This window comes from Asticcacaulis sp. W401b (assembly GCF_046503825.1).
GTDB lineage: Bacteria > Pseudomonadota > Alphaproteobacteria > Caulobacterales > Caulobacteraceae > Asticcacaulis.
This window is the reverse complement of the sequence record NZ_JBKFEE010000004.1, coordinates 57,672-114,576: the sequence shown is the minus strand read 5'-3', so window position 1 is coordinate 114,576 and position 56,905 is coordinate 57,672. Positions and strand designations below refer to the sequence as shown.

Below are 56,905 nucleotides of genomic sequence, written 5' to 3'. Positions count from 1 at the left end.
GAAGGCGATCATCAGGCCGTCGAGGACGTGCAGACGCTTCTCGATCTTGTCCAGACGCCATTGCGACTGCCGGATCAGCACTTCGCGGCGGTGGTCGAGGAACGAGGTCAGGATGGTCTTCAAACCCATGACGCGCGGCGTACCGGTCTTATCCAGCACGTTCATGTTGAAGGCAAAGCGCGTTTCCAGATCGGAGATCTTGAACAGGCTTTCCATAAGCACTTCGGGGTCGATATTGCGCGTCTTGGGCTCAAGGATCAGCCGCACCTCTTCGTCGGATTCGTCACGCACATCGCCCAGCAGCGGGGCCTTCTTCGCTTCGATCAGGTCAGCCAGTTGCTCGATCAGGCGCGACTTCTGCACCTGATACGGGATTTCGGAGACAAGGATACGCCAGGCGCCGCGGCCCAGATCCTCAACCTCATAGCGGGCGCGCACCCGCACGCTGCCGCGGCCCGTCTCATAGGCCTCAAAGATGGCTTCGCGCCGTTCGACGCAGATGCCGCCGGTCGGGAAGTCGGGCCCCGGAATGATGGCCATCAGGCCATTGGTGTCGGTATCGGGTTCGGCGATCAGCAGCTTACAGGCGTCGATCAGTTCGGCCACATTGTGCGGCGGGATGGAGGTCGCCATACCCACGGCGATACCCGTCGCGCCATTGGCGAGCAGGTTCGGGAACGCCGCCGGCAGCACGACCGGCTCCTCGTCCTGACCGTCATAGGTCGGGCGGAAATCGACGGCATTTTCGTCGATACCGTCCAGCAGCAGCATGGCCGCCGTCGTCATCTTGCATTCGGTGTAACGCATGGCGGCGGCGGAATCGCCGTCGATATTGCCGAAATTCCCCTGCCCATCGACCATGGGATAGCGTTGGGCGAACCATTGCGCCATACGCACCAGCGCGTCGTAGATCGACTGATCGCCATGCGGGTGGAAGTTACCCATGACTTCCCCGACGACCTTGGCCGATTTGCGCGCCGCCGCCTGCGGGTTCAGCCGCATACTGTGCATGGCGTACAGCACGCGCCGGTGCACCGGCTTCAGGCCGTCGCGCACGTCCGGCAGGGCGCGGTGCATGATGGTGGACAGCGCATAGGCCAGATAGCGCCGCGACAGGGCCTCGCCCATCGGTTCGCTGAGGATACGGCCGCCTTCGTCAGGAATCACATCGTTGCTCATGCCTTATGCGTAAGGCTTTCGCGCTTTTCGCACAAGCACATATGCAGAACAGGTTGTGGAGGGCGCACTCACCAATTGTTGCGGCCATCCAGCGTTTCGATCGGCAGGCTGCTCAGATCAAAGCCATCGACCATGCGCATATTGATGGCGACGATGCGCTGATCAGGCACGACGCCCGCCTCCCCCTTGGGCGTACCATCGGCATTATAGGCGGAGGCCCAGTCCGGACTGTCGCCGTGTGTATTGCCGCCGCAATGGCCGCAGAAATGATGCTGATTGAGGCCGCCACTGGCCGAATAGGTGCGATCGTGCGTCGAGCTGTGGATCGTCACCTCACCTGTCGCGAAATAGGCCCATACGGCCCCGACGCGGTGGCAGTAGGTGCAGTTACAGGTTCGCCCGCCTTCGGGGGCTTTTAAGATGTCGATGCGGGTCGCGCCGCAATGGCAGGTGGCTGTGAGGGTCATGGTTCGCTCCTGTTGAGGGAGCAAACCTCGCAGAGCATGATGACAAAATCTGTCAGCAGGATTTAAATGCTCAGAACAGGGCGTCCACGGCGTTTTGCAGATCGCTTTCGATACGCTCGGCCCGCCCGTGAATATGGGCGTCCATTTCAACGACCCGCGCCTTCAGGCTGTCCAGACGCGCCGCCAGATCTTCGCGCGCCGCCTCGTCTTCGAGATTGGAACTGAGCAGGATCTGGATGCCGGACTCGAACTCTTCAAGCGCCTTTTCGCAGGCTTCATCGAAGGGTTTGCGCACCATGTCGGGCGACGCCTTATAGGCGGCAATAACCACGTCTTTTTGCTCGAAGCCGGAATTTTCGAAATGCTCGACATAGCCGCGACGCCGCCAGTCCATCAGCTCCTCGGCCATGTCCGGCATGTCGAGGCCCATTTCAAACAGCATGATGGCTTCGTTGAACAGGTTGAGGTAGTCCGTCGCCAAACCCGTCTCCGGATTGACGTTGGCTGCCCGCAGTTCCTGTTCGCTATACCCTGACATACCCGTCAAACTACCCGCCCGAATCGAGCCCATCGGCCTAACTTAGTGAAAACACGTTACCAAAGCATGGAGAACGATGTTTTCGCGTACATTTTAAAAACGGAATCACTGATCTTGTACACTGTCGATAAGGCGCGTGCGGATTTCGGGCAAGGGTTGATTGAGCGGATGAAAGATATGCCGCTCCAGAAAATAACCGGTCAGGTCCAGCCCCCGGCGCAGATCGTCCGCCTGAACCCCGCCTTGTGACGACAGCAAAAATCCCGGTAAGGGCAGCAACTTATCCTTATAGGGCTCGCCTTCGCGACGGCTGACGGCGCGGGCCGAACGCGGCGAGACATAGATCAGATCATCGCGGCTGCCGCTCACCGCGCAGGCCGACAGGTCGAGGCCAAACCCGACGGCTTCCAGCAGGCCCATCTCGAAGCGCACATAGACATAGGGCCAGACGCCAGGCAGGCCGAAGGCCTTGATCAGCGCTTCAAAGGCAAAAAACGCCCCCGGATAGGCCTCGCGTTCGGGCAGGACGGCGCGCGTCATGACGCAGGCGCACTGCACGCCGATCAGGGCCATCGGATCGTCGAAAAATTCAGCCGTGGCGTCGCCCTCGGGTTCGAGCGTAGCCGAGCCCAGTTGGTCGGCAGTGCGCGCCCGATAGGACAGGCGCACACGGCTGGCCGGTTGCAGATAAGGCTTGAGCCGACGCGAGGCCCCGCCGGGCACATGGGCGGCGATATGGCCGTGTTCCAGAGTCAGAAAATGCACCACCGCACCGGTTTCCCCGTGCGGCCGGGCGCTTAAAACAAAGGCATCGTCTTCGAAGGTCACGACGATCCCCCCTTCACGACGCGAGAAAATTTCACGTCAGGCTGAGACGAAACGTGCGCTTTTCGAGAACCGGCGCGCAGCGTACTTAAGTACGTGAGCACCGGAAGCGCAGAAAAGTGCCCGTTGCAGGCCAGCCTCACGTGAAATTACTCCCCGAACTCCAGACCAAACTGCGCATATAAAGCCCGGTCGTCGCTCCAGCGCTCATTAACCTGCACGTGCAGGAACAGGTGCACCTTGCGATCGAGAATATCCATCAATTCCTGACGGGCGCGCTGGCCGATCCATTTCAGCGTCTGACCGTTCTTGCCCAGCACGATGGCGCGCTGACCGTCGCGTTCGACGAAGATGGTCTGTTCGATACGCGCCGCGCCGTCGGGCATGTCCTTGAAGTCGGTCGTCACCACGGCGCAGGCATAGGGCAGTTCCTCATGCACGCGCAGGAACAGCTTTTCGCGGGTGATTTCGGCGGCCAGAATACGCACCGGCGCATCGGCGGCCTGATCTTCCGGATAAAGCCACGGCCCCGAAGGCATTTTATCGGCCAGCGCCTCCATAAGGTCGCCAATGCCATTGCCCTTTTCGGCCGAGATCATGAAGACCTGATCGAAAACGCCTTCCTTGAACAGGCTGTCAGCCAGGGCCAGCAGGTTGTCGCGGCGCAGAAGATCGATCTTGTTGAGCACCAGAATGGCGCGGCGATTATTGGCTTTCAGCCCCGCAATGATGGTCTCGGCGTCTTCGACCGCCAGCTTATCGGCACCGGTCGGCTTGGTGTCGGGGGCCGGGAAATGCACGGCCAGATGCGCCGGAGCGTCGATCAGCATGACGACGATGTCGGCGTCTTCGGCTCCGCCCCAGGCCGATTTGACCATGGCACGGTCGAGACGCCGGCGCGGCTTGAAGATGCCCGGCGTATCGACCAGCACGATCTGCGCTTCGCCATGAATGGCAATGCCACGCACCGGAAAGCGCGTCGTCTGCACTTTCTGAGTGACGATGGAGACCTTGGAGCCGACCAGAGCGTTGACAAGGGTGGATTTGCCGGCATTGGGCGCGCCGATGATGGCGGCGAAACCCGCGCGCGTCGTCGCGGGAGAAGAAGAGGTGATCGTCAATTAAGACCTGCGTGTTCGATAAAGCTGAGGGCCGCCGCCTTTTCGGCCTCCTGACGGGACTTGCCGCTGGCGACGACGGGATCATAGCCTTCTAGCGTGAGCGCGACCTTAAAGATAGGGGCATGATCGGGACCGGTGCGTTCCACGATCTCATATTTCGGTGAAGCCAGCTTCTGCTGCGCGGCCCATTCCTGAAGGTGCGACTTGGGGTTCAGGTGCGAACGGGAATGGCTGGCGCGAATATGCGGTTGCCACAGCGGAGCGAAGATGCGCCGCGCCGTCTCAAAACCGCCGTCGAGATAAACCGCTGCGATCAGGGCCTCACAGGCATCGCCCAGAATGGTCAGGTTGGAGCGCCCGCCGCTTTTGGTTTCGCCGGGGGCCAGACGCATGGCCGCCCCGACGCCCAGAGACGTGGCCACCGCCGCACAGGTTTCGCGGCTGACCAGCCCGTGCAGGCGCTGCGACATCTCCCCTTCGGCGGCCTGCGGGAAGGCCTGCATCAGGGCTTCGGCCACCAGCAGGCCCAGCACGCGATCCCCGAGAAACTCCAGCCGCTCATTATCGCCGGAGACGGTCTTTTTGGGGCGTCCGTCGCTGACACTGGCGTGGGTAAGCGCGCTGTCGAGCAGTTGGCGGTCTGAAAAGCGGTATCCGAGTTTCGCCTCCAGTTCATCCAGCACCTTCTGCCGGTGGCCGGAGACATCCCTTTGCATACGTGTCATTATTTCAGGGACTTGAAGAAACGGTCCCAGCGCAGGTCGAGCCAGGTCCACGGCTTGAACAGCGAGGCCCCCTTGTTCCACGAGATCAGCACCATGACCGCCTTGCCCTCAAGGTTTTCGGCGGGCACGAAGCCAACGCCCGGCTGGAACGGATCGGCGGGCGAGAAACGGCTGTCGAGCGAGTTGTCGCGGTTGTCGCCCATCACGAAATACTGACCTTCGGGGACGGTAAATTCCTGCGTGTCGTCGGCTTCGGGCTTATAGCCCATATCCTGCGTCAGGTGGGTCGCGCCGTCAGGCAGGTCTTCTTCCATCACCTCAACACCCTGCGTCGCATAGGTGATGCCGGCGGAGATCGGCCCCTTGTCGATGGTGGTCACCGGCTGGTCATTGATAATGACCTGACCGTTCTTCACCTGAACGCGGTCGCCGGGCAGGCCGATAACGCGCTTGATGTAATCGACCTTGGTGTTGCTGGGCAGCTTGAACACCACGATGTCACCGCGTTTGGCTTGCTTTTCGAAAATGCGGCCCGAAATCACCGGCGGCGAAAACTGGATGGAGTGCTTCGAATAGCCATAGTCCCACTTGCGCACCACAATGTAGTCACCCTCATAGAGGTTGGGCTCCATCGAGGCCGACGGGATGGTGAAGGGCTGGAAAAACAGCGTGCGGAAGACCAGAGTGATGATCAGGGCGATCGCCACGGTCTTGATGATATCGGACCATTCGTCCTTGATCGCCGACTTTTCGTCGCTTTCGACAATATCTTTTTCTACGGCCACGTCTTCCGTAACCTTGTCCTCAGCGCTCATAAACAGCCCCATTCCTTTAGCGCCTATAGCTTTAAGCGCATTCCTTCGACCTGTCTATTTTTAGATTCCGGCCAAAAATAGACGTTACATTTTATTCAGGGAGCGCCTCGATAATCACATAGGCCCCGGCCAGATCGCCCTCATCCGTCAGGCTGAGGTGGATGCGCGCCGCACAGCCCTGCGGCAACAGCGCCCGAAGCCGGTCAAGCGCACCGTTTTTAAGCGTCACCTCAGGCTTGCCCAGCGCATCATTGCGTACCTCTATGTCGGTGAAATGAAAGCCGCGCAAACCGCTGCCCAGCGCCTTCATCACCGCCTCCTTGGCGGCAAAACGCTTGGCCAGGGTCGGATGCACCGGCGTTTTCGACAGGGCGTAGGCCTGCTCGGCGGGCGTGAACACGCGGTCGAGGAATTTCTGACCGAAACGTTCGACCGATTGCCGGATGCGCCGGGTATCGGTCAGGTCCATGCCCACGCCAAGGATCATAGGCGCGCAGCGTCCATCAGGTGCCGCATACGGCTGACCGATGCCTCAAGCCCCACAAAGATCGCCTCGCCGATCAGGAAGTGGCCGATATTCAGCTCTTTGATCTGAGGTACGCGCGAAATGAAGGTCACGGTATCGTAGTCGATGCCGTGGCCCGCATGGACCTCTATGCCGACCTCGGCCGCCATGTGCGCCGCCCATTCGAGCTTCTTCATCTCGGATTCCACGATGGAGCGTTCACCTTCGCGCCAGGCGTCGCACAGGGCCCCCGTGTGGAATTCGACGACCGGCGCGCCGATGTTCGACGCTGCCGATACCTGAAGCGGGTCGGTGGCGATAAACAGCGAGGTACGGATACCCGCCGCATTGAGCCGTGCGACCGCAGGCCCCACCACGTCTATATTACCCGCCACATCCAGACCGCCTTCGGTGGTGCGTTCCTGACGGCGTTCGGGCACCAGACAGCAGGCGTGCGGCTTGAGATCGAGCGCAATGCCGATCATCTCATCGGTCACCGCCATCTCGAAGTTCAGCGGTTTGCGAAACTCATCACAGATGGCCTTCAGCGCCCAGATATCCTTATCGAGCACGTGGCGGCGATCTTCGCGCAGGTGCGCCGTGATGCCATCGACTCCGGCCTCCAGCACCTGACGGGCGCCACGCACAGGGTCAGGCGCATGGCCGCCGCGCGCATTGCGCACCGTGGCGATGTGGTCGATATTGATCCCCAGACGGATGCGGTTCATGTCATCAGGCCTTTTGCGACAGACGGCGGCTGCCGGGGTCCTGCACCGGAATGGCGGCCAGTTCCGGCGGCAGAGCATCGGCGGGATAGGCCGGGACTTCGAGGCTGGCCAGCGAGATCAGCGGCACGCCGACATCTGCCTTGCCCCCCGACCGGTCAACGATACAGGCCGCCGCGACGACTTCGCCGCCCAGCGCCTGAATGGCGGCGATACATTCTCGCGACGACAGGCCGGTGGTGACGATGTCTTCGACCATGACCACTTTCGCGCCGGGCTCGATGTGGAAGCCGCGGCGCAGCTTGAACTCACCTTCGACGCGCTCAACATACATGGACGGGACTTTCAGGTGCCGCGCCGTCTCATAGCCCGGAATGATGCCACCCACCGCTGGCGAAATCGCCACATCGACGCTGCCGGCCTGCGCCACGATCTTTTCGGCGAGTGCCTTGCACAGGCGCTCACAGCGGCCGGCATTCATAAAGACGAGGTTTTTTTGCAGGAACAGCGGCGAATGCAGCCCGCTCGACAACACGAAATGCCCCTCTCTCAGGGCATTGGCGTCACGGAATTCATTGATCACGTCTTCAGAGGTCATGGGAGGGTCCCGGCAGTATGTGTTTTGCCGCTACATAGGCCAAATCGCCGTCGAACCCAAAGGGTTTTTAGCCCCTGATCCGCTCGACCCCCTCGACCGAGGGATTGGTGCGGATGGCCGCCGTAATATTGGTCAGGTGGCGGGCATCCAGCACCTCGACCTCGAATTCGGCATCGAGGAAATCGACCTGCTGGTTCGACAGGCGGATATTGACGATATTGCCTTTCGCCTCACCGATCAGGGTACAGACCTGCCCCAGAACACCCGGCTTGTTGCGCATATTGGCGCGGATACGGGCGGGCGAGACAGTGTTCTTTTCGGCGTTGAGCGTCCATTGCAGGTCGATCCACACCTCTTTTTGTCCCTCATAGGCCTCAAGTTGCTCGCATTCGATGGAATGGACATGAACCTCCGCCCCTTCGACAATGCCGACGATACGGTCGCCCGGCACCGGCGTGCAGCAGCGCGAAAAGACGATCTTCTGTTGCGGCCGCAGGGCATGGCCGCGCACAAAGGCCGTGGCGTCTTCGCCGTCCTTGATGCGGCTGAAGGAATCGGTAGTCAGGGTGGCGGGCAGTTTCAGGCCGGGGAACAGGGCCTCCAGCACCTTGGCCGGCGCGATCTTGCCACGGCCACACAGCTCAAACAGTTCGTCCTCGCTCTGGACCTGAAAGCGTTCAAAGGCCGGACGCCAGGACATGTCGGTGAGGGTCTTTTCGACCTGTGCCGCCCCGCGTTCCAGCGCCGAGCGCCCCAGACGGATGAAGTCGTCGCGCTGGGTCTGACGGATGCTGCGGCGGATGGCGGCGCGTGCGCGACCGGTAATGGTCAGCGACTGCCAGTCCGGGTTCACGCGCGCTTCGACGCCAGTGATGATTTCGACCTGATCGCCATTCTGCAACGGCGTGCGCAGCGGCTTGTGCTCGCCATTGATGACGGCGCCGATGGCCTTGTCGCCCACCTCGGTATGCACCGCATAGGCGAAATCGAGCGGCATGGCCCCGCGCGGCAGGGAGATCAGGCGGCCCTTGGGCGAGAAACAGAAGACCTGATCGAGGAACATTTCCAGCTTGGCGTGTTCGACCCATTCATCGGAATCGCCACCGTTTTCGGCGATCTGCACGATGGCGCGCAGATTGGCGATGGGGTTGCGTTCCGCCCATTGCGTCGCCGCCGCCTCATCGAAGCCATAGGACTGGTTTTTATAGCCCCAGTGGGCCGCCAGCCCCTCTTCGGCCACGCGGTCCATCACCTCGGTGCGGATCTGCATTTCGATGCGCGCGCCCTTATGGCCGATGACGGTGGTGTGCAGGGACTGGTAATTGTTGGATTTCGGCGTCGAGATAAAGTCTTTGAAGCGGTCCTGCACGCAGGGCCACTTGCGGTGCAGCACGCCCAGAGACAGGTAGCAGTCGTCCGGGCTATCGACGATGACGCGAAACGCCACAATATCCGACAGTTGTGAGAAGCCGATCGACTTGCGTTGCAGCTTGCGCCAGATCGAATAGGGCGATTTCTCCCGCCCCGACACCCGCGCCCGGATACCGGCGACCGACAGCGTGTCCTGAATGTCGCGGGCAATATCCGCGACCGCCGCGCCCTTCTGATCGCGCAGATCGGCCAGTCTTTGCAGGATCGCCGCCCGCCCGCGCGGATTGATAAAGGTGAAGGCCAGGTCTTCCAGCTCAGTCGCAAAGCGGTTGCAACCGATCTGCCGGGCCAGCGGCGCATAAACCTCCAGCGTCTCGCGCGAAATGCGTTCACGCTTGTGCTCCGGCACGTATTGCAGGGTTCGCATATTGTGCAGACGGTCGGCCAGCTTGACCAGAAGCACGCGCACGTCCTTGGAAATGGCCAGAATGAATTTGCGCAGGTTTTCCGACTGCTTGGTATATTCGGACTTCAGCTCGAGTCGCGTCAGCTTGGTGACACCTTCGACCAGTTGCGCGATCTCTTCGCCAAATAGCGACGCGATTTCCTCGCGCGTGGCAGGCGTGTCTTCGATGGTGTCGTGCAGCAGCGCCGTAACAATGGCCGCCGAATCCAGCTTATAGTCGGTGAGAATCCCCGCCACCTCGATCGGATGGGCGAAATAGGGGTCACCCGAAGCGCGCAACTGCGCCCCGTGCATGCGCATGGCATAGACATAGGCGCGGTTGAGCAGAGCCTCATCGACGGTCGGGTCATAGGCGGCGACGCGGTCGATCAGCTCCATCTGACGCAGGAAACGGCGCTTCGGAGCGGGGGTAGGCGCAGGCTTGTGAGCCTGCGCCCTCTCCGTCATTGACGGCATTTCGGGAGGTGTCTGGATCGGAGGCGCTTCCGCCGGCGGATCGAGCGGTGGGGTTTCCACCGGATCGATTGGCGGCGTTTCGGGCGGGGGTATGACATCCCCCTCCTTGGGCTCACCGGGCGGCACTTCCTGAGGCTTTTCTTCCGGAAAACCGGGCGGCACGGCAGGCGGTTCGTTTTCAGACGAAACCCGTGCCGTGATTACCGATTGCCCTTCAGTTGCCATGTCCCGAACCGTACTCTTCTCATACATGCAGGCTCCTTAGATAAGAGCCCCGCCACGCGAGTCAAAGAGTAACCCCGCAAACCTTTAATCGCCAATAAAAAAGCAGGGTTTATACCAGGAGGTATTGAAGACGACTCTGGTATTCGTTTCGCGAATGTCTTATGCCTTTGATACATATGAGACATTCGCGAGTTTCTTAAACGACCGGATGCGTCAGCATCTTCGGGCGTTGGTGTTATCCGCAAAGTTATGGGCAAGGGGGCGCACAGATAAAAACGCCGGACTGAGCGACAGTCCGGCGTTTTCAAAATGCGTTGAATAGCAGAGGCTTAGTAGCGTTCTTCCTGACCGCCGTCGCGATCGGACTGAAGCGCGCGGATCAGCTCGCTTTCCGACATCTGCTGGTGCTGCGGATCGGCCAGCAGGGCCAGGGTTTCGGCCTCTTCCTCGGCCTCGGTGCGCTCATCGACTCGTTGCAGCGAGGCGATCAGGCTCTCGGTCAGGCTTTCCGGCGGCAGCTTGTCCTCGGCGATCTCACGCAGGGCCACGACCGGGTTCTTGTCGTTGTCGCGGTCGAGCAGGATCGAAGCACCCGAAGAGATGGCGCGGGCGCGATGCGCCGCCAGCAGCACCAGATTGAAACGGTTATCGACCTTCTCGACGCAATCTTCGACGGTGACGCGAGCCATGCAGAACCCTTTGCAAATAATGACAAAAACGCCGCCGCCAAGACGTATCTCGCCTTGACCGACAGCGTGAGCCGTGTTCGTTCGCCCTGTCTTTAGCCAGTGTCGCTGCAAAACACAAGAATTACTTGTCATTTGCGTTCAAGCCGCCGTGCAGCGGTTGCACCGCCTGCCCGCCTCGCCTAAGAGACGCGCATCATGTCCGCTGCGTCCTCCCCTGTTGCGTCCCCGTCCGCCCTGTCGCGCTGGAGCGGCTATGCTTTGGCTCTGGCCGGAGCGTTCCTGTTCGCCACCAAGGGCATCTTTATCAAGCTGGCCTATGCCTATCAGGTCGATGCCTCGACTCTGCTGACCCTTCGGCTTCTCATCGCCACGCCGTTCTTTATAGCCGTCGGCCTGATCACCCGCTATCGCCAGCGCAAGGCCGCGCCCCTGTCGGGCAGCCTGTACCTCAAGGCGCTGGCGGTCGGCGCGCTAGGCTACTGGTTCGCCAGCTATACCGATTTCGAAGGGCTGGTGCACCTTTCGCCGCAGTTTGAACGCCTGATCCTGTTCACCTACCCCCTGTTCGTCATCCTTCTGGGCGCGTGGCTGTTCCGGCAGCCACTGAAGAAACTGGCCCTGCCCGCCTTTGGAATTGCCTATGCCGGTCTGGCCCTCGTCTTCTGGTCGGAAGCGGGCAGCGGCGGGCCGGACGTTGCCATCGGTGCCGGCTGGGTCATGGCCTCCTCAGTCGCCTTCGCCCTCTATCTGCTGCTGGCCAAGCCTTTGATCGCGCAGATGGGCGCCGCCCTGTTTACCTCGGTCGGCATGGTGGGGGCGGCCATCGCCACCTTCATCCATTTCGGCCTGACGCATCAGGCCAGCGCCATCCCGGCTGATCCGGGACTGTGGGCACTGGCGCTCGGTCTGGCTATTGGCGCGACCGTCCTGCCCGGCTATCTGGTCAGCTTCGCTCTGGCGCGCATCAGTTCTCAGGCCAATGCCGTCATCGGCTTCATCAATCCCATCTTCACCATGGGACTGAGCGTTCTGATCCTGAAAGAAAGCCTCTCGCTGATCGACCTGATCGGCACCGCGCTGGTGCTGGGTGGCGTCGGGCTATACACCTGGCTGGAACAGCGCCCTCAGCGGTCTAGATCATTATGATTTCTGGTAGAAACATAATGATCTAGATTTTTGTTTAGTCCCTCGCCGGGCGGTGGCTTCGCCACCTTGGCCGCCGCCTCAATGGCGGCTTGAGCGGAATGATTCCACTAGAAATCATTCCGCTCCAATAAGGCGGACGTATCCTCCGCCGGATAGGCGTCCGTCCCCACCGTCACCCGCGCGTACAATTCCCGCGCGCTCAACCCCAGCACCGGATGCCGCCAGTCCGGCGCAATCTCGGCCAGCGGCCCCATAACGAAGCCCCGCTCATGGGCGCGCGGATGCGGCAGGACCAGGTCGCCTTGTCGCACGACATCGCCATAGACAATCAGGTCGAGATCGAGCACGCGCGGCAGATTGCTTTTTTCGCCCCTCACGCGACCGGTTTCGGCTTCCAGCGCGTGTAAGTACCTGAGTAAATCGTCCGGTTTCAAAGTGGTGCAAACCGCCATGACAGCGTTGTGGTACGGCGGATGGTCCGTGTCCGGCCAGGCCTGCGAACGCCACAGGGATGAAATCTGCGTAACCTTTATGTCATCAAGGCACAAGCGCTTGACAACCCTCGCCAAGGCCTGCAAAGGATTTAGATAATCGTGAGGCAAATTCGCGCCATAGGCAATGTAAATGTCAGGCCCCCTCGCCGATAACGCTGATACTGTTTTAGACATTTTTTCTTCGATTTTTTAAACGAAAGACATTTAAATGAGTTTTTATCCAACCGACAAGATTGCTCTCTTTATTGACGGTGCCAACCTCTACTCGGCAGCCAAGGCCCTTAACTTCGATATTGATTACCGCAAGCTTCTCGATGAGTTTCGTAAACGCGGCGTTCTGTTGCGGGCCTACTATTACACGGCGTTGGTCGAGGGTGACGACTATTCGCCGATCCGCCCGTTGGTGGACTGGCTGGACTATAACGGTTTTGCCCTGATTACCAAGACCGCCAAAGAATATACCGATGCGCAGGGGCGCAAGCGGTGGCGCGGCGATATGGATATCGAAATCGCCTGCGACATGATGGAAATTGCAGACCACGCCGACCATCTGGTGCTGTTCTCCGGCGATGGCGACTTCCGCCGCCTGATCGAAGCCGTACAGCGCAAGGGCTGTCGCGTTACGGTCGTTTCGACCGTCAAGTCGCAACCGCCGATGACCTCCGATGAACTGCGCCGTCAGGCCGACACCTTTGTCGATCTGGCCGATTTGGCCAGCGTCGTAGGCCGCCCCCGTCAGCAGCAGGCCAATACGCGCCACGACGAGTTCGAAGACTAAAAGAAGAAGGCCCCACCACCCGGCGGGGCCTTTTGTTTATCCGTGGTCTTTCAACAGACGGGCCTTTTCGCGGCCCCAGTCGCGCTTCGCTTCGGTCTCGCGCTTGTCGTGCAACTTCTTGCCCTTGGCGAGAGCAATCTCGACCTTCACCCTGCCCTTGTCGTTGAAATAGAGCTTGGTCGGCACGATGGTCATGCCTTCGCGCTGCACGGCGATCATGAAGCGCGCGATCTCACGCCGGTGCATCAGCAGCTTGCGATGGCGGCGCGGCTCATGGTTGAAGCGGTTAGCAAAACCATAGGGAGGAATATCGGCATTGATCAACACCAGCTCATCGCCATTTTCGATCGACACATAGGATTCGGCGATATTGGCGCGGCCCTGACGCAGCGATTTGACCTCGGTGCCGGTCAGGACGATGCCTGCCTCGGTATTGTTTTCGAGGAAATAGTCGAAGCGCGCCCGCCGGTTATCGGCGATGACCTTATAGTTGGATTGCTCTTTTTCGGCCAAGTCAGAGCCCCGCGGCTTTCATGGCCTCATCAACCAGCGGCCGCACGGCTTCGGCGCAGGGCACGATGGGCAGGCGCACCTCGTCAGTCGTCTGACCCAGACGGCTCAGGGCGTATTTGGTGGGGGACGGAGACGCATCGGCAAACAGCACCTTGTGCAGCTTGATCAGCTTGTCCTGCCAGGTCCGGGCGGTGGCGAAATCACCTGCCTTCGCGGCATTATAGAGTGCCACCATCTCCGCCGGTGCGACATTGGAGGTCACCGAAATCACGCCGTGACCGCCGTGCGCCATATAGCCCAGAAGCGTCGGATCATCGCCGGAGATGAACGAAAAGCCCGGTTCGATAGCAATACGCAACTGGCTCATGCGCACCAGATCACCGGTGGCATCCTTGATGCCAACGATGTTGGGCAGCTTTGACAAGCGCACAATGGTGTCATTAGTGATGTCGATCACCGTGCGGCCGGGCACGTTGTACAGCATCACCGGTATCTCAACCGAATCGTTCAGTGCCTTGAAATGCTGATACAAACCTTCCTGAGACGGCTTGTTGTAATAGGGCACAACGACCAGCACGGCATCGGCGCCGACCGTCTTGGCATGACGCGCCAGTTCCAGCGCCTCGGCGGTGTTGTTCGACCCGGCCCCGGCGATGACCTTGACCCGCCCGGCGGCGACTTCGACGCACAGGCGCACGATTTCCTTGTGCTCCTCCATTGACAGGGTAGAGGTTTCGCCCGTCGTACCGACGGGCACCAGACCGTGCACACCCGCCTTGATCTGCGTCTCAACCAGTTGTTTGAAAGCCGCATAGTCCACCTCACCGTTTTTGAACGGTGTCACCAGCGCGGTAATTACGCCGGAAAACAGGGGCAGGGCATCAAGGTTCGACATGGAGGTCATCATCCGGATTAAGCGCAATCCGACAAAGTGCCATGGAAGCGTCTTGGCACTTTTCGGAACAATTGCGCGATCAAACAAAATCTTAGAGCGGAATGACGAATCATTAAAAGTCATTCCGCTCTAAGACAGATCGAAATGTGGGGATGAGCCTTAAAACCACAATGGATTTGCTGCAACGACTTTGTAAAAAGAAAACGTCGGAATAAGGCGCGACTCGCGTCGAACCTAAATATCCGCACCATTACGCCGTTACGTTTGCTCTGACGGTTTTTGTGATCGAAGCGTGACCACCGCACCGCGGAAATCACGGTACAAAACCCGGACACATAATTGTGCCGTCATGTACGGCCATTATGACCTGCCCGCCTACGCTTGAGGAATTTGTGATGACCAAGGCTTTCCGGACATTCAACGCGCGCTCGGTGACGTCGTGGTGCCGCTGGATGGGCGGCGCGGCCCTGATTGCGCTGACGGCGGGCATGGCCCTGTCACCCGTTCTGGCGCAGGACACGACTTCGGCACCGCGTCCCTATCAGGCGGAGCTTATCACCGAAGCCGACCGCGCCACGCTGAAACAGGCGCTGGAGGCGGCGCGCAGCAAGAATTTCGCTCTGGCTGAGTCGCTGCGCGGCAGCTTAAGCGATCCGGTGGCGCGCAAGATCGTGCAGTGGGCCATCATCAACACGGACGGCGACATCTATGGGTTTGCCGCGCTCGATGGCGCGCGCCGCGATCTGTGGGGCTGGCCGCGCGAGCAGAAGCGCCAACTGGCCGCCGAAAAGCAGATCGGGAACGGAAGTTTGACGCCGCAGCAGACCATCGAGTGGTTCAAAGGCGCGCCGCCCTTGTCGGTCGATGGGGCTATGGCCTTGATCAGCGCCTATGAGCGCGTAGGTCAGACGGCCGAAGCCTCGGCGCTGGCGCGCTCGTGGTGGCGCGATCAGGCCTTTGACGCGACCGATCAGTCGCGCTTTCAGGCCAGCTTTGGCCGCTATCTGACGAGCGAGGACCACAAGGCGCGCCTCACCACCCTGCTGCTGGGCACGCAAGGGCCCGCCACCAATGCCATGCTGCCGCTGGTCGATGAAACCAGCCGCAAGGTGGCCACCGCAGCCATGGCCCTGCGCTCCGGCTCGGCGGCGGGTGTCACCCTGTACGAGCAGGCGCTGGCCGTCAGCCCGCGCAACCCGGTTCTGGCCTATGAGCGCCTGCGTTCGCTGCGCCGCGCCAAGCTGGAGACGCTGGGCTTTGGCCTGCTGGCCGACCTGCCACCCGCCCCGGCCTCGGACGCCGCCATGAGCAATCTGTGGGTCGAGCGCCTGTCCTATTTCCGCGCAGCTTTGAAGGCGCGTAATTATCAGGCCGCCTATGAGGCGATGAACGGCGGCGGCTTCCCCAACGGCGAAAAGAAGGCCGAGGGTGAGTTCTTCGCCGGATGGACCGCCCTGATCCGCCTCAATCGCCCCGATCTGGCCCTGCCCCACTTCGAAAAGGTCCGCGAAGCCGGCACCTCGCCGATTACCCGCAGCCGCGCCCACTATTGGCTGGGCCGCGCCTATGAGGCCCGCAGGCAGGCCGGTGACGCCGAAAAGGCGCACGCCCATTTCGTCGAAGGCGGTCAGTTCATCTACGCCTTTTACGGACAACTGGCCGCCGAAAAGGCCGGTGTGAAGGCCATAACCCTGGGCAAGGACCCCGTGCCGACCGCCGCTGATCGGGCGCGTTTTGAGAACCGTGACATGGTCAAGGCGGCAAAGATTCTGGGGCAAACGGGCGAGCGCGACCTGTTTAACGCCCTGATTCTGGCGCTGGACGACGTGCTGCCGTCCGCCGAGGAACAGGCCCTGCTGGTCGATCTGGCCGGGACCTATGGCACGCAGGATCTGGCCATGCGCGTGGCGCGCGTCTCTCAGCAACGCGGCTTCTACCTGCCCGAACGCGCCTATCCGCTGCGTGCCCTGCCCGCTGTCAAATCGCCCGAAGGGTCGTTTGTACTGGCCATCACGCGTCAGGAATCGGGCTTTGACCCGATGGTGCGCTCTGGTGCCAATGCCCGCGGCATGATGCAGCTTATCCCACCGACCGCAAAGGGCGTGGCGCGGCGCATGTCGCTGACCTATTCCGACTCGATGCTGTACGATCCTGACTACAATATGCAGTTGGGGGCTTATCACCTCGGGGAACTGGTGGATCGCTTCGGCGGGTCCTACGTCATGGCCGCCGCTGGTTACAATGCCGGGCCAAACCGTCCGCCGCAGTGGATCATCGACTGCGGCGATCCGCGCGGCGAAACAGCCGACCCCATCGCCTTTATCGAATGTGCGCCTTTTACAGAGACGCGCAACTACATGATGCGGGTAATGGAAAACAACGCCGTCTATCGCGCCCGCCTCAATGGCGGCAGCGCGCCTCTGACGCCGATGGCCGACCTGAAACGCGGCATGATCATCGCCTACACGCCACAAACGGGCGACAGCGAGGATACGGGCAGCCTGCCGACCGGCCCGATCAACTATAATGAGCTGAAAGCGACGTCAGGGAACTGACCGGACTGGCCGCAAGGTGCAGGGCGGGGCCGTCATCACTGGCACGGAACCCACCGTTCAGGTGGAAAACCTCAGCCAGCAAAGACGGTGTAAAGACCTCTTCAGGCGCGCCAAACCCCGCCACGCGCCCGTCGTGCATGACGCACACCGCATCGCAGAAGGCCGCCGCCAGCCCCAGATCGTGCAGGCTGGCGATCACTATGTGGCCGCGCGCGGCAGCGGCCTTCAGCACGCCCAGTACCTGACGCTGCCAGGCCGGATCAAGCGCCGTCAGGGGCTCATCGAGCAGCAGGACCGGACAGTCCGTCGCCAGAAGCCGCGCCAGCAGCACCCGCGCCTTTTGCCCGCCCGACAGCGAAAAGACCCGCCGATGCGCCGCCTCGCTCAGGCCCACCTCACGCAATGCCACCTCGGCGCGCGCTTCGGCATCGCGAAAGCGCTGCGCGCCAAGTTGCACAATCTCACGCACCGCCAGATCCCAACTGATGCTGCGCGTCTGCGGCAGATAGCCAATCCGCGCCGCGCGTTCGGAAAGGGACAGGGACGACAGGGCGCGATCGTCGATCCGCACGGCTCCCGCCGACGGCGCCACCAACCCCGCCAGCGCCCGCAAAAGCGTCGTCTTACCCGACCCATTCGGCCCGACCAGCCCGTAAAGGCGTCCGGGCTCGAAGCGCAGGGACACATCGCGGACGGCTTCGGTCTGCCCCAGACGGACGCTAAGGCTGTGTGTCTCGATCATCCCTGCATCCATTCCTTCGCGCTTTTCCAGGCCAGAATTGCGAACAGCGGCGCGCCGATCAGCGAGGTCAGCACCCCCAGTCGAATATCCGTCGAGGTCGGCAGCAGGCGCACCGCGCCATCGGCCAGCAGCACCATTACCCCGCCCGCCAGTCCAGAGGGCGCGATCAGCCGATAGGGGTCGCGCACGCCCAGACCCCGCACCAGATGCGGCGCGGCCAGCCCGACAAAACCGATCACCCCCGACACGGCGACGGCCAGCCCGGCCAGCACGCTGATGGCGACAACCGACAGGGCCGCCAGTTGGCGCAGATCGACGCCTTGCGAGCGCGCTGTGTCTTCGCCGAGCGTCAGGAGCCGCAGGCCCGGCCCCACCCGCCACAGCATAAGCGCCGCCAGCAGAAGCCCGCCCGCCGCCATGGCCGCATCCGTCCAGCTACGGTTTTCGACCGATCCCATCATCCAGCCCAGAATTTCGGCGGTGGTCACCGGCGAGGGCGACAGATTGAAGACCAGCGCCATCAGCGCCCCGGTCAGGCTCGACAAGCCGACCCCCAGAAGAATCAGGGCCTGCCGGTCCGGAAAGCGGCTGACAAAGGCCAGAATAATCAGCGAGACGCCACCGGCAAACAGCAGGGCAAAGCCTTCGACCGCGCCGGGCGTCAGGCCCAGCCCCAGCACGATGGCGACCGCTGCCCCAAGTCCCGCCCCGCCCGACACGCCCATCAGGCCTGGCTCGGCCAGCGGGTTGCGGAAATAGCCCTGCGCCACCGCGCCGGCCACCCCCAGCATGGCCCCGACCAGCAGCGCACACAGATTACGCGGCAGGCGGATCTGCCACAGGATTTCACCGGCCAGACTGCCGGGCGCGTGCAAGGCCTCGGCATAGTCGGCGGGCCTCAGCGCCACCTCGCCCATGCCCATCAGCAGGACCAGCAACAGGGCCGCCGAAAGAGCCAGAATGATCCCTATTTTCAAGATATTTTCTCCGCCAGTTCAGGCAGGCCAAACGCCGCGTACCACGCACTGCACGCCAGCATCGGGCTGGGGATGGTCACGTGCGCCGCCCGCTCGATTCGCGCCCGCACCAGCGGATGCCGCCCCGGCGCCCGCCGCATGGCGTAGGCATCCTCATAGAAGCCCAGCGCATAGACCTCCGCCCTTTCGCTTAAAAACACTTCGGGCGACAGATAGTAGAAATAGGGTTGCGACGCCACCAGCCTGTGACCGGTCGCGCCGATGACCTGACCCACCCAGGTCGCGGCCCCCGCCGAATAGCCGGAAGGCGTGTAGTAGAGCACCTTTCGCGGACGTTCCGGCACCGGCACCTTTGCCAGAGCCGCCGCCATGTCTTGCGCTTCGCGTGCGCCGGCCTGTGGCACGCCCAGTTGCACCGCCACGTTTCTGACCTCGGCTCCCGCCTCAGAAAAGGTCGAAATCTCATTGATCTGTATAATTTTTATGCCGTGTGCCTGTGCCTGCTTGATCAGTCGGGCATCGCCACCCCAGGTGCGGACAAGGGCATCGGGTTTCAGCGCCAGCAGCGCCTCCAGCGTCGGGCGACGCAGCGGGATCGCCCCGACCCGCGCGCGGTAGAAACTGTCCTGATGGCGCGCGCGTGGCGACAGACTGAGGATAAGGTCAGGGGGCAGGAGCGCCAGCGCATACTGGTCGGCGCACATGTCCAGCGACACAACACGCAGGGGTTTAGTCCAGGCGCCACACGCAAAAAGGCTTGCCCAGCCTAAAATCAACCAAAAGGTGATATTTTTCATCCCGTTTACCACCTTGGGTTAGTTATCCACAGGGCTATTTTCGGTCTTAAGTTGTGCCCCTCAGGCCGTGGGGGGAAACATGCCGCCGGAACCTAAACGCATGGCCGTCGAACACGCGGCCCTCGCCAACAGCGCGCGGCCGAACCTATACGTCGTCTCCGATTCCGCAAGAGGCATAGCCGCACTTGATCCGCGTTTTTCGGCGCAATCACCCCCGGTCGTCTGGCAGTGGGCGGCGCTGATGGTGTTAAGCCTGACGCTCATCATCGGTCTGTGGCTGGCGTTCGATGCGATGACGCCATGTCTTTACGGTCTGTGCTGGTCGCTATTCATGACAAATGCGACCGTGAGACTGATCGCCTCTCTTACCCGCCGCACACCGCACAGCGCCCCGCCCCTGACCGATAGCCAGCTGCCCGTCTATACGGTGATTGTCGCGTTGTACAAGGAAGCGGCCATAGCGCCGCAACTAATCACCGCCCTCGAAGCCCTCGACTATCCGCGTCACAAACTGGAAATTCTGTTTGCGCTCGAAGACGATGATGCCGAAACGCTGATCGCCTTTGAGCCGCTTCTGGACCGCGACCACCATCCGCATCGCCACCATATGCGTGTTGTGCGGGTCGAAAGCGGCACGCCGCGCACCAAGCCGCGTGCCCTGAACCTTGCCCTGAACCGCGCGCGCGGTGATCTGGTGGCCATCTATGACGCCGAGGACATCCCGGCATCGTCGCAGTTGCGCGAAGCCGCCGCCGCCTTTGCCGGCCTGCCCGCACACATCGCCTGCCTTCAGGCCCCGTTGAGGCCCGCCGGGGCACGCAGCTTCATCGCGCGGCAGTTCGCCGCCGAATACGCCGTGCAATTTGACGTGCTGCTGCCGGCCCTGCACCGTTTCGGCCTGACCTTCCCGCTAGGCGGCACCAGCAACCATTTCCGCGCCACGGCGCTGAAAGCCGTCGGAGCCTGGGATGCCCATAATGTCACCGAAGATGCCGACCTAGCCTATCGTCTGGTGCGGTTTGGCTATGGCTGCGGCCTGATTGAGGCCCCGACCCGTGAAAGCCCGCCTGAGGATACACGCACCTGGCTGCCTCAGCGCACGCGCTGGATCAAGGGCCATATGCAAACCCTGCTGGTGCACACCCGTAGCCTTAGCGATTTACCCGTCATGCCGGCCCTTGGTCTGATGCTGAGTCTTGGCCTGAACGTCTTCTCGGCCCTGTGCTACGCCCCGTTCATGGCGCTGACGCTCGCTCAGGGCGTATTGCATCTGTGGCAACCCGATCTTGGTGGCGTAGCCTTGCCCGATCTGATTCTTCTGGTGTGCGGGATGGGTTTTGCGCAGATCGCGCTCGATACCGGCGCCCGTCGCGCAGGTTTGAAACTCAGCCTGTGGGATCGTCTGGGGCTGCCTGTCTATTGGGGCCTGCAATCCTTCGGCGCGCTATTCGCGCTTTATCAGCTTGTCGTTCGGCCTTTCCACTGGGACAAGACCGAGCACGCGCCAACCGAAGACGCGGTTACAAACCCGTCATAGCCTTGACAGGAAGATTTGACGCGGGCGGCGGCGGGCGGTATGGCCAGCGCATGACCGAGATCAGCCCGACGCCCCTGACCCTGCGCACCCTGCCGTGGCGCGACTATGCCCTGATTGACTCCGGCAAGGGGCTGAAGCTGGAACGCTATGGCGACTATCTGGTCATCCGGCCGGAGCCACAATGCTGGTGGTCGCCGAAATATCCCGAACTGTGGGACAAGGCCGACGCGGTTTTCGACGCCGAGAACGAGGACGAGGATGGCGGCCGCTGGTCTTTCCGCCGCCGCCCGGACGAGCAATGGGCCCTAGGCTATGACCGCGTCAAATTCTACGGCCGCTTCACTGCCTTCCGCCACCTCGCCTTCTTCCCGGAACAGGCCGCCAACTGGGCGTGGCAGAAGACCGCCATCGAAGCGCGCAACGATCAGCCGCGCGTCCTCAACCTGTTTGGCTATACTGGCGTGGCCAGCCTTGTCTGCGCCGCCGCCGGCGCGCGTGTCACCCACGTCGATGCCTCCAAGAAATCCGTCGCCTATGCCCGCGACAATGCCGCATTGTCAGGCATGGAAGACGCCCCCATCCGCTGGATCGTCGAAGATGCCCGCAAATACGTGCAGCGAGAGGTCAAGCGCGGCTCCAAGTACGAAGGCATTATTCTCGATCCGCCTAAGTACGGGCGCGGCCCGACCGGCGAAGTGTGGCGGCTGTTCGAAGACCTGCCCGAACTGCTCGATCTGTGTGCGCAGCTTCTGTCGGATGACGCGGCGTTCTTCCTGCTCAATGCCTACGCGGCGCGCGTCTCAGGCCCGGCGCTGGCGCATCTGATGGCCGAAACGATTGGGCAGCGTCCCGGCCGTATCGACTATGGCGAACTGACCCTGTGCGAAGACCCGAAGACTCCCAAAGGCGCGAAGCCATCGCTGATCGCCCCGCGCGAATTCGGCATGTCCTTCCTTGCGCGCTGGATGAAGGACCCGGTCTAAGCTCATGTCTATAAAGCAGATTACTTCCCTCACCAACCAGACGATCAAGGACATCCGCGCCCTGCATATGCGCAAGGAGCGCGAGGCCACTAAGCAGTTTCTGGCCGAAGGTCTGAAGATCATTATCGACGCGCTGGATCAGGGGATCGCGCCGCAAATCCTGATCTATGGCAAGGACGCCGACCACCATCCGCTGCTTCAGCGCGCCATTGACGAGACGCTGAAAGCCCGCGGGCAGGTGCTTGAGGTGACGCGCGACATCCTCGAAAAGATCTCGCGCAAGGAAAACCCGCAGATGGTGCTGGCGGTCTTTGCCCAACGCATCCGGCGTCTGTCGGAGATCGACCCGGACAGCCATGAGGTCTGGGTGGCGCTGGAGCAGGTGCGCGATCCCGGCAATCTGGGGACCATCATCCGCACCGCCGACGCCGCAGCCATCGGCGGCGTCATCCTGATCGGGGATTGCGTCGATCCGTTCAGCGTCGAAACCGTGCGCGCCACCATGGGCTCGATCTTCGCCCTGCCCATCGTCAAATGCACACGCGAGGAATTTATCGCCGATCGCGGTCGCTGGACCGGCTCCGTCGTCGGCACGCTACTGACGGCCAAACACGATCACCGCAGCGCGCCGTACAAACGCCCGACGCTTTTGCTGATGGGCACCGAGCAATCGGGCCTGACGCCGGAGATTGCCGATACCTGCGACCTGCACGTCAAGATCCCGATGCGCGGACGGGCCGACAGCCTCAACCTGTCGGTGGCCACGGGCATCATGATCTACGCCGCCTGTGGCCTGTAACCCACCTCTTATACCAACGATCATAAAGAACGACCGTTGGTATTAGCCTGTCGATCGAACAGACGGGTTTCATTACATATTTGTCATTCAGTCTGCGTTCAGATTCAGGGCAGTATGCCTTGGGTGGGGCTTGGGCTGGGTGCTTGGTCCCCTGTACCAACAATGGGATCAACACCAATGAAACTGACCTTGAAACTTCTGGCGGTAGCGGCTGTGGCCGTGACGCTCTCCGGATGCCTGATGTATCTGGAAGGGAAGGCCGACGACAGCCAGGCCTTGCAGCCCAAAAGCGCTCTTACCCTTAAAACGCGCGGATAAACCGCCGTTCCTTCCTCCCCTTACCCAGAAAGATCAGACATGAAATCGCTTATCCTCAAAGTGGCCGCCCTCACCGTCCTCGCCGCCAGCCTGTCGGGCTGCGTCGTCATCGTTAAGGACGATCAGTCGAAGCCCATCCATAACCACGAAACCAAGACGACCACGACCAAGACTCAGGCGTAGTCGTAAGGCCCACCACGGGACAGGGCGCGTTGATAGGCCTCGCGGGCGTGGATACGCTCGACAAAGCCCCGCAACACCGCGCTCTGTCCCGCTCCGGCGCGGCTCACCGCCGCCTCGACCGGAAAGCTCATCATGATGTCGGCGGCGCTCAAGGCGTTGCCCGCAAACCAGCCGGTGTCTTTCAGCGATGCCTCCCAGAAGGCCAGATGCGTCTTCAGGCCCGGCGTGACCATCCTGGCCTCTAGTCCCTTGGCGATCAGCCCGGCAATCGGGCGTATCAGCCCGGGCACCTTGGCCGGAAGCTGGCTGGTGATCAGTTTCAGCAGCAATAGCGGCATGGCCGACCCTTCGGCGTAGTGCAGCCAGTAGCGCATCTGAAGCCGCGCCTTCGGATCGGCGGGCACCAGTCGCCCTTGCGCATAGGTGTCCAGAATATAGTCCACAATCGTGCCCGTTTCGGCGATGGTCAGGCCATTATCGGTAATGACCGGCGACTTGCCGAGCGGATGAATGGCCTTCAGTTCGGGCGGTGCGAACATGTCGGGATCGCGCTGATAGCGCACGATCTCATAGTCGAGCCCCAGTTCTTCCAGAAGCCACAGCACGCGCTGCGAACGCGAATTATTCAGGTGATGGACGGTGATCATGGCAACTCCTGTGGCTTATACGTGAAGTGTGAGAAGATAGTTTTACGTGCCGCGCGGCTTGGCCCGCGTCGTGGGATCAGCATCGCGTGGGTTTTCCGGCCAGACGTGACGCGGATAGCGGCCCTTCATGTCGCTACGCACCTCCGCCCATGAGCCGTCCCAGAAGGCGGGGAGGTTTTTCGTAATCTGAATAGGGCGATGCGCCGGCGACAACAGGGCCAGGGTCAGCGGCGTGCGCTGCGGCCCGACGACGGGGTGTTGCGTCACGCCATACAGTTCCTGCACCCGCACCTCCAGCCGCGGCCCGCCCTCAGCCCCATAGTCGATGCGGATATTCGACCCCGTCGGCATCCGCCAGTGTTCGGGCGCCAGTGTGTCCAGCGCGCGTTGCTGCTCGTAATCCAGTCGCCCCAGCAGGGCCTGAGACACGTCGCTGGCGGTCAGCGACAGCAGGGGCCGCCCCGCTGCATAGGGCCCCAGCCAGACGGCCAGACCGCTCAGCAGGGCCTCATCCGACAGATCGGGCCAGGTGGGGTCCTGCGCATGCAGAAAATTGACGCGCGCGCGCAGGCTTTCGGCATTTTCGGAAAATTTCAGGACTTTCAGTCCCTTGGTGCGAATTTCTTCAGCCTCAGCCTCAATCAGCAATTCCGGCGGCACGGCGGGTAAAGGCTGGCTCGACAGGATCAGTTCGCCGAAGCGCACCTGCGCCAACGCGCGATAGCGGCCATTAAAGCGCTCCAGCACGGTGCGCTTTTCTAGCCGGTCGGCGAACAGGGTCAGCACCTCGGCCTCGCTCAGGGCGGCCCCCAGCAGCACGCGGTCGCGCCCGGCCCCGCCGCCCAGATCGCCGACGGCGATATAGGCCGCCCGCGCCAGTGGATCATGTTCATCGACATAGACGCCGCGCCCATTGGCCATGACAAATTCGCCCGCCTTCCCCCGCGCCTTGGCCACACGCTCCGGGAAACATTCGGCCAGCAGGGCATGAACCGATTTGACGGCGGTTTGCGCTGACGCTGCGTCCTTTGGCACGTCACGCACCAGTTGCCCGGCCAGCCGCGCCCAAGTCTGCGCCAGTTGCCGCGCCTGCGTCACCTTGGGCGAACGGTCCTTCGACAGGCCCTCCAGCCGCAGGTCGAGATCGGTGGCCTTGCCCCCCAGACCGTTTTCTGACAACAGAACGGCCAGCGCTGCCCCCTGATCGCTCAGGCCGTCACGCGCGGCCAGCAGCAGCATGTGCCCCAGACGCGGCGACATGGGCAGCCGCCCAACCAGCCGCCCGTGCGGCGTCACCTCACCCTTTGCGTCAAGGATATCCAGCCCGCGCAGCAGCTTTTCGGCCTCCTGCAACGCGGCCTTGGGCGGGTGGTCGAGCAGGGCGAGGCCATCGGTCGATTTCGCCCCCCACAGGCGCAGGTCGAGCACCAGCCGCGACAGGTCGGTATCGAGGATTTCCGGCCGCGCAAAGGGGATCAGAGACCGGTCGTTTTCTTCGTCCCACAGGCGGTAGCAGTCGCCCGCCTGCGTCCGCCCGGCGCGTCCGCGCCGCTGATCGGCGGCGGCCTTCGACACGCGCTCGGTCACCATGCGCACAACGCCGCGCGCCGCATCGAAGCGCCCCAACCGCGCCACGCCGCTATCGACCACCATCGACACCTTATCGAGCGTCAGCGAGGTTTCGGCAATGGCGGTGGCCAGCACGATGCGCGGCGTGCCGGGGGCGTTTTTGGCCAGCACCCGCGTCTGATCCCTCGCCTCCATCGCGCCATAGAGCTTGTGCACCTCGATGAAGGGCGGCAGGCCCTTTTCGGCCAGCAGAGTCGCCACGCGGTGGATTTCGCCCTGCCCCGGCAGGAAGACCAGCATGGTCTCGGCGCGCTCCGGCGTCAGCCGGGCCGCCACCCGCGCTACCACCTTCGCCACATCCTCTTCCAGCCGCAGCGTCTGATCGCGCCCGGTATAGTGGGTGGTCACCGGAAAGGCGCGGCCCAGAGAATGAAACACCTCCGCATCGGGTAAGACGCCGCAGACCCGCTCCCCGTCCAGCGTCGCCGACATGACGAGCAGGCGTAGATCGTCGCGCAGGACGCTCTGGCTGTCGCGGGCGAAGGCCAGCCCCAGATCGGCGTCGAGGCTGCGTTCGTGAAATTCGTCGAAAATGACGCAGCCAATGCCTTCCAGCGCCGGATCATCGACGATCAGCCGCGAAAACACCCCTTCGGTGACGACTTCGATGCGCGTCTGCTTCGACACCCGGCTGTCGCCACGCACGCGGTAGCCGACTGTCTGGCCCACGGGTTCGCTTAAAACCTCAGCCATACGCATGGCCGCCGCCCGCGCCGCCAGCCGACGGGGCTCAAGCATCACGATCTTTTGCCCGGCCAGCCACGCCTCATCGAGCAGGGCCAGAGGCACGCCGGTCGTCTTGCCCGCCCCCGGCGGCGCGATCAGTATGGCGGTCGTGCGCTCAGCCAGAAAGGCTCTCAGCGGCGCAAAAATCTCTTCAATGGGCAGCATATGCCTCATCTACTCCGATTTGGGGCAAAGTGTGAGCGTCCTTTGTCGGCAATCCCAAACAGTTTGCAGACGCAAGCGGCGAAATGTGTAAATATATGTCGTTGCCAAAGCGACAAGATGACGTTAGCGTCACGGTTTAGTTAAGGGTTTGCGTCAGGGCGCAGCCCTTCTGTCGCACCATTTGGGGGACGCATGTCCAATATATTTGCTCGGCTGGGCCTGAAAAAGTCCATTGCCAAGATTCAGGCAGAAGCGGCCAAGAGCCCGCTAAAGCGCACGCTCGGCCCGATCAACCTCATGTCTCTGGGCGTCGGGGCCATTATCGGCGCCGGTATCTTCGTCCTGACCGGACAGGTCGCTTCGGCCAATGCTGGTCCGGCGATCATGATTTCCTTTGTTGTGGCCGGTATAGCCTGTGCGCTTGCCGGCCTTTGTTATGCCGAACTGTCTTCGACCATGCCGGTATCGGGCTCGGCCTATACCTATGCCTATGGCACGATGGGCGAAGTGTTCGCGTGGATCATGGGCTGGCTGCTGGTGCTGGAATACGGCATTGCCGCTTCCACCGTCGCCGTCGGCTGGTCCGGCTATGTGGTCAGTCTTCTGGCGGATTTTGGCGTCCACCTGCCAGCTCTGGCCGGAGGCGACCCCTCGCACCCGGCGGCTATGTGGGCGACGCCTCTGGTTCAGGCGGTGGCCAATGACTCCGGCCACACCACCATGATGATGACCGGCACCTTCAATCTGATTGCGGCCATCGGTATCGCTCTGGTCACCGGCCTGCTGGTTCTGGGCGTATCGGAATCGGCCAATGTCAACAACGCCATCGTCGTTCTGAAGATCATCGTGCTGCTGGCCTTCATCGCGGTGGGCGTCACCTATATCAATCCGGCCAACTGGCACCCCTTTATCCCTGAACCCACCGGCAATCAGGGCGAGTTCGGCATCAGCGGCATCTTCCGCGGTGCGGCCATCATCTTCTTCGCCTATGTCGGCTTCGAAGCCGTGTCCACCGCCGCCGCCGAAGCCAAGAACCCGTCGCGCGATGTGCCCGTCGGCATTCTGGGGGCGCTGATCATCTGTACGCTTATCTACATGGCCGTCGCCGCCGTCATGACCGGCGTCGTCCCGTACAAGGAACTGGCCAGCCCGGCCCCGATTGCGGTGGCTATCGACCGCATGGCGCTGACGTGGGCCAACTTCTCGGCCCCGTGGACGGAAACCGGCACGATGAACGCCATCAGCCTGCTGATCAAGATTGGCGCTGTCGCCGGTCTGTCGTCGGTGATGCTGGTCCTCTGCTTCGGTCAGACGCGTATCTTCTACACCATGGCGCGCGACGGCCTGATCCCCGCCGTCTTCGCCAAGATCCACCCGAAGTTCCGCACGCCGTGGCTGGGCACCATCGTTCTGGGCATCATGATCGCCATTGCCGCCGCCTTCCTGCCGATCAGCCTGCTGGGTGATCTGGTGTCGCTGGGCACGGCAGTGGCCTTCTCGATCGTCTGCTTCTCGGTGATCTTCCTGCGTATTACCCACCCGGAAATGGAGCGTCCGTTCAAAGTGCCCGGTGGTATCTTCACGGCGGTCCTTGGCATTCTCGCCTGTCTGTTCCTCGCCTGGCAAAACTTTGCGCCGATGGTCGATCACGCTATGAAGGGCAATACCCTGCCACTGACCATTCTGGTGGTCTATGCCATTGTCGGCGCGCTGATCTATGCCCTCTATGGCTTCTGGCAGTCGAAGCTCGCAAAGGGCATCGACATTACCGAAGACACCGATCTGGCGTCGCCAGCCGAAGCCTTCGGAAAGGGCGTCGATGATGTGAAATAGGCCGTCTGAGGCTTGTAGTTTACCAAGGCTCCGGTCATATCTGGCCGGAGCCTTTTCATTGCCGGAAACCCGATGACCGCTGACCCCCCTCTCCGTCTGTTCGTCGCCCCCGTCACGCCGCTACAGCAGAACTGCACCGTCGTGTGGTGCACGAAAACGCAGAAAGCCGCCGTGATCGACCCCGGCGGCGATATCGAGCCGGTGCTGGCCGAAATAAAGCGGCGCGGCCTGACGGCTGAGAAAATCTGGGTAACGCACGGCCACGCCGACCACGCGGGCGGGACGCAGGCCCTGCATGAGGCGACGGGCGCGCCTATCGAAGGCCCGCACGAAGACGACCGCTTCTGGATCGAGCGCATCCCGGAAGACGCCAAACGCTGGGGCATTTACGACGCCCGCAGTTTCGAGCCTACGCGCTGGCTCACGCACGGCGACACAGTGACCTTGGGTGAAACCGAATGGCAGGTGATCCACTGCCCCGGCCATACGCCGGGCCACGTCATCTTCTACCACCCCGAAAGCCAGTTCGCTCAGGTGGGGGATATTCTGTTTCGCGGCTCGATCGGGCGCACCGACTTTCCGCGCGGCAACCATGCCGACCTGATCAACGCCATCACCACGCGGCTATGGCCGCTGGGGGATGTGCAGTTCGTCTGCGGCCACGGCCCGATGTCGAGTTTCGCCGCAGAACGCGCCCACAATCCGTTTGTCGGCGACCGCGTGATCGGGCAGTCGGCCCCCAATCGGTCGGGGCCGGGGTAATAGAAAAAGCCCCGTTTTGAAACGGGGCTTTCGAGGTTTAGCCTTTGAGTAGCGGCACCAGCTTCTGGGCGATGCCCATGTCGCCGATGATCTTCAGCTTGCCCTGCATGAAGGCCATCATGGGATCGAGCTGGCCCTGCGCCAGCGCCTTCAGGTTGTCGATGGAGACGACGACCGTGGTATCGGCGGGGCCGTCTTCGTTGGAGACGACGTTCGGCACATTGGCGGCATTGATCAGGATCTTGCCATCGTCACCGAAGTCGAGCTTGACGATCTTGCCCAGACCGGAGTTTTCGCCCACGGCGGCGGTGATTTTTTGCGTAATGGCGGCCAGATCGGACATGGTCATTTCCTCTGAGTGTGTGTAAGGCGCTTGAGTTGACGCCGTCGGACTTGACCTTAACGGCAATTTTTTCAGACACAAGCGTGACCAAGCGTCAGGTCGCGGTAAATTTTTCGGGATAAGTCCATGCGTAGCTTTGATGCGGTCATAATCGGGGCCGGTGCCGCCGGATTGATGTGCGGCATCGAAGCGGCGAAGCGCGGTCGCAAGGTGGTCGTCATCGACCATGCGCGGGCCCCGGCGGAGAAGATTCGCATTTCGGGTGGCGGGCGTTGCAACTTTACGCACCTTGAAGCCGCGCCCAAACACTATCTGTCGCAAAACCCGCATTTCTGCAAATCGGCGCTGAAACGCTTCGGACCGTGGGATTTTCTCGACCGCGTCATCGCCCACAATATCCCCTATCATCACAAGACCGAAGGCCAGTTGTTCTGCGACCATTCGGCCAAAGACATTGTCGACATGCTGCTGGGTGACTTGCGCGCCCACGGCGGCGAACTGTGGCTGCAAAGCCCGGTGCAGGGGCTCGACAAGACGCCAGAGGGGTTTCGTCTGTCCCTGCCGGATGGCGTGATCGAGACGAGGAAGCTGGTGCTGGCCACTGGCGGGCTGTCCATCCCCAAGATGGGAGCGACGGGCTTTGCCTATGAGGTGGCGCAACGCTTCGGACATGGGCTGATTGCCCCGCGTGCGGGCCTCGTGCCCTTTACGTTGGGCGGACAAAAACTCGATTATATTTCAGGGCTTTCCGGCGTCTCTCTTCAGGCACGCGCCCGCATCGGTAAGACGGTGTTTGAGGATGGATTCCTGTTTACCCACCGCGGCCTGTCGGGGCCAGCCATGTTGCAGATTTCCTCCTTCTGGACGCCGGGACAGACGGTGGAAATCGACCTCCTGCCGGGCACCGACGCCCTGGCCGTTTTGAAAGAGCGCCGCCAATCCACGCCGCGCCAGCATATCGGCAATGTCCTGCCCGACCTTGTGCCGGCGCGCCTCAGTGAGCGCATTCTAGAGGCCACGATCATCGCCCCTGAGACGCGCATTGCCGACCTTTCGGATAAGCGCTTAAGCGCGCTGACGGCCCTGATACAGCCGTGGGCACTGATCCCGGACGGCACCGAAGGCTACCGCACCGCCGAGGTTACCGTGGGGGGGATTGACACCCGGCAAATCTCTTCGCAAACCATGGAAAGTCTGCTCTGTCCCGGCCTATACGTTATTGGCGAAGCGCTGGACGTTACGGGTTGGCTAGGCGGCTATAATTTTCAGTGGGCCTGGTCGTCGGGCTGGGCCGCCGGTCAGGCGTTGTGATCACCGCACAAGGAGGGCCAGACTGGCCAGCCAGGCCATACCCCCTAAAGTGCCGCTCCATAACGCAATCTGGACAGCCACCTGCATCATGGCCTTGCGGCGCTGCTCAGCCTTCTCAAAACGCTTTTTCCGATACTGTTTATCGGCCTGCATCCAGTTCATCGGGAGCCTCCTTCCAGATAGAACAAGTCTTCGACACGACAATCGAGCACCTCGGCCATTTTGAGCGCCAGTAGGGTCGAAGGCACGAAGACCTCGTTTTCAATGGTATTGATTGTCTTGCGCGATACACCGGCCATCACGGCCAGATCGGCCTGCGTCAGATTGCGGGCTGAACGGATATCTTTCAGACGGTTTTTAAGCCTCACTTCGTGCATTGGGCCCTATCCCCGGTAAAGCCAGGCATAGATAAACGAATTGAGCGTGACCCCCGTTGCCAGCAGTAGCGGCAGGACGACGCGGGCATCCACCTGAGTAAAGAAGGTCGCCGCATAAACGGCTGCGACCGCCAGTAACAACCCCCAATATCCCCCTTGATGGGCGTATCTTGTGACATGGGTGGTGCGCTCATCGTCGATCAGTCGCGTCACCTGCCGGTTGCGGCGCAACCACGCCATCTGCACGAAAACGCCCCCCAGACTCATTGCCCAGATCGGCCAACTGAGTGTCTGAATGAGGCTCCACTGTTGCGGGGACCAGCCGAAGAGGCCGGTGTGGTGTAAACCTTGCGAACCAATCCACGCAAAATAGGTAACGCCATTAATGGCCAGCAACAGACGCCGCCAGAGTCTCTGTCTTTCGGCCTGCTCAATCCGCTTTTCATTATCCACGTCGGTTGCCCCAGAAATATAACCCATAGGTTACATGTAACCCATGGGTGACATATCGTCAAGAAACGAAAAAAAAGCCTCCGGAGCGAACCCCAGAGGCTTTTTTGTTTGGGGGTCGAGGGGTCGAGACCCCTCGCCTTTCATTCCTGCCTACTCAGCAGAGCAGGCGCTCTAGTCATTCTGCCTGATCAGATAACGGGTGACTCGCGCCGCAGGCATCCTTTTCCGTCACACAGCCACTCACCGAAATAGCCCCAGATGAATTTCCGTGGGAAGGAGGCACCCTCACGACGAAGCCGGTCGATGTTGTGATAAGCGACGTGCCGCGTTAGCTGCGCCACTGTCCATGCCTTCGGCATACCGATTGTGATATGGAGCTGATTTACGGCATATGCGCTCAGAACGAAGACCGCCAAGGCCCAGAAGAGGTCGAGGCTATTTATCGGCCATAGAATAGATGCGGCAATGACCGCCACCAGACAGCCGGCATAAAAACTTAATCCGCCATCGTGGGGGCCTGTCTTCCACCCTGCCCGTCGAAAATCCGAGCGGAATTTGCCGTAGTCGAAGCCTTGCAAATCTCTCAAGAGTATATCGGGCCGGACGTCGCAACCCTGAGCCGCACACCACTGCTTGATTGTCAGAAAGACCAGAAGCGTCGGACACTTACCCCCTCGCTTGGCAGACTCTGGCAAGCCATCCCACAGCCTGTCGAACACTTCGCCAAGGGTAAGTTCGTGGTCGGAGTCAAATGCATCTGCCGGGAGTTGAAAATTTGCAGCCGTCTCTATCCGGGCCACGGCATCCGCAAGGTCTTCGCTATCGACAGGTTCAATGTGCGCAGCCAAGGCCCCCTCCTCGTAAAACTTGCCTGCTAAAATAACACAAAAAAAGCCTCCGGAGCGAACCCCGGAGGCTTTTTTGTTTGGGGGTCGAGGGGTCGAGACCCCTCGCCTTTCTTTCATGCCTACTCGGCCGCAGGGCCTTCGAGCAGGACTTCCGCCGGCAGCGGTTCCATCGTCTCTTCGCGCTGATGGGCCAGAGCCTCGTCGCGCTTCATGGCGATGCGTTGCAGGCGGCGCAGGTAGGCGCCGGTGCCGACCGGGATCAGGCGGCCGACGATGACGTTTTCCTTCAGGCCGTCGAGGGTGTCGATCTTGCCCTGCACCGAGGCTTCGGTCAGAACGCGCGTCGTTTCCTGGAACGAAGCGGCCGAGAAGAAGCTCTTGGTGTTGAGCGAGGCCTTGGTGATACCGAGCAGGACCGGAGCCGTGAGGGCCGGACGACCACCACGCTTTTCGGCCTTGAGATTCTCGGCTTCCACTTCGCCCTTGTCGAGCTGATCGCCCTTGATGAGGCCGGTATCGCCGGGCTCCAGGATTTCGACCTTTTGCAGCATCTGACGGACCACGACTTCGATGTGCTTGTCGTTGATCGGCACGCCTTGCAGACGATAGACCTCCTGCACCTCGTTGACGAGGTATTCGGCCAGCGCCTCAACGCCCTGAATACGCAGCAGATCGTGCGGATCGGGGTTGCCGTCGATGATGTAGTCGCCCTTCTGGATGATATCGCCGTCATGGACGGAGATATGCTTGCCCTTCGGGATCAGGAATTCGACGGGTTCGCCACCATCCTCCGGGGTGATCTTGATGCGGCGCTTGTTCTTGTAGTCGCGACCGAATTCGACGCGGCCATCCATTTCGGCGATGACGGCGCAATCCTTCGGACGGCGGGCTTCGAACAGTTCGGCGACGCGCGGCAGACCGCCGGTGATGTCGCGGGTCTTGGCGCCTTCGGTCGGGATACGGGCGATGATTTCACCCGGACGGACCTCGTCGCCATTGCCGACGGAGAGAATGGCCCCGACCGGCAGCAGGTAGCGGGCTTCCGCCCCATTCGACAGACGCTTATAGGCGCCGCTGTCATCGACCAGACCGAGCGTCGGACGCAGATCCGCCGCGCGCGAAGAGGCGCGGAAGTCGGTGACGACGCGGTTGGTGATGCCCGTGGCTTCGTCGGTTTCCTCGCGGACCGACTGACCTTCGGTCAGGTCTTCAAAGCGGATCTTACCGCCGACTTCGGTGATGATCGGGGTGGTATAGGGGTCCCACTCCGCCAGACGCTGGCCCTTCTTGACCTCGGTGCCTTCCTCGACGCGCAGACGCGAGCCGTAGGGCACCTTATAGGTTTCGCGATCCTTTCCATCGTGGAAGATGGTGATGATCAGGTTGCGCGACATGGAGATCAGGTCGCCGTGCGAGCCGCGAACGGTCGGAGCCGCCGACAGCTTGATCACGCCGTCCGACGTCGTTTCATAGAAGGACTGCTCGGCCACCTGAGCCGTACCGCCGATGTGGAAGGTACGCATGGTGAGCTGGGTGCCCGGTTCACCAATCGACTGAGCCGCGATGACGCCGACCGCTTCACCCATATTGACGCGGGTGCCGCGGGCCAGGTCACGACCGTAGCAGGCGGCGCAGGTGCCCTGTTCGGCCTCACAGGTGAGGACCGAGCGCACCTTGACCGACTGAACGCCGGAGGCTTCGATCTGATCGACGACGTTTTCATCGACATAGGTGTCGGCCGGGACCACGACTTCGCCCGAAGCGACGTCCTTGATGTCTTCGGCCGTGGTGCGACCGAGGACACGCGCGCCCAGAGACACCAGCACGTCACCGCCTTCGACGACGGCGCGCATGGTGATGCCCTTGGTCGTGCCGCAGTCCTCTTCCATGATGATGCAGTCCTGAGCCACGTCCACAAGACGACGGGTCAGGTAACCGGAGTTCGCGGTCTTCAGAGCCGTATCGGCCAGACCCTTACGCGCACCGTGGGTCGAGTTGAAGTATTCAAGAACGGTCAGACCTTCCTTGAAGTTCGAGATGATCGGCGTTTCGATGATCGAACCGTCCGGCTTGGCCATCAGGCCGCGCATCCCGCCGAGCTGCTTCATCTGGGCCTGCGAACCACGGGCACCGGAGTTGGCCATCATGTAGATCGAGTTGATCTCTTTTTCACGGCCATCGTCGGTCTTCAGCTTGCGGCTGATTTCCTTCATCATCTCGTCCGACACGCGGTCGGTCGCCTTAGACCAGGCGTCAACCACCTTGTTGTACTTCTCACCCTTGGTGATCAGACCGTCGGCGTATTGCTGCTCGTATTCTTCCACCAGCTTGCGCGTCTCTTCGACGATGCCGTGCTTGGTTTCGGGGATAACGATGTCGTCCTTACCGAACGAGATACCGGCGCGGGCGGCTTCCTTGAAGCCCAGAGCCATCATCTGGTCGGCGAAGATCACCGTCGCCTTCTGACCGCAGTGGCGATAGACCACGTCGATCAGGTTACCGATTTCCTTCTTGGTCAGGTTCTTTTCCAGAACGCGGACGCCGATGGAGGCGTGCAGCGGCAGCAGGGCAGCGATCTTCATGCGGCCCGGCGTCGTGTCGATGACGCGGGTGCGCTGAACGCCGTCCGGGTCCACTTCGGTGAAGCGGCACTTGACCTTGGCGTGCATGGAAACCACGCCGGCATCAAGCGCCGACTGGATTTCGTTGAGGTCGGCGAAGATCATGCCTTCACCCAGCTCACCGTCCTTGACCAGCGACAGGTAGTAGAGACCCAGCACGATGTCCTGCGACGGCACGATGATCGGCTTGCCGTTGGCGGGGCTGAGGATGTTGTTGGTGGACATCATCAGCACGCGCGCTTCAAGCTGCGCTTCGAGCGACAGGGGCACGTGGACGGCCATCTGGTCGCCGTCGAAGTCGGCGTTGAAGGCCGAACAGACGAGCGGGTGCAGACGGATCGCCTTGCCTTCGATCAGCTTCGGTTCAAAGGCCTGAATGCCGAGGCGGTGCAGCGTCGGGGCGCGGTTGAGCAGGACCGGGTGTTCGCGGATCACCTCTTCGAGGATGTCCCACACCTGCGGCTGCTCGCGCTCGACCATGCGCTTGGACTGCTTGACGGTGCCCGACAGGCCCTTGGCGTCGAGACGCGCATAGATGAAGGGCTTGAACAGTTCCAGCGCCATCTTCTTGGGCAGGCCGCATTCGTGCAGCTTCAGTTCCGGACCGACGGTGATAACCGAACGACCGGAATAGTCCACGCGCTTGCCGAGCAGGTTCTGACGGAAGCGACCCTGCTTACCCTTCAGCATGTCGGCCAGCGACTTCAGCGGACGCTTGTTGGCGCCGGTGATGACGCGACCGCGACGGCCGTTGTCAAACAGGGCATCGACCGATTCCTGCAACATCCGCTTTTCATTGCGGATGATGATGTCCGGCGCGCGCAGTTCCATCAGGCGCTTCAAACGGTTGTTGCGGTTGATGACGCGGCGATAGAGGTCGTTGAGGTCCGAGGTGGCGAAACGGCCACCGTCCAGCGGCACCAGCGGGCGCAGTTCCGGCGGAATGACCGGCACGACCGTCAGCACCATCCATTCCGGACGGTTGCCGGATTCGATGAAGTTTTCGATCAGCTTGAGGCGCTTGGAGGCCTTCTTGGCCTTCATTTCCGACGGATTGTCGGCCAGCTCGGCGCGCAGCTTGTCGGCGACCTCGTTGAGGTCCATCGACATCAGCATGTTGCGGATGGCTTCGGCCCCGATCTCAGCAGTGAAGCTGTCGTCGCCGAACTCTTCCTGATAGCGGTAATACTCGTCTTCGCTGAGCAGCGAGTTGAGCTTCAGCGGCGTCAGGCCCGGCTCGGTGACGATGTAGTTTTCGAAGTACAGAACGCGCTCAACATCCTTCAGCGCCATGTCGAGGAACATGGCGATGCGCGAAGGCAGCGACTTCAGGAACCAGATGTGCGCGACCGGCGACGCCAGCTCGATATGGCCCATGCGTTCACGGCGAACGCGCGACAGGGTCACTTCGACGCCGCACTTTTCGCAGATAATGCCCTTGTACTTCATGCGCTTGTACTTGCCGCACAGGCATTCGTAGTCCTTGGTCGGACCGAAGATACGGGCGCAGAACAGGCCGTCACGTTCCGGCTTGAACGTGCGGTAATTGATGGTTTCCGGCTTCTTGATCTCACCGAACGACCACGACAGGATCTTTTCAGGCGAGGCCAGGGTGATGCGGATCTGGTCGAAGGTCGGGGCGACCTGGACCGGATTGAAGATATTGAGGACTTCCTGGTTCATATGAATTCCAGCTTTCCGTCATTAGAACTTAGTGGGCAGCGATGCGGGGGCAGGCCCCCTCCACCACTTCGTGGTCCCCCTCCCCCGCTACGCAGGGGAGGAGCGTAGGCGAAGGTCAGGACTATCCCTGCCCGTTTTCCAGTTCCACGTTCAGACCCAGCGAACGCATTTCCTTGATCAGGACGTTGAAGCTTTCCGGGATACCGGCTTCGAAGCTATCGTCGCCGCGGACGATGGCTTCGTACACCTTGGTCCGGCCGGCCACGTCGTCCGACTTCACAGTCAGCATTTCCTGCAGGGTATAGGCGGCACCATAGGCTTCCAGAGCCCAGACCTCCATTTCCCCGAAGCGCTGACCGCCGAACTGCGCCTTACCGCCCAGCGGCTGCTGGGTGACGAGCGAGTATGGCCCGATGGAGCGTGCGTGGATCTTGTCATCGACAAGGTGGTGCAGCTTCAGCATGTAGATGATGCCGACGGTGACCGGACGCTTGAACTGCTCACCCGTCAGACCATCGTACAGGATCGACTGACCCGAACGATCGAGACCGGCAAACTCAAGCATGTTCTCGATGTCGCTGATGTGCGCACCGTCGAAGACCGGAGTCGCAATCGGCACGCCACGCGCGAGGTTCTTGGCCAGCTGGATCAGCTCTTCTTCCGTTTCCGGCAGTTCCTGATCGGCACCGTAAGCGCCCTTCAGGTGGTCGATGAGCGCCTGCTTCTGACCGCCATTCTGCCACTCTTCGAGCAGGTTGGTGATCTGCTTGCCAATATTGGCGCAGGCCCAGCCGAGGTGGGTTTCGAAGATCTGACCGACGTTCATGCGCGACGGCACGCCCAGCGGGTTCAGCACGATATCGACGTGCTCACCATCGGCGAGGAACGGCATGTCTTCGACCGGGAGGATCTTGGAGATAACCCCCTTGTTGCCGTGACGGCCGGCCATCTTGTCGCCCGGCTGAAGCTTGCGCTTCACGGCCACGAAGACCTTGACCATCTTCATGACGCCCGGCGGCAGTTCGTCGCCGCGTTGCAGCTTTTCGACCTTGTCCTCGAAGCGACGGTCCAGACGCTTGCGGGCGTCTTCGAACTGGCGCTTCATGGCCTCCAGTTCGCCCATCAGCTTCTCGTCTTCGAGGGCGATCTGCCACCACAGGCCCTTCGAGATTTCGGACAGCTTCTCTTCGGTGATTTCACCGCGACCCAGACCCTTCGGGCCCGAAACGGCGGTCTGACCGAGGATAACTTCCTTCAGGCGACCATAGATGTTGCGCTCAAGGATCGACAGTTCGTCGTCGCGGTCCTTGCCCAGACGCTCGATTTCGGCGCGCTCGATAGCCATGGCGCGTTCATCCTTGTCCACACCGTGACGGTTGAAGACGCGGACTTCCACGATGGTGCCGGCGACGCCGGGGGGCAGACGCAAGCTGGTGTCGCGCACGTCCGAAGCCTTTTCACCGAAGATGGCGCGCAAAAGCTTTTCTTCCGGCGTCATCGGGCTTTCGCCCTTCGGCGTCACCTTGCCGACGAGGATGTCGCCCGGCTGCACTTCGGCACCGATGGCCACGATACCGGCTTCGTCGAGGTTGCGCAGGGCTTCTTCGCCGACGTTCGGGATATCGCGGGTGATTTCTTCCGGCCCAAGCTTCGTATCGCGGGCCATGACTTCAAACTCTTCCAGGTGGATAGAGGTGAAGATGTCGTCGCGCACGATGCGTTCGGAAATCAGGATCGAGTCTTCGAAGTTGTAGCCGTTCCACGGCATGAAGGCCACGAGGACGTTGCGGCCCAGAGCCAGATCGCCGAGGTCGGTCGAAGGACCGTCCGCGATGATGTCACCGGCAGACACCTTGTCACCCACGTTCACGATCGGACGCTGGTTGATACAGGTGTTCTGGTTCGAACGCTGGAACTTCGACAGACGATAGATATCGACGCCCGGCTTGGTGGGGTCAAGCTCATCCGTGGCGCGCACGACGATACGGGTGGCGTCCACCTGCTCGATCACGCCGGTACGACGGGCGGCGATGGTCGCCCCGGAGTCGCGGGCGACGACCGATTCCATGCCGGTGCCGACGAAGGGCGCATCGGCCTTCACCAGCGGCACGGCCTGACGCTGCATGTTCGAACCCATCAGCGCGCGGTTGGCGTCGTCGTTTTCGAGGAACGGGATCAGGGCCGCGGCGACCGAAACGACCTGCTTCGGCGACACGTCCATATAATCGACGGTCGGGGCCGATTGCAGACCCGGCTCACCGTTGACACGGCCCGGCACGAGGTCTTCGACAATGCCTTCGTCACCCAGCTTGATATTGGCCTGGGCGATGACGTGCTTGGACTCTTCCATCGCCGACATATAGACGACTTCGTCCTGTGGCTTGCCGTCGATAACCTTGCGGTACGGGCTTTCGATGAAGCCGTACTTGTTGACGCGGGCGTGGGTGGCCAGCGAGTTGATCAGACCGATGTTCGGGCCTTCCGGCGTTTCAATCGGGCAGATACGGCCATAGTGGGTCGGGTGCACGTCGCGGACTTCGAAGCCCGCGCGTTCGCGCGTCAGACCGCCCGGCCCAAGGGCCGACAGGCGACGCTTGTGCGTGATTTCCGACAGCGGGTTGGTCTGGTCCATGAACTGCGACAGCTGCGACGAGCCGAAGAATTCACGCACCGCCGCCGCGGCCGGCTTGGCGTTGATCAGGTCGTGCGGCATGACGGTGTCGATATCGACCGACGACATGCGCTCCTTGATGGCGCGTTCCATGCGCAGCAGGCCGACGCGGTACTGGTTTTCCAGCAACTCGCCCACCGAACGCACGCGACGGTTACCGAGGTTGTCGATATCGTCGATTTCGCCGCGACCGTCGCGCAGACCGATCAGGATGCGCAGGATCTTCAGAATATCGTCCTTGCGCAGGGTGCGCTCAGAGTCAGCGACGTCCTGCTCAAGACGCATGTTCATCTTGACGCGGCCCACGGCCGACAGGTCGTAGCGCTCCAGTTCGAAGAACAGGCCCTGGAACATGGCTTCGGCGGCTTCGATCGTGGGCGGCTCGCCCGGACGCATGACGCGGTAGATGTCGAACAGCGCGTCTTCACGCGACGTGTTCTTATCGACCCGGAGCGTGTTGCGTAGATAGGCACCCACGGTCACGTGGTCGATATCGAGCACGTCGATGGTGGTGAAGCCCTGCTCTTCCAGCACCTTGATGGCGGCGGGGTCCAGCTCGTCACCGGCTTCGGCGTAGATTTCACCGGTCTCGAAATTGACCGCGTCGCGCGCCAGATACTTGCCATTCAGGGCGTCCGGCGACAGCAGCAGCGCCTTCACCGTGTCGCCCAGCTTCTTGGCGGTCCGCGCCGAAATCTTGGTGCCGGCCTGCGCGACCACTTCGCCCGAGTCGGCGTCGATCAGGTCGAATTCCGGCTTCACCCCGCGCCAGCGCTCGAACTTGTACGGCGTGACCCAACCGGCATCGCGCTTCTCATAGGGCACAACGTCGTAGAAGGTGGTGAGGATTTCTTCGCCGTCCATGCCCAGCGCCGACAGGAAGGTCGTGGCGGGCAGCTTGCGGCGGCGGTCGATACGCACATAGACGATGTCCTTGGCGTCGAATTCGAAATCGAGCCACGAACCGCGGTACGGGATGATGCGCGCGCCGAACAGGAGCTTGCCCGACGAATGGGTCTTGCCCTTGTCGTGGTCGAAGAAGACGCCCGGCGAACGGTGCATCTGAGACACGATCACGCGCTCGGTGCCGTTGACGATAAAGGTGCCCTTGTCCGTCATGAGCGGGATATCGCCCATATAAACGTCCTGCTCCTTGATGTCCTTCACCGAACGGGCACCCGTGTCCTCGTCCGTTTCAAACACGATCAGGCGCAGCTTGACCTTCAGCGGAGCGGCATAGGTGATGTCGCGCTGAATGCACTCTTCGACGTCGTATTTCGGCTCTTCGAACTCATAAGAGACGTATTCGAGGGTCGCACGCTCGTTGAAATCCTTGACCGGGAAGACGCTCTTGAACACGGCTTCCAGACCGTCGTCAACGCGCTCCGAAGCGCGGACGAAACGTTGCAGGAATTGTTCGTAGGAAGAGCGCTGAACCTCGATCAGGTTCGGCATACGGATCGCTTCGGGGATTCGGCCAAAAGACTTCCGAATCCGCTTCTTTTCGGTGAACGATAAGGCCATCGTTGTTCCTGTAAAGCGTTTGAGACGCAGTGAATGTGTCGAGAGACCCCGGATGGGGCATTGAGAAACAGTTGGATGCGCCCGCTCTTTTATGACCGCTTGCGGTCAAAGACGCTGTTTTTCAATAACTTTCCAAACAGAAAGTCAGGCCCCATCGCCGGTGGAAAGAGCAGAAGACCGGCATTCGGGCAGGTTTAAGGACGCAATACGCCTTAAAAGGGAGGATGCCATAGCGCAACTGCCCCCACTTGTCGAGGGGGTGTGGGGGATTATTTTTTGTGATCGTCGCTTCGATGGTCAGGCACACATCACGGCAAGGGCAGCTTCACCGCGCGGCCCGTTTTAATCGTCGGATGACCATTGCGCAGGATCACCTCGGCACCAGCGAATCTGAAAAATATCGGCCAAAACCCGTATGAAGTCAGCGAAGGCCCCTTATCGAAAGCGCCCGTTTCAAGTTCCACTCGGCACGGCGATTGACCTAGTGGTCCGTAAACACACCTGAGTTGCAATCCTCCTGACAGAATACCGTCCAAAGCCTCAGCAATCGCTGCCTCTACTTTGGAATCGTTCATACGAAACCACGAGAATGTAAAAAAGCCGCCCGAAATCCAAAGCTCGTCATTATTCTGCAAACACAGCCATAATGGCCAATCAAGGTCAGGTTGTTGGGGCAGCGTCGCCGCGAGTTCAACCGGAGACGTCTCATCCCACTCCAACTTTAAGGCATACTTATCGGCCAATTGAAGGAAGAGCGAACGAGCGCGCTCAATATTGCGCTCAACTTGCTGTGTTGCGGTATCAGGACCTTTCATTGCAATTGCCGCCCGTACTCCCCGTTGACCAGGTCTTTAAACCCCGGATCGGCAATGGCCTCCCCGGCCCCCAGTGGCTGACCCAGCATAGCGGCGGCGTCCCCGTCCGGCGACCAGTAGAGATTGCCGCTGTGCTGGGCCGACATAAAGCCGTGCGGATTGTCCGGCGCCAGATAGATGCGATGTGGGGCCGTCAGATAGAAGATATTGCGGGTGATGCTCACCCCGGCGTCGCGGTCGCCGGCACAGCCGTTCCAGCAGATCGACCAGAAGATTGCGCGCAGGGACCAGAAGTCCTTGTCAGTAATGTCCGGAATCCGTGTACGGATGATGATGTTGCCGTCGATCTTCAGATCACGGATGCCATTGGTGCCGACGAACTTATCGACATCGTCGCTGATATTGTTGGCGATGGTCACGTCGTGCGTATTGCCAGCGATTTCCAGAAAGCCGCCCTTGGTATTGCGCGACAGATTGTGGTGCACAAAGGTATGGTGCGCGTCGAAGAAACGGTCCTCGCCGTCCAGTTCGACCGCCGCTCCGTCATTGACATAGGCCCCGCCGTAAAAGCCGTAGTTTTCGATGCGGTTGTGCGCCACCTCATTGTGCGGCCCGACGATGACAATGGCCATCGCGCCCCAGTATTCAGTGATGCGCGAGGCATCATGAAAATAATTGCCCCTTACAAGTGAGTTTGCGCCGCGCACGCGAACCCCCACCGGCATGTTGTTGAATTCATTGTTTTTCAGGGTGACGTGGTGGGTGGCAGCATCGGTATAGATCCCGGCCATATCGGTCACCAGTTTGTGCTGATGGCTTTCCTTCCACGGCAAGGGCGGCTCATCCGGCGGAGGGGTGGCCCCGTCGTAGAGGTAGAGGTTTTCGACGGTCACATAGCTGCCGTACACCGACACGACCCGCCCGAATTCCAGCCCGAAGCGCGGATTCATCAGCTTGGGCGCGGGCCCCTCGCCATAGGCGCTGACCACGATGGGTTTGGCCTCGGTGCCGGACTGGGCGATAGTCAGATGCCCGACAAAGGCCGTTCCGCGCGCCAGCAGAATACGGTCGCCGGGCTCAAGCGTCTGGGCATTGACGCGGCTGAGGCTGCGCCAGGGTTGCGCCTGAGTGCCCGGCTGGGCGTCATTACCGCTCGTCCCATTGACGTAGTAGTCCGCCGCCACCACCGGTCCGGCCAGACACCACAGCACACCGATCCATTTCCACATCGCCGCCTCCATTGCCCCTCAGTAAGGCAGGGCGAGCAATGAATTACAAGCCCGGCATCAGGGCCAGACGCGCCACATCCTTCGGTCGTCCGAACAGGCGCAGTAGGGCCGCCTGTTCGCTGAGGGTCGGCACCCGCACCCCTTCGATCCACACATCGCTTTCGATTTGCAATTCACACCAGTCACCTGGCGAAGACACCTGCAATCCGCCCATAAAGTCGATCTCCAGCCCGCCCGGTGGACGATACTGGAAATAAGGGCGGGAGCGAAAGCGGTTATCTGCGCGCGGCGGACTCACCGCCACACCCAAAGCGATCCGGGCGGCCTCAATGACCTCTGAAGGGCCATAAACATCCACGTCGCGTACCGTGACCGGCACCCCGCTCAGAAACAGGGCCGCCGAGCCGATCAGCCACCACGGCTGTTCGACCGGCATCAGACGACGGATCAAATCCAGTGAGCGGCAAAGGTCGGGCGGCATGGGCGTATCGGCTATGGGTACAAAAAAAGCCGAGGCGCAAACCCCGGCTTTTCGGTTTTACTCTTCGACGGCATCGCGGGTCGCGCCGACCCGCTGCGCCAGAGACGCCCCCATGAAGGCATCCAGATCACCGTCCAGAACCCCTTGCGAATCCGAGGTTTCGACGTCGGTACGCAGGTCCTTGACCATCTGATAGGGCTGAAGCACGTAGGAACGAATCTGGTGACCCCAGCCGATATCGGTCTTCTGGTCTTCGAGAGCGGCTTGCGCCGCCTCGCGCTTTTGCAGTTCCAACTCATACAGGCGCGCGCGCAGCATCTTCCACGCTTCGTCGCGGTTGGCGTGCTGCGACCGCCCGGCCTGACAGGCCACGGCGATACCGGTCGGAATGTGCGTCAGACGCACCGCCGAGTCGGTCTTGTTAACGTGCTGACCGCCCGCCCCAGACGCGCGGTAGGTATCGGTGCGCACATCGGCCGGATTGATGTCGATGACGATGGTGTCATCGACCACCGGATAGACCCACACCGAGGCAAAGGAGGTGTGGCGCCGCGCATTGGAATCAAAGGGCGAGATACGCACCAGACGGTGCACCCCGGCCTCAGTCTTCAGCCAGCCATAGGCATTGGTGCCCTTAACCATGATGGTCGCCGACTTGATGCCGGCCTGTTCGCCGGGCGTCTCTTCTTCGATGGTTACCGTCATACCGTGCTGGGTGGCCCAGCGCGTGTACATGCGCAAAAGGATACCGGCCCAGTCGCACGACTCCGTGCCCCCGGCCCCGGAATTGATTTCGACATAGGCGTCGTTGCCGTCTGCTTCGCCGGACAACAGCGCCTCAAGCTCGGCGCGTGCCGCCTTGTCCTTGATGGCTTTCAGCATGGCGCGGGCTTCTTCGAGCAGTTCCTCGTCGCCCTCCATATCGGCCAGCTCGGCATAGTCGAGCGCGTCCTGAAGCTCTTTGGTGAGGCTGTTGACCGCATCGACGCCACCGCTCAGCTTGGTGCGTTCGCGCATCACGGACTGCGCCTCTTCGGGCTTGTCCCACAGCGTCGGATCCTCGACCCGCGCATTCAGTTCGTCGAGACGTCTTAGAGCAACGTCCCAGTCAAAGACGCCTCCTGAGCAATCCGATGGATTGCTCGATGTCCCTGGCCGAAGCCTCAACATCCAGTCGCATTACAATGTCCTTACGGTAAAAAGCGTAGCCGAGCGGGATAGCCGCGCCCACGCAAAATGGCAACACGTTTCGCGGTCAGACGGCCGCGATCGGAAGAGGCTCAGTAAAGAACCTCTTCCTCGATCTCATCGACGTACTTCTTCTTTTTCGGCTGTTCCTGCGGCGTCGCCTGATTGGACGGCTGCCCGGTCAGGCCATCGCGCCACACCTCGGTATAGGGCTTGGGCCCATCCACCACATCGGGGGTGCGCTCGATGGGCTTCGGCTCGGTCCCCGGACGGAAGGCTTCTTCGTGGCCACGGATGGACACATATATCGCTTCCTTGGGCTTGCGGAAGTCCTTGACCGGCTTGTTCTTGGTGGCCGCCGCCATGAAGTCGATAAAGATGGGCAGGGCCGCCGAACCGCCGGTTTCCGACTCACCCAGAGAGCGGTTGTCGTCAAAGCCGACAAACACCCCGGCAACCAGATCGGGCGTGAAGCCGACGAACCACGCCGAGCGGTATTCATTGGTCGTGCCGGTCTTGCCGCCCAGCGGTATGCCCAGCGCACTAGCGCGCGCCGCCGTACCCCTCTGCACCACGCCTTGCAGGAAGGAGTTGATCTGATAGGCGACGATCGGGTCCATCACCTGCTGACCTTCGGGCGTCAGGCGCGGCGATTCCGTGCCGTCAAAGGCGCGGGTGCAACCCGCCGGACACTTACGCTGATCAGCGCGGTAGATGACCTTACCCTGATAATCCTGCACCAGCTCAATCAGGTGCGGCTTGATGCGCCGCCCGCCATTGACGAAGGCCGAATAGGCGGCCGTCAGTTGATAAGGCGTCGTTTCGGTCGAACCCAGCGCGTTCGACAGATAGGGTTCCATACTATCAACCGCACCATATTGCACGACTTTGGCCGCCACCGTCTTCATACCCACCTTATCGGCGAGGCGCACGGTCATGGCGTTACGCGACAGCTCAAGCCCCTTACGCAGGGTTTGCGGCCCGTAATAGGTGCGCGAATAATTCTTGGGCGACCACGCCTCGCCATTGGCCCCCTTGAAGGTGATCGGGCCATCGACGACGATGGAGGCCGGTGTGAAGTCGCCTTCCAGCGCGGTGGCGTAGATGAACGGTTTGATGGCCGAACCCGGCTGACGCTTGGCCTGCGTCGCGCGGTTGAACTTCGACAGCGAGAAGGAGTAACCGCCGACCATAGCCACGACACGGCCCGTCCACGGATCAACCGCGACCAGCGCGCCATTGACCGCCGGCACCTGCTTGAGCGCATAGGCCCCCGTGGCGTCGCGCGCCACATAGATCAGGTCACCGGCCTTGAGCCCTGCCCCGCCCTGCGCCCAAGCCACATCGGAAGCGCGCAAATTGCCATGATTTTCGCCCGCCGGGGCCTCGGCCAGACGAATGGAGCCACCGGCGCGTTCGACCACAGCGACCTGCCAGTCGGGCCGCTCAAACGGAGCCTTGCGCCGTTCGGGCAGCTTGGCTTCGATAGCGGCGGCCTCCTGCTGCCAGCCTTCATTGATGCTGCCAATATTGCCCCACGCGCCGCGCCAGCCATGCCGACGGTCATACAGTTCCAGACCGTCCATCAGGGCCATACGCGCCGCCGTCTGGAGCTTGGGATCAAGCGTGGTCTTCATATAGTAGCCGGCGGAGTAGATATCTTCTCCGAACAGGGCCTTGGAACGGCGCTCGACCTCCGAGACGAAGAAGTCGGCATCGCGGTACTTGGTGCGCTGCGGGGCCGACTGCACCACCAGGTCCTCACGCATGGCGGCCTCGGCCTCGGCCTTGGTCACCCAGCCGACCGACGCCATCTCGCCCAGAATCCAGTTGCGACGGGCAATGGCCTGATCCTTGCGACGGATGGGGTGGTAGTTGTGGGGCCCCTTGGGCAGGGCCGCCAGATAGGCGGTCTCGGCGAGGGTCAACTGATCGACCGACTTGCCGAAATAGTTATAGGCCGCCGTGCCAATCCCGTTCGAGCGATAACCCAGATAGATGTCGTTCAGATAGAGTTCGAGAATCTGTTCCTTGGTCAGCGAGGTTTCCAGCCGCCGCGCCAGAATAAATTCCTTCAGCTTGCGCCCGATGGTCCGCTCGTTCGACAACAGGACGTTCTTGGCCACCTGCTGGGTGATGGTCGATCCGCCTTCGAGGCGGCGGCCCTGCACAAAATTGATGACATTCTTGACCATGGCCCGCGACAGGCCCCCGACATCGACGCCGGAATGGTTGAAGAAGTTGCGGTCTTCGGCGGCCAGAAAGGCGCGGCTGACGCGCTCAGGGATGCGGTTATAGGGGATAAAGATACGGCGTTCCTGCGCAAACTCACCGATCAGCGTGCCGTCCCAGGCAAACAGGCGCGTCGAGGTGGGCGGGCGATAATCGACGATTTCATTGCCGTCGGGCAGGTCGTGGAACAGCCATGCGGCATAGATGGCGATAGCGAAGCCAGCGATGGCCACCATCGACATCAGCACCACCCCCGCCATGGCGAACCAACGCTCAGTGGACTTCACAAACACCCTCCGTCACCGCGACGCGGTTCCGTTACGAAGAGCGTCCGCATCATATTGCGTCGTGTGTATCAAAGCCCGCCCCTCGCGCAAAGCCCTGATCATGGTCATATCCGGCTTATTGCGGGCAAATGCGGCTTATTGGCGACGCTTTACCGCACGAAAAAAGCCCCGCCAAAACGGCAGGGCTTTAGAGGCAAAGGGTTTTGCGGGATCAGCGGGCGACAAACCCGAACGAGGCGTAGCGCACATCATTGGCGAAATACTGGTCGATCGCCTTGACCAGTTGCCCGGCCATCCGGTTGCGATCCCCCGAATCGTTCAGACGCGCCTCGTCCTCAGGGTTGGTGATGAAGCCCATCTCCAGCAGCACGGCGGGGACATCGGCGGCCAGCAGGACCACAAACCCGGCCTGACGGTGGCTGCCCTTGAGCAGGGGTACTGTGCCGTCCATATTGTCGAGCATCAGTTCGGCAAAGGTGGCCGAACGGTTCTTGGTGGCGCGCTGAGTCAGGTCGATCAGGATGCGCCCGACCGTCTTGTCCGTTGCGCCCGTTGGCAAAGCCCAGTCGCCGCGGTTCATGGCGTTGCGCGCCGCCCGTTCGGTGCCGGAATCCGACAGGGTATAGATCGACGCCCCCTTGGTGGCCGTATTCGGCCCGGAATCGGAGTGCAGCGAAATAAACAGGTCGGCATTGGCGTTGCGGGCGATGCGCACGCGGGCGACCTTATCGACATAGACGTCGGAGTCGCGCGTCATGATGACCTTATAGCGACCTGTGGCTTCCAGCCTGGCTTTCAGCGCCTTGGCCGCCGCCAGATTGACGTCCTTCTCCCACGAAGACGCGCCACGCGCACCGGGATCGTGACCGCCGTGACCGGCATCGACGACGATGATCTTCTTGCCCGAGCGCGGTTTGTCAGCCGCTTCAGTGCGCAAGGCGGGGGGTATGGGCGCGGTATCGGCCACGGTCTTGGCAGCGACCACCTGCGGCGCAGGCGCATCCGCGGCAACCACGTCGATCACGTAGCGATAGGTGCTGATCCCATCGGCCGGCGGCAGCAGGAAGCGGCGTGCAATACGGGCATTGCGGCTGAAATCGAGGCGCAGACGGGTCATGCCGGCCGTCGTATCCAGCTTCCAGCCCTTGACAAGCCCCTGCCCCTGCCCGCTCAGCGCCGCACCGACATCGATACCGGACAGGCCCAGAACGGCGCGCTGCTGGTCTTCCTCACGGCTGAGGAGTTCCCCCTTGGCCGAGGATTGCAGATCGATGACCAGTCGCGTCTGATTCGGTGCGCCGCCCAGGCGTACATTGACCACATCACCGCTGGAGGCCGCTTCGACCGGGTTAATGTCTGCGGTCGCAATCACGATGGCACCCGCCATCAGGGCGGCCAGCCATAGCTGACCATTGCCGGCCAAACGCCACGCACGTCGGATCATTCACCCGCTCCACCAAAACACCGTGGACACCTTTCTGGTGTCGCTGCTTTTGCATTGTGACAGAATGGATACACGATGCGGGTAGCGATCTCGTTAACAACAAAAATAATTGCGTGCTTTTCTTTTGCGCCGCCTTGTTGCATATTCGCCCCGTCCGTGCACGGCGTCTTCGTCAGACCTTGTCTTATAAACGATTCTGACAGACGTTTGTGTCCGTTGCCGGTGTCTGGCCTGCGAGATTTTGAAGGTCGCACGCGCCCCACACCGGACCAAACACCTCCTTGAAGAGGCACTGCCCGTTCCTGTGCGACCGGTCAGACCGTCTTCCGGCGACATAGTCCGTCACAGGATAAATCGCCACCCGAATGAAATTCACCGGCGCGTCCGCCAAAGGGGCCTCTATCGGCACCGGGACGCTTCGGCCAAAGCGTACTAAGGTTTACAACACCCTATGGGCTGTGCCGCTCATTTGAACAGGCTCCGGACTTCTGCCGCTCCGCGCACCTCGCGCGCCGGACCGGGCCTTTGCGCACGCCTCTCACCCCAAATCAGTCAGCGCCCCCTGTCACCGCCCGGCCCTGTGTCCGGCGCGGCGTCCAGGCGTGCGCGCTGCGGAGATCGCGTTAATGTCGAAAACCATGTTAATCGACGCGACGCACGCGGAAGAGACCCGCGTCGTCGTTCTGAACGGCTCAAAAGTTGAGGAATTCGATTTTGAAAGCCACGCCCGCAAGCAATTGCGCGGCAACATCTATCTCGCCAAGGTCACCCGCGTAGAGCCCTCGCTTCAGGCGGCCTTCGTTGAGTATGGCGGTAATCGTCACGGCTTTCTGGCCTTCAACGAAATCCACCCGGACTATTATCAGATACCGGTCGCCGACCGCGAAAAGCTGATGGCCGAGCTAGCGGCGCAGGCCGCCGCTAATGGCCATGACGACGCCGAGGACGAGGATCACGAAGACGACGGCGACGACCTGCCTGACGAGGAGCGCCGCCTGCGCGCCCACCTGATCAAGCGCTACAAGATTCAGGAAGTCATCAAACGTCGTCAGATCCTGCTGGTGCAGGTGGTCAAGGAAGAACGCGGCAACAAGGGCGCGGCGCTCACCACCTATCTGTCGCTGGCCGGGCGCTACTGCGTGCTGATGCCCAATACGGCGCGCGGCGGCGGCATCAGCCGCAAGATCACCAACGGAGCCGACCGCAAGCGGCTGAAGGCTGTGGCGCAATCGCTCGACGTGCCGCAGGGCATGGGCCTGATCGTGCGCACGGCGGGGGCCAAGCGCACCAAGCAGGAGATCAAGCGCGACTACGACTACCTGCTGCGCGTGTGGGAAAACATCCGCGAAACGACTCTGCGTTCCAACGCGCCGGCGCTGATCTATGAGGAGGAAGACCTCGTCAAGCGCGCCATCCGCGACCTATTCGACAAGGATTTCGACCACGTGCAGGTCGAGGGCGTCGAAGGCTACAAGTCCGCCAAGGACTTCATGCGCATGATCATGCCGTCGCAGGCGAAGAAGATCCAGCTCTATAACGGCGGGATGCCGCTGTTTGCGCGCCACGGCATAGACGACATCCTCAACCGTATCTATTCGCCGGTCGTGCCGCTGCGTTCGGGCGGCTATCTGGTCATCAACCAGACCGAAGCACTGGTCGCCATCGACGTCAACTCCGGTAAATCGACCAAGGAGCGCAATATCGAGGCGACGGCGCTCAAGACCAATCTTGAAGCCGCCGAAGAGGCCGCGCGTCAGATGCGTCTGCGCGATCTGGCCGGTCTGGTGGTCATCGACTTCATCGACATGGATGAGTCGAAGAACAACCGCGCCGTCGAAAAGAAGCTCAAGGACGCCCTCAGCGAAGACCGCGCCCGTATCCAGATGGGCAAGATTTCGGGCTTCGGCCTGATGGAGATCAGCCGTCAGCGCCGCCGCACCGGCTTCCTCGAAGGCACGACGGTCATCTGTCCCCACTGCGAAGGCATGGGCCGCGTCCGTTCGACCGACTCCTCGGCGCTGGCGGCCATGCGCGCCATCGACCTTGAGGCCATGACCAATGGCGCGGGCGCCATCACCATCAAGCTGCCGCAGGCCGTGGCCCTGTACATCCTCAACGAAAAACAGGTGCATCTGGCCAAGCTGCGCCTCGAATGGGGTCTGAAGGTCAATGTCGAGATCGACTCCGACCTGAACCACGCCGAATTCGAGATCGTGCGCACCGTGCACGCCGATGAGGTGGAGTTCACGCCGCCCGTTCGTCCCGATCCGATCATCGACCTTGGCCCCGACCCGGACTACGACGAGGACGAGGACGAAGACGTCATCGCCATCGACGAAGAGGCCATCGAGCGCGAAGACACGGATGATGATGAGGCCTCTGAGCGCGCCGAAGCGCGTGAGGACCGCGATGACCGGCGTGGCCGCCGTCGCCGACGTCGCCGTGGCCGTCAGGACAACGAGCCGCGCGTCGAAGCGGAAACGACGGAGGCCGAGGCCAGCGATGCTGACGCCGACAGCGAAGACGAGGATGGCGACGAGGACGGCGATTTCCGCCGCAACCGTCGCCGCCGTCGCGGTCGTCGCGGTGGCCGTCGCAACGGTCCGGACGCCCGTCCGCGCGAGGCCTATGCCTGGGTGCGCGCCCGCACGCCGTCGCTGGAAGAGCCCTATGTGTGGATCGACCCGTTCGACGAATCACAGGGCAAGCGCGCGCCGCAACCGGGCGAAACACCGGACGGTTTCGATGTGATCGAAGTAGCCGCCGAAACACCGGCGATCGCGGCAGATGCGCCCGAAGCGACCTCGGTGCTGGGGGCTGCCACTCAGGCCCCGACCTCGCTGGTGCCCGAAGACCTGCGCGATCAGCCCGCCCCCAAGGGCAAACGTCCACCGCGCAAGCGCCGTGGCAAGGCCGAAGCCGAAGCGAGCGAAACGGTCGCGGTCGCCGCTGAGCCTGCCGCGATGGAAACCGCGCCTGAGCCGGTCACTGACGCCGTCCCGGAAGTGGTGGCCGAAGCCGTTGCGGAAGAGGTGGTCAAACCGGCGCGCAAGACCCGCTCACGCAAGAAGAAGACCGACGAGCCGGTGGCCGAGATCGCCGCAGAGCCCGCACTGGCCGTCGAACCGGCGGTGATGGAAACGGCGGTGGAACCCGCGCCGGTCGAAGCCGTCGTCGAAACCGCTCCGGAACCCGTCATTGCGGAACCGGTGCTGGAAAGCGAACCGATGAGCGGCAGCTTCGCCCCGACCGCGCCAGAGCCCGATCCGGCGGAAATCAACACCCCGCCCGCCAAGCCCAAGCGCGGTTGGTGGCGCCGATAGACCCAAAAGGCCCGCAGTGTTAGCGTTGCGGGCCTTTTGTTTACAGCCAGCCATCCGGCTTTTCCGGTTGTGTGGGGGCCTTAGATTTGTCACTGTTACCGCCCATATAAAGCTGAACGAAATCCGCGACAGAGACGTGCCTATGGTGTGGAACGGCCTTAAAAACAGAGCGTCTGGCTGGCTGAAGCCTCTGGCGGCAGCCTCGCTGATGACACTGGCCATCACCGGACTGGCCCCCAAGGCGCAGGCGCAGACCGTCATCCGTGACACCGAGATCGAGCGGTTCCTGCACAAGGAAACGCGCGGCATTCTGACGGCGTCGGGCCTCAATGCCGATCAGGTGCAGTTCCTGCTGATCGCCGATCAGTCGATCAACGCCTTTGCCACCTCGCGTCAGATCATCGGCCTCAATACCGGCATGATCGGCGAAGCCGAAACGCCCAATGAGCTGTTCGGCGTTATCGCCCACGAAGCCGGCCACCAGGCCGCGGGCCATACCGTACGCTCCGACGAAATCTATCAGGCCGCCAAGGCCCCGATGGCCATTTCGCTGGGCCTTGGGATTATTGCCATTCTGGCCGGGGCCGGGGATGCAGGCGTGGGCCTTCTGGGTTCATCGCAGACCTTCGGCACGCTGGGGGCGCTGCGCTATATGCAGACGCAGGAGGCCTCCGCCGACATCGCGGGCGTCAAGGCGCTGGAGCGTGCGGGCATGTCCGGTCGCGGTCTGGTCGAATTTTTCGACAAGCTGCGCAATTATGAGACCTTTTCTAACGCCGAGCGTTATCAGTATTTCCGCACCCACCCCCTGTCGCGTGACCGCGTGGCCACGCTGCGCCGTCTGGTCGAGCAACAGCCGCACAAGGACGCGGTGGACTCACCGGAACTGATCGCCGAATTCAGCATAGTCAAGGCCAAGCTGTCGGGCTTCCTCGATCACCCACAAAAGGTGTTCATGCGCTACCCCGAAAGCGACCGCTCCTACCCGGCCCGCTACGCCCACGTCATTGCGTGGTACAAACAGACCGAGGTGAAGAAGGCCCTGACTGAACTGGATCAACTTCTGACCGAACAGCCGAACAACCCCTATCTGTGGGAACTGAAAGGGCAGATCTATTTCGAAACGGGTCAGACGACGCTGGCCATCCCGGCGCACCGCAAATCGGTGGAACTGCTGCCCGATGCGCCGCTGCTGATGGTCAATCTGGGGCAGGCCCTGATCGCTGCCGGCGGTGACGACAATCTGCGCGAAGGGATCGACCGCCTCAACGCCTCGCTGAAATACGAACCCGACAACAGCTTCGCCTGGAACCTGCTGGCGCAGGGCTATGACGGTCTGAAAATGCCGGGTCAGGCGCGTCTGGCCTCGGCCGAAGCCGAATTCTATCAGGGCAATATCCCGCAGGCCCGCACCTTCGCCGTGTGGTCGCAGAAAAACCTGCCCAAGGATTCCGTCGAATACCGCCGCGCCCGCGACATCGTCCTGACCACCTCCTCGCTCATGGGTATCGACCCGGTGGAGGAAGAAACCCGCCTTCGCCGCTGAGAAAGTTGATAAGTGACCGATACCCCCGAAACGCCGACGCCTGCACCCGAAACCAAAACAGAGACGCCCGCCCCCGCCCCGCGTGAGCCGCTGCTCAGCAAATCCAATCTGGCGCTGGCTCTGGCAACCGGGGCCTTTGTGCTGGCGTTAGCGCCGTACGTCCTGCCCAATATTCAGGGCCTGATCGTGCGCGGCGGCCTGTTGACGCGGCCCGAAGTGCTGGTCGAGGCCTCGACCGCGCTGCGTGAAAAGCAGGACGCCGAAACACGCAAGAGCGTCGAAACCGCCATCAAGGCCAATGAAGGTTCGATTATCGCCGCCGATGATCCCATCCTTGGCAACCCGTCAGCCCCCATTACGATTATAGAATTCCACGACTATCTGTGTGGGGCCTGCCGCGCCAGCCACCCCAGCCTGCTGAGCTTCCTCAAGGCCAATCCCGACGTGCGCGTGGTGGTCAAGGAATATCCCATCATCGGTAAGGACAATTCGCGCGTTCTGGCTGCCCTCGCCCTCGCCGCACGCGATACCGGCCACTACGCCGCCGTGCACAACGCCCTCTATAGCCACGAGCTCAGCTCTCAGGCCGATGTCGATGCGGCCCTTACCGCCGCCGGAGTCAACCCGGCCGAATTGCACGCCAAGGCCCAGTCGCCCGCCATTCAGGCCAAGATCGAGGAAACCCTGCAACTGGGGTACAAGTTGGGTATCGCAGCGACTCCCAACTTCATCGTCGATGGCGTACTGGTCAATGGCGGCGATATCCCGCAGCTCCAGACTCTGGTGACGGCGGCGCGTCAGAAGGCCAAGTAAGCGAAAAGACTAAGTAAGCGAAAAGACTCTGGGGGCAGTTGCCCCCAGACCCCGGAGGGGGGGGCACGCGAATCTATCCCCGCGCGTTCAGCCTGTGTCATCATGGGCGCATGGATGTCCACGCAGAAAACAAGGCGGAACTGAGAGCGATGCTGGCTGAGCGTCGTGCGGCCTTGCGCGACTATGCCGACACCGTGCTGGGTCACGTAACCGCGCTGTCGAAACCGGAAACCGCGCTCGAAGCCGAACGCACGGCCCGCACCGTCATGGCGGCCGACAGCATGTTGTGTCAGCTCTTTGCCCCACCGCCAGAGCCGAAATCCCTCAAGGCCGCTACCCACACCCTCGCTTCTGAAGACGCGGAAGAAGCGAAACCACAACGTTACGGTCTGAGAAGCTATACCATCGACGAAGAAGCGGCTCAGAAGCTGGCTCTGGAACGCGCCGAGGCCGAACTTAACCGTCAGGGTCACTACGAAATCCACCGTGGCGAAATGTTTGATAAGATCGTCACCATTGCCAAGGGGATGCACCTCGCCCTGTGGCGCGACGAAGGTTATGTCGAAGCCGATGTCACCAAGCTAATGAACCTGTGGGGTGAGTATTACAAACGCATCATCGAGGAGACGGGTCAGCCGCCGGACGTCGAACTGCGTCGCCATCCGGCCATCTTCGCCCCCGACTATCACCGGGAACATCTCGAAAGGCTGGAAAAGGGAGAAAGAGCCGTCCCGGGTTAAAGCTTCGTCAGATCAAACCGGCCAGCGGCGAGGACGGATCGGCATAGAGCTTCTTCGCCATCCGCCCGGCCAGATAGGCTTCGCGTCCCGCAATAACCGCGTGCTTCATGGCCACAGCCATACGGATCGGGTCCTTGGCTTCGGCAATAGCCGTGTTCATCAGGATGGCGTCGCAGCCCAGCTCCATGCCGACCGCCGCATCCGACGCCGTGCCGACGCCCGCATCGACCAGCACCGGCACCTTCGCGTTCTCGATAATGATGCGCAGCGTCACGCGATTCTGGATGCCGAGACCCGAACCGATGGGCGCGCCAAGGGGCATGATGGCGCACGCCCCGGCCTCTTCCAGCTTTTTGGCATAGACCGGATCGTCCGAACAATAGACCATGACGTCGAAGCCGTCCTTGACCAGCAGCTTCAGCGACCGCAGCGTCTCTTCCATGTCGGGATAGAGCGTCTTGGGGTCGGACAGGACCTCCAGCTTGACGAGGTTCCAGCCGCCGGCCTCACGCGCCAGACGCAGGGTGCGCACAGCATCCTCTCCGGTGAAACAGCCCGCCGTATTGGGCAGGTAGGTGAATTCGTCCTGTTTCACATAGTCCATCAGCATGGGCTGGTTCGGATCGGTCAGATTGACGCGCCGCACGGCTACGGTGACGATCTCCGCCCCCGACGCCCGCGCCGCCGCGACATTCTGGGCATAGTCTTTATACTTGCCGGTGCCGACGATCAGGCGCGAGGAAAAGGTGCGCCCGGCTACGGTCCAGGTATCCGGTGAAAGGGCGGCGGTCGGTTCGGTCATGAGTATCGGTCCCGTATGAAACGCTTTGCGTCTCTATAAGACTTTCTGCTGGCAAAACCACCCCTTCACGCGTGGCAATCGCACCATGAAATAAGTTGTGTTCGGATGAAGCAACGCGATTAAGGCCTCACCACGGATAGACACGACTCAATCGCCGCCGCCAACAAAGTGGACGATCTCAAAGCGATCCCCGGCCTCAATAGGCGTGGCGACATAGGCCGATTTGGGCACGATTTCGAGATTGCGCTCTACCGCCACCTTGCGCGGATCAATGCCGATCTGTTCGATCAGCGCCATCACATTGGCGGCCAAAACCTCGGTTTCTTCGCCATTCAACAGAATTTTCGTCATTTTCGGATCGTTTTCGGGCGAAAAAGCCCGCTTTTTCTTGTGAGCAAGCGCAACAGGGGATACAAGACCGCATCCCACAGGATCAGGCTTTGCATGTCGAAACCCATATATGTCCTTAACGGCCCAAACCTCAACCTTCTGGGGGTGCGTGAGCCGGAAATTTATGGATATACACGCCTTTCGGACATCGAGGCCCGGTGCACCGAGCTGGCTGCGGCCCGTCATGTGCCCGTCGTCTTTCGCCAGACGAATCACGAAGGCGAACTGATCGACTGGGTGCAGGAGGCGCGCGAACACGCTTCGGTCCTGATTATCAACCCGGCAGGCTATGGCCACACCTCGGTCGCGTTACTCGACGCGCTGAAGGCCCTCGGCCAGCCGATCATCGAATGCCACCTGTCGAATCCCCACGCCCGCGAACCGTTCCGCCATCACTCCTATGTGTCACTGGCGGCCAAGGCGGTTATTGCCGGTATGGGGGCGACTGGCTATGAACTGGCTATCGAGGCGGCCCTACGCCTCATCGAACAATAGCCCACCGGCCCGTTCCTACGCACGGCCCCACCCCCTAACCAAGGTAAGCGCATGTCATCGCAAAAACCGGTTGACCCGATCGACCCCCGCCTCATTCGCAAGCTG

At 61.6% G+C, this 56,905-nt stretch carries 52 protein-coding genes (2 of these 52 only partly in view); 17 read left to right on the top strand and 35 right to left on the bottom strand.

Features of this window, described 5'->3' with window-relative positions; translation table 11 throughout:
* From parC to rpoZ, 12 genes are all read right to left on the bottom strand, one after another.
* A protein-coding gene (gene parC / locus ACK8OE_RS10295; RefSeq protein ID WP_410272459.1) for a DNA topoisomerase IV subunit A crosses the window boundary here: on the bottom strand, window positions 1-1,179 show its 5' portion. Its footprint begins 1,038 nt before the window's first position; the window shows 1,179 of its 2,217 coding nt (coding positions 1-1,179); its start codon is at window positions 1,177-1,179; its stop codon lies off the left edge, out of view.
* A gap of 68 nt (window positions 1,180-1,247) precedes the next feature.
* Window positions 1,248-1,646 carry a GFA family protein gene (locus ACK8OE_RS10290; protein WP_290798292.1) on the bottom strand — a complete coding sequence of 133 codons (399 nt, stop codon included), beginning with the start codon at window positions 1,644-1,646 and terminating at the stop codon, window positions 1,248-1,250.
* Between the two features lie 70 nt (window positions 1,647-1,716).
* Complete coding sequence (locus ACK8OE_RS10285) at window positions 1,717-2,184, bottom strand: hypothetical protein (protein WP_410272458.1); 468 nt, start codon at window positions 2,182-2,184, stop codon at window positions 1,717-1,719.
* Between the two features lie 105 nt (window positions 2,185-2,289).
* Window positions 2,290-3,012, bottom strand: coding sequence for a DNA repair protein RecO (gene recO / locus ACK8OE_RS10280; RefSeq protein WP_410272457.1), 723 nt, complete (start codon window positions 3,010-3,012; stop codon window positions 2,290-2,292).
* Window positions 3,013-3,158: 146 nt separating this feature from the next.
* Window positions 3,159-4,130, bottom strand: a complete 972-nt coding sequence (gene era, locus ACK8OE_RS10275; protein WP_126423839.1) for a GTPase Era — start codon at window positions 4,128-4,130, stop codon at window positions 3,159-3,161.
* On the bottom strand, window positions 4,127-4,855 hold the full coding sequence (rnc, locus tag ACK8OE_RS10270) for a ribonuclease III (protein ID WP_410272456.1): 729 nt from the start codon (window positions 4,853-4,855) through the stop codon (window positions 4,127-4,129). The genes era and rnc overlap by 4 nt, the downstream gene beginning before the upstream one ends.
* A complete protein-coding gene (gene lepB / locus ACK8OE_RS10265) occupies window positions 4,855-5,670 on the bottom strand; it encodes a signal peptidase I (RefSeq protein ID WP_410272455.1) in 816 nt (271 codons plus the stop codon). The genes rnc and lepB overlap by 1 nt, the downstream gene beginning before the upstream one ends.
* A 91-nt stretch (window positions 5,671-5,761) precedes the next feature.
* Complete coding sequence (gene acpS, locus ACK8OE_RS10260; protein ID WP_410272454.1) at window positions 5,762-6,157, bottom strand: holo-ACP synthase; 396 nt, start codon at window positions 6,155-6,157, stop codon at window positions 5,762-5,764.
* Window positions 6,154-6,903, bottom strand: coding sequence for a pyridoxine 5'-phosphate synthase (locus tag ACK8OE_RS10255; RefSeq protein ID WP_410272453.1), 750 nt, complete (start codon window positions 6,901-6,903; stop codon window positions 6,154-6,156). The genes acpS and ACK8OE_RS10255 overlap by 4 nt, the downstream gene beginning before the upstream one ends.
* A gap of 4 nt (window positions 6,904-6,907) precedes the next feature.
* Window positions 6,908-7,498 (bottom strand): orotate phosphoribosyltransferase, encoded by a 591-nt coding sequence (gene pyrE, locus ACK8OE_RS10250; protein ID WP_410272452.1) that lies wholly within the window; start codon window positions 7,496-7,498, stop codon window positions 6,908-6,910.
* 67 nt (window positions 7,499-7,565) lie between these two features.
* Window positions 7,566-9,791 carry a RelA/SpoT family protein gene (locus ACK8OE_RS10245; protein ID WP_410272679.1) on the bottom strand — a complete coding sequence of 742 codons (2,226 nt, stop codon included), beginning with the start codon at window positions 9,789-9,791 and terminating at the stop codon, window positions 7,566-7,568.
* A gap of 554 nt (window positions 9,792-10,345) precedes the next feature.
* Complete coding sequence (gene rpoZ, locus ACK8OE_RS10240; protein WP_013480428.1) at window positions 10,346-10,705, bottom strand: DNA-directed RNA polymerase subunit omega; 360 nt, start codon at window positions 10,703-10,705, stop codon at window positions 10,346-10,348.
* A gap of 195 nt (window positions 10,706-10,900) precedes the next feature.
* Here rpoZ and ACK8OE_RS10235 point away from each other — a divergent pair, with 195 nt between their 5' ends.
* Complete coding sequence (locus tag ACK8OE_RS10235; protein ID WP_410272451.1) at window positions 10,901-11,851, top strand: DMT family transporter; 951 nt, start codon at window positions 10,901-10,903, stop codon at window positions 11,849-11,851.
* Window positions 11,852-11,958: 107 nt separating this feature from the next.
* Here ACK8OE_RS10235 and folK read toward each other — a convergent pair whose 3' ends face one another.
* Entirely contained in the window at window positions 11,959-12,519 is a 561-nt protein-coding gene (gene folK / locus ACK8OE_RS10230) for a 2-amino-4-hydroxy-6-hydroxymethyldihydropteridine diphosphokinase (RefSeq protein WP_410272450.1), read from the bottom strand.
* A gap of 34 nt (window positions 12,520-12,553) precedes the next feature.
* Here folK and ACK8OE_RS10225 point away from each other — a divergent pair, with 34 nt between their 5' ends.
* Window positions 12,554-13,123: an NYN domain-containing protein gene (locus tag ACK8OE_RS10225; RefSeq protein ID WP_290796719.1), complete on the top strand. Its 570-nt coding sequence runs from the start codon at window positions 12,554-12,556 to the stop codon at window positions 13,121-13,123.
* A gap of 36 nt (window positions 13,124-13,159) precedes the next feature.
* Here the strand turns inward: ACK8OE_RS10225 and smpB are convergent, their stop codons facing one another.
* Window positions 13,160-13,636, bottom strand: a complete 477-nt coding sequence (gene smpB, locus ACK8OE_RS10220) for an SsrA-binding protein SmpB (protein WP_410272449.1) — start codon at window positions 13,634-13,636, stop codon at window positions 13,160-13,162.
* A 1-nt stretch (window position 13,637) separates the two neighbouring features.
* On the bottom strand, window positions 13,638-14,531 hold the full coding sequence (gene dapA / locus ACK8OE_RS10215; RefSeq protein ID WP_410272448.1) for a 4-hydroxy-tetrahydrodipicolinate synthase: 894 nt from the start codon (window positions 14,529-14,531) through the stop codon (window positions 13,638-13,640).
* A gap of 395 nt (window positions 14,532-14,926) precedes the next feature.
* On the opposite strand from dapA, the gene ACK8OE_RS10210 reads away from it, so the two are divergent.
* A complete protein-coding gene (locus tag ACK8OE_RS10210) occupies window positions 14,927-17,086 on the top strand; it encodes a transglycosylase SLT domain-containing protein (RefSeq protein ID WP_410272447.1) in 2,160 nt (719 codons plus the stop codon).
* On the opposite strand, the gene ccmA is transcribed toward ACK8OE_RS10210, so the two are convergent.
* The 3 genes from ccmA to ACK8OE_RS10195 are packed head-to-tail and all read right to left on the bottom strand — an operon-like array spanning window position 17,049 to window position 19,509.
* A complete protein-coding gene (gene ccmA, locus ACK8OE_RS10205; protein WP_410272446.1) occupies window positions 17,049-17,828 on the bottom strand; it encodes a heme ABC exporter ATP-binding protein CcmA in 780 nt (259 codons plus the stop codon). The genes ACK8OE_RS10210 and ccmA overlap by 38 nt on opposite strands.
* Window positions 17,825-18,805: a FecCD family ABC transporter permease gene (locus ACK8OE_RS10200; RefSeq protein WP_410272445.1), complete on the bottom strand. Its 981-nt coding sequence runs from the start codon at window positions 18,803-18,805 to the stop codon at window positions 17,825-17,827. The genes ccmA and ACK8OE_RS10200 overlap by 4 nt, the downstream gene beginning before the upstream one ends.
* Window positions 18,802-19,509, bottom strand: coding sequence for an iron ABC transporter substrate-binding protein (locus ACK8OE_RS10195; RefSeq protein ID WP_410272444.1), 708 nt, complete (start codon window positions 19,507-19,509; stop codon window positions 18,802-18,804). The genes ACK8OE_RS10200 and ACK8OE_RS10195 overlap by 4 nt, the downstream gene beginning before the upstream one ends.
* Before the next feature lie 172 nt (window positions 19,510-19,681).
* Between ACK8OE_RS10195 and ACK8OE_RS10190 the strand changes: the two genes are divergently transcribed.
* The 5 genes from ACK8OE_RS10190 (at window position 19,682) to ACK8OE_RS10170 (ending at window position 23,422) form a co-directional block, all read left to right on the top strand.
* Window positions 19,682-21,139 (top strand): glycosyltransferase, encoded by a 1,458-nt coding sequence (locus ACK8OE_RS10190; protein WP_410272443.1) that lies wholly within the window; start codon window positions 19,682-19,684, stop codon window positions 21,137-21,139.
* Between the two features lie 50 nt (window positions 21,140-21,189).
* On the top strand, window positions 21,190-22,122 hold the full coding sequence (locus ACK8OE_RS10185) for a class I SAM-dependent methyltransferase (protein WP_410272442.1): 933 nt from the start codon (window positions 21,190-21,192) through the stop codon (window positions 22,120-22,122).
* 4 nt (window positions 22,123-22,126) lie between these two features.
* Entirely contained in the window at window positions 22,127-22,921 is a 795-nt protein-coding gene (locus ACK8OE_RS10180) for a TrmH family RNA methyltransferase (RefSeq protein ID WP_126423859.1), read from the top strand.
* A 177-nt stretch (window positions 22,922-23,098) separates the two neighbouring features.
* Window positions 23,099-23,239: a hypothetical protein gene (locus ACK8OE_RS10175; protein ID WP_290796748.1), complete on the top strand. Its 141-nt coding sequence runs from the start codon at window positions 23,099-23,101 to the stop codon at window positions 23,237-23,239.
* A gap of 39 nt (window positions 23,240-23,278) precedes the next feature.
* Window positions 23,279-23,422, top strand: a complete 144-nt coding sequence (locus ACK8OE_RS10170; protein ID WP_172961272.1) for a hypothetical protein — start codon at window positions 23,279-23,281, stop codon at window positions 23,420-23,422.
* Here the strand turns inward: ACK8OE_RS10170 and ACK8OE_RS10165 are convergent.
* Both ACK8OE_RS10165 and hrpB read right to left on the bottom strand, forming a co-directional pair.
* Window positions 23,413-24,069: a glutathione S-transferase family protein gene (locus tag ACK8OE_RS10165; RefSeq protein WP_410272441.1), complete on the bottom strand. Its 657-nt coding sequence runs from the start codon at window positions 24,067-24,069 to the stop codon at window positions 23,413-23,415. The two genes, ACK8OE_RS10170 and ACK8OE_RS10165, sit on opposite strands and share 10 nt — an antisense overlap.
* 42 nt (window positions 24,070-24,111) lie before the next feature.
* Window positions 24,112-26,589 (bottom strand): ATP-dependent helicase HrpB, encoded by a 2,478-nt coding sequence (hrpB, locus tag ACK8OE_RS10160; protein WP_410272678.1) that lies wholly within the window; start codon window positions 26,587-26,589, stop codon window positions 24,112-24,114.
* A 192-nt stretch (window positions 26,590-26,781) separates the two neighbouring features.
* Here hrpB and ACK8OE_RS10155 point away from each other — a divergent pair, with 192 nt between their 5' ends.
* Both ACK8OE_RS10155 and ACK8OE_RS10150 read left to right on the top strand, forming a co-directional pair.
* Complete coding sequence (locus ACK8OE_RS10155; protein WP_290796755.1) at window positions 26,782-28,422, top strand: amino acid permease; 1,641 nt, start codon at window positions 26,782-26,784, stop codon at window positions 28,420-28,422.
* A 72-nt stretch (window positions 28,423-28,494) separates the two neighbouring features.
* Entirely contained in the window at window positions 28,495-29,184 is a 690-nt protein-coding gene (locus ACK8OE_RS10150) for an MBL fold metallo-hydrolase (protein ID WP_410272440.1), read from the top strand.
* Between the two features lie 37 nt (window positions 29,185-29,221).
* Here ACK8OE_RS10150 and ACK8OE_RS10145 read toward each other — a convergent pair whose 3' ends face one another.
* Window positions 29,222-29,527 carry an SCP2 sterol-binding domain-containing protein gene (locus ACK8OE_RS10145; protein ID WP_013480446.1) on the bottom strand — a complete coding sequence of 102 codons (306 nt, stop codon included), beginning with the start codon at window positions 29,525-29,527 and terminating at the stop codon, window positions 29,222-29,224.
* A gap of 126 nt (window positions 29,528-29,653) precedes the next feature.
* On the opposite strand from ACK8OE_RS10145, the gene ACK8OE_RS10140 reads away from it, so the two are divergent.
* Window positions 29,654-30,838: an NAD(P)/FAD-dependent oxidoreductase gene (locus ACK8OE_RS10140; protein WP_410272439.1), complete on the top strand. Its 1,185-nt coding sequence runs from the start codon at window positions 29,654-29,656 to the stop codon at window positions 30,836-30,838.
* Here the strand turns inward: ACK8OE_RS10140 and ACK8OE_RS10135 are convergent, their stop codons facing one another.
* From ACK8OE_RS10135 to ACK8OE_RS10080, 12 genes are all read right to left on the bottom strand, one after another.
* Window positions 30,839-31,000: a hypothetical protein gene (locus ACK8OE_RS10135; RefSeq protein ID WP_290796765.1), complete on the bottom strand. Its 162-nt coding sequence runs from the start codon at window positions 30,998-31,000 to the stop codon at window positions 30,839-30,841.
* A complete protein-coding gene (locus ACK8OE_RS10130) occupies window positions 30,997-31,215 on the bottom strand; it encodes a helix-turn-helix transcriptional regulator (RefSeq protein ID WP_290796768.1) in 219 nt (72 codons plus the stop codon). Before ACK8OE_RS10130 ends, ACK8OE_RS10135 begins: the two co-directional genes overlap by 4 nt.
* A gap of 6 nt (window positions 31,216-31,221) precedes the next feature.
* A complete protein-coding gene (locus ACK8OE_RS10125; RefSeq protein ID WP_410272438.1) occupies window positions 31,222-31,695 on the bottom strand; it encodes a hypothetical protein in 474 nt (157 codons plus the stop codon).
* A gap of 161 nt (window positions 31,696-31,856) precedes the next feature.
* Complete coding sequence (locus ACK8OE_RS10120) at window positions 31,857-32,516, bottom strand: hypothetical protein (protein WP_410272437.1); 660 nt, start codon at window positions 32,514-32,516, stop codon at window positions 31,857-31,859.
* A gap of 119 nt (window positions 32,517-32,635) precedes the next feature.
* Entirely contained in the window at window positions 32,636-36,820 is a 4,185-nt protein-coding gene (gene rpoC, locus ACK8OE_RS10115; RefSeq protein ID WP_410272436.1) for a DNA-directed RNA polymerase subunit beta', read from the bottom strand.
* Window positions 36,821-36,941: 121 nt separating this feature from the next.
* Window positions 36,942-41,015 (bottom strand): DNA-directed RNA polymerase subunit beta, encoded by a 4,074-nt coding sequence (gene rpoB, locus ACK8OE_RS10110; protein WP_410272435.1) that lies wholly within the window; start codon window positions 41,013-41,015, stop codon window positions 36,942-36,944.
* A gap of 308 nt (window positions 41,016-41,323) precedes the next feature.
* Window positions 41,324-41,830 (bottom strand): hypothetical protein, encoded by a 507-nt coding sequence (locus ACK8OE_RS10105; protein ID WP_410272434.1) that lies wholly within the window; start codon window positions 41,828-41,830, stop codon window positions 41,324-41,326.
* A complete protein-coding gene (locus ACK8OE_RS10100) occupies window positions 41,827-43,059 on the bottom strand; it encodes a hypothetical protein (protein ID WP_410272433.1) in 1,233 nt (410 codons plus the stop codon). The genes ACK8OE_RS10105 and ACK8OE_RS10100 overlap by 4 nt, the downstream gene beginning before the upstream one ends.
* 43 nt (window positions 43,060-43,102) lie before the next feature.
* Window positions 43,103-43,540: a hypothetical protein gene (locus tag ACK8OE_RS10095; protein ID WP_410272432.1), complete on the bottom strand. Its 438-nt coding sequence runs from the start codon at window positions 43,538-43,540 to the stop codon at window positions 43,103-43,105.
* Between the two features lie 57 nt (window positions 43,541-43,597).
* Window positions 43,598-44,720, bottom strand: a protein-coding gene (gene prfB, locus ACK8OE_RS10090; RefSeq protein WP_126423872.1) for a peptide chain release factor 2 whose coding sequence is annotated in 2 segments (ribosomal slippage) — window positions 43,598-44,650 and window positions 44,652-44,720 — 1,122 coding nt in all. Because the reading frame shifts where the segments join, the coding sequence is not laid out codon by codon here.
* Window positions 44,721-44,820: 100 nt separating this feature from the next.
* Window positions 44,821-47,253, bottom strand: a complete 2,433-nt coding sequence (locus ACK8OE_RS10085) for a penicillin-binding protein 1A (RefSeq protein ID WP_410272431.1) — start codon at window positions 47,251-47,253, stop codon at window positions 44,821-44,823.
* Window positions 47,254-47,458: 205 nt separating this feature from the next.
* Entirely contained in the window at window positions 47,459-48,691 is a 1,233-nt protein-coding gene (locus ACK8OE_RS10080; protein ID WP_410272430.1) for an N-acetylmuramoyl-L-alanine amidase, read from the bottom strand.
* Window positions 48,692-49,317: 626 nt separating this feature from the next.
* Here ACK8OE_RS10080 and ACK8OE_RS10075 point away from each other — a divergent pair.
* The 4 genes from ACK8OE_RS10075 (at window position 49,318) to ACK8OE_RS10060 (ending at window position 55,113) form a co-directional block, all read left to right on the top strand.
* Window positions 49,318-52,014 carry an Rne/Rng family ribonuclease gene (locus ACK8OE_RS10075; RefSeq protein ID WP_410272429.1) on the top strand — a complete coding sequence of 899 codons (2,697 nt, stop codon included), beginning with the start codon at window positions 49,318-49,320 and terminating at the stop codon, window positions 52,012-52,014.
* 142 nt (window positions 52,015-52,156) lie between these two features.
* Window positions 52,157-53,560, top strand: a complete 1,404-nt coding sequence (locus ACK8OE_RS10070; RefSeq protein ID WP_410272428.1) for a M48 family metalloprotease — start codon at window positions 52,157-52,159, stop codon at window positions 53,558-53,560.
* 12 nt (window positions 53,561-53,572) lie between these two features.
* Entirely contained in the window at window positions 53,573-54,373 is an 801-nt protein-coding gene (locus tag ACK8OE_RS10065; protein WP_410272427.1) for a thioredoxin domain-containing protein, read from the top strand.
* A 110-nt stretch (window positions 54,374-54,483) separates the two neighbouring features.
* Window positions 54,484-55,113 carry a hypothetical protein gene (locus ACK8OE_RS10060; RefSeq protein WP_410272426.1) on the top strand — a complete coding sequence of 210 codons (630 nt, stop codon included), beginning with the start codon at window positions 54,484-54,486 and terminating at the stop codon, window positions 55,111-55,113.
* Between the two features lie 7 nt (window positions 55,114-55,120).
* On the opposite strand, the gene ACK8OE_RS10055 is transcribed toward ACK8OE_RS10060, so the two are convergent.
* Entirely contained in the window at window positions 55,121-55,915 is a 795-nt protein-coding gene (locus tag ACK8OE_RS10055; protein ID WP_410272425.1) for a thiazole synthase, read from the bottom strand.
* Between the two features lie 147 nt (window positions 55,916-56,062).
* Window positions 56,063-56,266 (bottom strand): sulfur carrier protein ThiS, encoded by a 204-nt coding sequence (gene thiS / locus ACK8OE_RS10050; protein WP_272741952.1) that lies wholly within the window; start codon window positions 56,264-56,266, stop codon window positions 56,063-56,065.
* 93 nt (window positions 56,267-56,359) lie between these two features.
* On the opposite strand from thiS, the gene aroQ reads away from it, so the two are divergent.
* Both aroQ and accB read left to right on the top strand, forming a co-directional pair.
* Entirely contained in the window at window positions 56,360-56,800 is a 441-nt protein-coding gene (aroQ, locus tag ACK8OE_RS10045) for a type II 3-dehydroquinate dehydratase (protein ID WP_410272424.1), read from the top strand.
* Between the two features lie 51 nt (window positions 56,801-56,851).
* Window positions 56,852-56,905: the 5' portion of an acetyl-CoA carboxylase biotin carboxyl carrier protein gene (accB, locus tag ACK8OE_RS10040; protein WP_013480466.1), read on the top strand. The gene runs 438 nt beyond the window's last position; only the first 54 of its 492 coding nucleotides appear in the window; the start codon lies at window positions 56,852-56,854; its stop codon lies off the right edge, out of view.

Excerpts from the sequence above, each read along its gene's own strand:
- ACK8OE_RS10290 (WP_290798292.1), bottom strand. The coding sequence starts at position 1,646 with ATGACCCTCACAGCCACCTGCCATTGCGGCGCGACCCGCATCGACATC.
- ACK8OE_RS10285 (WP_410272458.1), bottom strand. The coding sequence starts at position 2,184 with ATGTCAGGGTATAGCGAACAGGAACTGCGGGCAGCCAACGTCAATCCG.
- rnc (WP_410272456.1), bottom strand. The coding sequence starts at position 4,855 with ATGACACGTATGCAAAGGGATGTCTCCGGCCACCGGCAGAAGGTGCTG.
- lepB (WP_410272455.1), bottom strand. The coding sequence starts at position 5,670 with ATGAGCGCTGAGGACAAGGTTACGGAAGACGTGGCCGTAGAAAAAGAT.
- acpS (WP_410272454.1), bottom strand. The coding sequence starts at position 6,157 with ATGATCCTTGGCGTGGGCATGGACCTGACCGATACCCGGCGCATCCGG.
- ACK8OE_RS10255 (WP_410272453.1), bottom strand. The coding sequence starts at position 6,903 with ATGAACCGCATCCGTCTGGGGATCAATATCGACCACATCGCCACGGTG.
- pyrE (WP_410272452.1), bottom strand. The coding sequence starts at position 7,498 with ATGACCTCTGAAGACGTGATCAATGAATTCCGTGACGCCAATGCCCTG.
- ACK8OE_RS10245 (WP_410272679.1), bottom strand. The coding sequence starts at position 9,791 with ATGCCGTCAATGACGGAGAGGGCGCAGGCTCACAAGCCTGCGCCTACC.
- rpoZ (WP_013480428.1), bottom strand. The coding sequence starts at position 10,705 with ATGGCTCGCGTCACCGTCGAAGATTGCGTCGAGAAGGTCGATAACCGT.
- ACK8OE_RS10235 (WP_410272451.1), top strand. The coding sequence starts at position 10,901 with ATGTCCGCTGCGTCCTCCCCTGTTGCGTCCCCGTCCGCCCTGTCGCGC.
- folK (WP_410272450.1), bottom strand. The coding sequence starts at position 12,519 with ATGTCTAAAACAGTATCAGCGTTATCGGCGAGGGGGCCTGACATTTAC.
- ACK8OE_RS10225 (WP_290796719.1), top strand. The coding sequence starts at position 12,554 with ATGAGTTTTTATCCAACCGACAAGATTGCTCTCTTTATTGACGGTGCC.
- dapA (WP_410272448.1), bottom strand. The coding sequence starts at position 14,531 with ATGTCGAACCTTGATGCCCTGCCCCTGTTTTCCGGCGTAATTACCGCG.
- ACK8OE_RS10210 (WP_410272447.1), top strand. The coding sequence starts at position 14,927 with ATGACCAAGGCTTTCCGGACATTCAACGCGCGCTCGGTGACGTCGTGG.
- ccmA (WP_410272446.1), bottom strand. The coding sequence starts at position 17,828 with ATGATCGAGACACACAGCCTTAGCGTCCGTCTGGGGCAGACCGAAGCC.
- ACK8OE_RS10195 (WP_410272444.1), bottom strand. The coding sequence starts at position 19,509 with ATGTGCGCCGACCAGTATGCGCTGGCGCTCCTGCCCCCTGACCTTATC.
- ACK8OE_RS10190 (WP_410272443.1), top strand. The coding sequence starts at position 19,682 with ATGCCGCCGGAACCTAAACGCATGGCCGTCGAACACGCGGCCCTCGCC.
- ACK8OE_RS10185 (WP_410272442.1), top strand. The coding sequence starts at position 21,190 with ATGACCGAGATCAGCCCGACGCCCCTGACCCTGCGCACCCTGCCGTGG.
- ACK8OE_RS10180 (WP_126423859.1), top strand. The coding sequence starts at position 22,127 with ATGTCTATAAAGCAGATTACTTCCCTCACCAACCAGACGATCAAGGAC.
- ACK8OE_RS10175 (WP_290796748.1), top strand. The coding sequence starts at position 23,099 with ATGAAACTGACCTTGAAACTTCTGGCGGTAGCGGCTGTGGCCGTGACG.
- ACK8OE_RS10170 (WP_172961272.1), top strand. The coding sequence starts at position 23,279 with ATGAAATCGCTTATCCTCAAAGTGGCCGCCCTCACCGTCCTCGCCGCC.
- ACK8OE_RS10165 (WP_410272441.1), bottom strand. The coding sequence starts at position 24,069 with ATGATCACCGTCCATCACCTGAATAATTCGCGTTCGCAGCGCGTGCTG.
- hrpB (WP_410272678.1), bottom strand. The coding sequence starts at position 26,589 with ATGCTGCCCATTGAAGAGATTTTTGCGCCGCTGAGAGCCTTTCTGGCT.
- ACK8OE_RS10155 (WP_290796755.1), top strand. The coding sequence starts at position 26,782 with ATGTCCAATATATTTGCTCGGCTGGGCCTGAAAAAGTCCATTGCCAAG.
- ACK8OE_RS10150 (WP_410272440.1), top strand. The coding sequence starts at position 28,495 with ATGACCGCTGACCCCCCTCTCCGTCTGTTCGTCGCCCCCGTCACGCCG.
- ACK8OE_RS10145 (WP_013480446.1), bottom strand. The coding sequence starts at position 29,527 with ATGTCCGATCTGGCCGCCATTACGCAAAAAATCACCGCCGCCGTGGGC.
- ACK8OE_RS10140 (WP_410272439.1), top strand. The coding sequence starts at position 29,654 with ATGCGTAGCTTTGATGCGGTCATAATCGGGGCCGGTGCCGCCGGATTG.
- ACK8OE_RS10135 (WP_290796765.1), bottom strand. The coding sequence starts at position 31,000 with ATGAACTGGATGCAGGCCGATAAACAGTATCGGAAAAAGCGTTTTGAG.
- ACK8OE_RS10130 (WP_290796768.1), bottom strand. The coding sequence starts at position 31,215 with ATGCACGAAGTGAGGCTTAAAAACCGTCTGAAAGATATCCGTTCAGCC.
- ACK8OE_RS10125 (WP_410272438.1), bottom strand. The coding sequence starts at position 31,695 with ATGGGTTATATTTCTGGGGCAACCGACGTGGATAATGAAAAGCGGATT.
- rpoC (WP_410272436.1), bottom strand. The coding sequence starts at position 36,820 with ATGAACCAGGAAGTCCTCAATATCTTCAATCCGGTCCAGGTCGCCCCG.
- rpoB (WP_410272435.1), bottom strand. The coding sequence starts at position 41,015 with ATGGCCTTATCGTTCACCGAAAAGAAGCGGATTCGGAAGTCTTTTGGC.
- ACK8OE_RS10105 (WP_410272434.1), bottom strand. The coding sequence starts at position 41,830 with ATGAAAGGTCCTGATACCGCAACACAGCAAGTTGAGCGCAATATTGAG.
- ACK8OE_RS10100 (WP_410272433.1), bottom strand. The coding sequence starts at position 43,059 with ATGTGGAAATGGATCGGTGTGCTGTGGTGTCTGGCCGGACCGGTGGTG.
- ACK8OE_RS10095 (WP_410272432.1), bottom strand. The coding sequence starts at position 43,540 with ATGCCGCCCGACCTTTGCCGCTCACTGGATTTGATCCGTCGTCTGATG.
- ACK8OE_RS10080 (WP_410272430.1), bottom strand. The coding sequence starts at position 48,691 with ATGATCCGACGTGCGTGGCGTTTGGCCGGCAATGGTCAGCTATGGCTG.
- ACK8OE_RS10075 (WP_410272429.1), top strand. The coding sequence starts at position 49,318 with ATGTCGAAAACCATGTTAATCGACGCGACGCACGCGGAAGAGACCCGC.
- ACK8OE_RS10070 (WP_410272428.1), top strand. The coding sequence starts at position 52,157 with ATGGTGTGGAACGGCCTTAAAAACAGAGCGTCTGGCTGGCTGAAGCCT.
- ACK8OE_RS10060 (WP_410272426.1), top strand. The coding sequence starts at position 54,484 with ATGGATGTCCACGCAGAAAACAAGGCGGAACTGAGAGCGATGCTGGCT.
- ACK8OE_RS10055 (WP_410272425.1), bottom strand. The coding sequence starts at position 55,915 with ATGACCGAACCGACCGCCGCCCTTTCACCGGATACCTGGACCGTAGCC.
- thiS (WP_272741952.1), bottom strand. The coding sequence starts at position 56,266 with ATGACGAAAATTCTGTTGAATGGCGAAGAAACCGAGGTTTTGGCCGCC.
- aroQ (WP_410272424.1), top strand. The coding sequence starts at position 56,360 with ATGTCGAAACCCATATATGTCCTTAACGGCCCAAACCTCAACCTTCTG.